The sequence below is a fragment of the Micromonospora sp. NPDC048169 genome (assembly GCF_040652815.1).
Classification (GTDB): domain Bacteria; phylum Actinomycetota; class Actinomycetes; order Mycobacteriales; family Micromonosporaceae; genus Micromonospora.
The window spans coordinates 1-56,387 of the sequence record NZ_JBEZMS010000030.1; the positions used below are offsets into that span (position 1 = coordinate 1).

Sequence of the window (56,387 nt, forward strand, 5' to 3'; positions counted from 1 at the left end):
CTGAGCGCCGCCCGGACGCCGCGGCAGCCCGCCGCGCCCCGCCAGCCCGCCTCGTCGCGTCCCGTCGTCACCGGGCAGCCGGGCGCCGACCGGCCCGGTGCCGGCGGTACGCCGGGCACCGTCGCGGCGCGCAGCCTCACCGCCACCGCAGCCTGACTCAGGGTAGACGCGGGCGTCCCTCACGCCGCCCCCCGGCCGCCTGGGCCGGGGGCGGCGCTCTGGCGCGTGTCGGTACTGGTCAGAGCGCTTCCGACGAGGACCGGCGGATCGGTCCCAAACGCCGGAGAGCGCTCTCTTTGGTAACAAGACATTGACGGATCCGTAACCCGAACCTTAATGTCGCATCTCAAGAGAGCGCTCTCACGGCACCGGACCACCACCCCGAACCCCCGCCTTCTCCTCGTGAAGGGGACCTCCATGACCCTCCTGCGGGACTTCTCCCCCGACCCCGTGCCCCCGACCGCGACCGGCCCGTCCCCGGCCCGCCGACGCGGCCTGCGGGCCACCGCCCTCGTCGCCGCCGCAGTGCTCGCCGCCGGCCTGCTCGGCGTCGTGGTCGCCGGTGGCGGCACCGCCACCGCCGGCGCCGTCGGCGCGGGCAGTTACACCGAGACGCGACCGGCCGGCGCCCTGCTGCCGAAGGGCTGCGGCGCGATCAGCACCAACCCGAGGACGTACGCCACCGCCGACGCGCCGGCCGGCGCGATCCCCACGAACGACTGGTGGTCCTCGCTGATCTGGAAGCGCAACAACTGCACGGGCAGCGAGGTCCTGCACGCCCACCCGCTGGCCTACAAGGCGGAGAACAACGGGCTCGGACTGTCGTACACCACCACGCCCGCGATCAGCGGCACCGCGACCGGCGTCGGTGAGTTCCACTACCCGTACACCGAGGACGTCCGCGTCGGGCTGGCCGGGCTGACCGCGCCGGTGGTGAGGGCCGCCGACTGGACCGACTGGACGGTCACGGCCGACTGGAGCGACGGCAGCCGCACCATGCGCGCCACCATCGGCCACGGCCTGCCGTTCAGCTACTACACGGTCAACGGCGGCACCGCGCAGCTCACCACCGCCGGGACACCCACCGTCTGGCGCAACTCCGGCGCCACCATCGGCTTCACCGTCCGCGACCACGACTACGTCGCGTACGCCCCGAGCGGCGCGACCTGGACCGTCAGCGGCACCGGCATCAGCTCGACGCTGGCCGGCAAGGGGTACTTCTCCGTCGCGGTGCTGCCCGGCGGCGGCGACCGGGCCGCTCTCGCCGACACCTACGGCCGGTACGCCCACGCACACGTCACCGGCACCCGGATGAGCTACGCGTACGACCCGTCCGCCGGCACGGTACGCACCACGTACGCGTTCACCACCACGCCCCGCGAGGGCAGCGAGGCGAAGACCGTGGTCTCGCTCTACCCGCACCAGTGGCGCAGCCTCACCGGCGCCACCCCGATCGGCCAGACGTACGTCTCGGCGCGCGGCGCCATGCGGGTGCTCACCGGCGTGCCGTCGTTCACCACCACCATGCGCTTCACCGGCGTGCTGCCCGAGGTGCCCGCCGTGGGCGACTCCAGCGGCGCGGACCTGTCCACCGTCACCGGCTACCTGAACGCCGAGCAGGGCAACCCGGAGGGCGTCAGCGGCACCGACACCTACTGGGCCGGCAAGGGGCTCGGCCGGGCCGCCCGGCTCGCCGAGATCGCCGACCAGCTCGGGCAGACGTCGGTCCGCGACGCGGCGCTGAACGCGATGCGGAACCGGCTGACCAACTGGCTCACCGCCGGCTCCGGCGAGAGCGGCCAGCTGTTCTACTACGACCGCAACTGGGGCACGCTGATCGGCTACCCCGCGTCGTACGGCTCCGACGAGGACCTCAACGACCACCACTTCCACTACGGCTACTTCATCGCCGCCGCCGCCACGCTCGCCAAGTTCGACCCGGGCTGGGCCGACGACAGCCGCTACGGCGGCATGGTCGACCTGCTCATCCGCGACGCCAACAACTACGACCGCTCCGACAGCCGCTTCCCCTACCTGCGGGACTTCGACATCTACGCCGGGCACGACTGGGCCTCCGGGCTGGCGCCGTTCTTCGCCGGCAACAACCAGGAGTCCTCGTCGGAGGGGATGAACTTCGCCAACGCGCTGATCCAGTGGGGCCAGGCCACCGGCGACACCGCCGTCCGCGACGCCGGGGTCTACCTGTGGACCACCCAGTCCGCGGCGATCTCCGAGTACTGGTTCGACGTGTACGACCAGAACTTCCCGGCCGCGTTCGGGCACAGGACGGTCGGCATGGTGTGGGGCGACGGCGGATCGTACTCGACCTGGTTCTCCGCCGCGCCGGAGATGATCCAGGGCATCAACATGCTGCCGATCACCGGCGGCCACCTCTACCTGGGCGACTTCCCGGAGTACGTCAAGGCCAACTACGCCGAGCTGGTCACCAACAAGGGCGGCCCGCCGACCGTGTGGCAGGACATCGTCTGGGAGTTCCTGGCCCTCGGCGACGGCGAGCAGGCACTGCGCAACTTCCGCGCGAACAGCGGATTCACCAGCGAGGAGGGCGAGAGCAAGGCGCACACGTTCCACTGGATCCGCAACCTGGCCGCGCTCGGCACCGTGGACACCACAGTCACCGCGAACCACCCGCTGGCGAAGGTGTTCGTCAAGAACGGCGCCCGCACCTACGTGGCGTCGAACATCACCGCCCGGCCGCTCACCGTCACGTTCTCCAACGGCGTCACGCTCGCCGTGCCGGCCGGGAAGACCGCTACCTCCGGTGCGTACACGTGGAGCGGCGGCAACGCCACCGGCGGCGGTACGGTGCCGACCGGTCCCCCGTCCACGGCGACGCCCACCGCGTCCCCGACCAGCGCGAGCCCGACGCCGAAGCCGACCACCGCCAGCCCCAGCCCGACCAGCGGCACCCCGCTGAAGCCGGTCCGCTACCTGCGCTCCGGCGGCGGACTGGACGGCACCGCCGGCACGAGCGGCACGGTGAGCGTGGCGGCGGCGAACGGCAACTCCGACGGCACGCCGAGAAACCCGCAGGTGTTCACCGCCACCGGGCTGACCGGCACGTACACCGGCGGGGCGACCGCCTTCGACCTGGCCGTCGACGCGGGTACCGCGGTCGGCAACGGCGTCCAGATCCGGGTCTCCTACGACCTGACCGGCAACGGCAGCGTCGAGCGGGTGGAGACCTACCGCTATTTCGCCACCGACCCGATCCCGGGCGCGGAGCGCTACCGGCAGACCCAGGGCCTGCTCTCGGCGAGCGGCACGCTCGGCAACCTGTCCGGCGGCATGGTACGCGTCGAGGTGTGGAACGCCATCGGCGGCGCACCCACGATCCTCGGCGTCGGCAACAGCTCCACGGTCACGCTGCCGTACGGCTCCTGACGTACGGCACCGGCGCCCCGGCCCTCGCGGCCGGGGCGCCGGCGTGGCGCCCAGCCCGCACAGCCGCTCGACCTCGGCCGCGACGTCGTCGGTCTCGATGTCGAGGTGGTAGCGGGGCGCGTCGTCGACCGGCTGGACGGCGGTGACCAGCCCCGGCACCACGTCGGCCAGGCCGGTGAACTCCGGTTCGGCCGGCTCGATCGACGCATCGCCCGAGCCTAGCCACGACCGCCGGCAGCGGCAGCCCGGTGAGGTCAGGCGGTCACGTGCGCGCTGTCGCCCGCCGTCGCGGCGAACGACGTGCCGCTGACCATCCGGGCCGCGTCGGAGGCGAGGAACACCACCAGCGGCGCGACGTCCTCCGGCTCCACCCACGGCACGCCCAGCGGCGTCTTCGCCCGCAGGGCGGCCACCGCCTCCCGCTCCACCTCGGCCAGGTCGCCCGACGGCGACTTCCCCGCCTCGACGAGCGCCTGCACGTAGCGGTCCCGGTGCCGGGTCAGCGCGGTGTCGACGAGGCCCGGGATCACCGCGTTCACCGTCACGCCGTGCGGCCCGAGTTCCGGCGCGGCCGACTTGACCAGCCCGATCAACCCCCACTTGGACGCCGAGTACGCGGACCCGTTCGTGGTGCCGTGCTGCCCCTGCGTGGACGACGTGACCACGATCCGGCCGCCGCCGCGCCGTACCAGCAGCGGCGCGAAGACCCGCAGCACGTTGGCGGCGCCGGTGAGGTTCACGTCGATCTGGTCGTGCCAGTGCTGGTCGGTCATCTCCAGCAGCGGCGCGAACGCCTGGATGCCGGCGTTGGCGAACAGCACGTCCACGCCGCCGTGTTCCCGTTCCACCGCCTCGGCCACCGCGCGTACCGCCCCGATGTCCCGCTGGTCGGCGACGTGCGCCGACCAGCGGGCACCGGCCGCGGTGACCCGCCGGCCGGTCTCGGCCAGGTCGTCCGGGGTGGCGGGCGGGAGGTCCAGGATCGGGCTGACCGGCCCGGCGACGTCCATCCCGGCGACGTCCGCGCCCGCCTGCGCCAGCGCCACCGCCGTGGCCCGGCCGATCCCCCGCGCCGCGCCGGTGACCACGGCGACTCGCCCCGACAACATCCCGGCCGACATCGTTCCCCCTTCGCGGGCGCCGTCCGTGACGCCCCCTTCGCACGGTATGCCCGTCGGGCCGCCCCGTGCCGGGGTTCACCAGGTCAGGCGCCGAGCCGCGCCCGCAGCCACGCCGGGTCGGGATTGACCACGGCCCCGTCCGGCAGCACCACGGTCGGGACCGTCTCGTCGCCGCCGGTCACCGCCCGGACGGCGGCGGCGGCCTCCGGGTCGCGCCAGATGTCCACCCAGTACGCGCGCCGGGCCCGCCCGCCCAGCCGCAGACGCAGACGCAGGCAGTACGTGCAGCCGGGCCGCCAGTAGATCACCGGCCGGCCGTCGTCGGCGCTGCGTCGCCGCGCCTGCGCCGAGGTCAGCGACCGGGGAAACGCCAGCGGCGAGAAGAGCGCCGCCAGCGCGGCGAACGCCAGGAACCCCACCGTCGCCGACACCGGCGTGTCCTGACCGGCGGCCACCGCCGCACCGACGACGAGCATCAGAGCGGCGAGCCGCCAGCTGCGCGTCACGCGGTCACCTCGGCCAGCAGCTCCAGCAGGTGCCGGTACGGCTGCCCGGTGGCCCGCGCCAGCCCGATCTCACAGGTGCGGTTCACCGAGGCGTACCCGTCGAAGGGTCGGTCGGCCACGGCGGCGGCCTCGGCCCGGGTGGCCGACGCGGTCAGCTCCGGATGCAGCAGTCCCCGGTCACCGGCGAAGCCGCAGCACTGCCAGCCCTCCGGGACCACCACCTCGTCGGCGACCGCGCGAGCCACGGTCAACAGCGCGTCGTCCAGGCCGAGCCGGACCGACGAGCAGGTCGGGTGCAGCGCGAGCGAGCCGATCCGGCGGCGCACCGTCAGCCGGGGCAGCAGCTCACCGGCGGTGTACGCGACCGCGTCGACCACCCGCAGGTCCCCGGCGCCGTCGAGCAGCCGCTCGAAGCCCTCGGTGCAGGACGCGGCGTCGCTGACCACCGGCAACGTGCCGTCGCGGCTCGCCGCGCGCAGCACCGGCGGGACACGGTCGCGCACCGCCCGGTAGCCCTCGACCAGGCCCTTCGACGACCACGGGGTGCCGCAGCACAGGTCGCCGACTCCGTCCGGCACGAGCAGGCGTACGCCGGCCCGCTCGGCGAGCGTGAGCAGCGCGGCGGCGACGCCGGTGCCGCCCTGCGCCGGGGCGAACAGCGTGCCCAGGCAGGACGGGACGAACACGGCGTCCGGGTCGTCGGCCGGGCGCGGGCGGCGCGCGGTGCCGCCCCGGGGCAGGTCCCGCTGCCACAGTGGCACCCGGTCGGCGCCGAGGACCGCGCGTGCCGCCCGGGTGGCGGCCTCGGGCAGCGCGGAGGGCAGCGCCCCGGCCAGGTCGAGTCCGCGCGCCATGCTCCGGGTGGTGGCGCCCCAGCGCCGGGCCGCGCCACGCCACGCGGTCCCCGCAGCCCGGCCGTGTTCCTCCGCCCGCAGCCGTTTCACCAGGTCACCGGTGTTGATCAGCACCGGGCAGGCGGTGGCGCACATGCCGTCGACGGCGCAGGTCTGCACCGCGTCGTAGTCGTACGCGCCGGTCAGCTCCCGGACCAGCGCGGCGTCACCGGCGGCCCGCGCGGCGGCGATCTCCCGGCGCAGCACGATGCGCTGCCGGGGCGTGGTGGTGAGGTCGCGGCTGGGGCAGACCGGCTCGCAGTAGCCGCACTCGACGCATCGGTCCACCTCCTCCTCCACCGTCGGCACGGTCTTGAGGTGCCGCATGTGGATCTCCGGGTCGTCGCTGAGCAGCACACCCGGATTGAGCACGCCGTGCGGGTCGCAGAGCGTCTTCAGCTCGCGCATCACCTCGTACAGCTCGTCGCCGAACTGGCGGCGCACGTACGGGGCCATCACCCGGCCGGTGCCGTGCTCGGCCTTCAGCGTGCCGCCGTGGCCGAGCACCAGGTCGACCATCTCCTCGGTGAAGTCGGCGTACCGCGCCGGGGCGTGCCCGCCGTCGAAGCGCTCGTTGAGCATGAAGTGCAGGTTGCCGTCCTTGGCGTGGCCGAAGATGACGCTGTCGGCGTACCGGTGGCGCTCGAACAGCTCGGCCAGCGACGCGCAGGTGCCGGCCAGGGCCTCGACCGGGACGGCGATGTCCTCCAGCAGCGCCGTGGTGCCGGACGGGCGGGCGCCGGCCACCGCCGCGTACAGGCCCTTGCGGATGTGCCACAGCGCGGCGCGGGCGGCCGGTTCGCCGCTAAGCCGGGCCGGGGCACTGAGCGGCAGGCCGGCGAGCACCGGCCCGGCGTCCGCGACCCGGTCTGCGAGCGCCGCCGGGTCGGACTCCTGCCACTCGGCGAGCAGCGCGGCGTGCCCGCGCACGGCCAGGCCACGCAGCGCGGCGTCCGCCTTCGGGTCGCGCTGGGCGACACCCAGGGCGGCGGCGTCGAGCAGCTCGATCGCCGCCGGCCCGGCGGCCACCAGCGCCGGCATGGCGGCCATCGCCGCGCCCAGGGTTTCGAAGACCAGCAGGCCGGTCGCGGCGTGCCGGTGCACGGGTACGGTGCGGAACGTCGCCGAGGCGACGAACGCGAGCGTGCCCTCGCTGCCCACCACGAGCCGGGTGAGCAGGTCCGCCGGGTCGTCGTGGTCGAGGAACGCGTTCACGCCGTACCCCATGGTGTTCTTCATGGCGTACTGGGCGCGGATGCGGCGCACCGAGTCGGGATTGCCGCGTACCCGGTCGCGCAGGCGCAGCAGCCCGGCGTGCAGGTCCGGTTCGGCGGCGCGCAGCCGGGCGTCGGCGTCGGGAGCGCCGGTGTCCAGCACGGTGCCGCTTGGCAGGGCGAGGACCAGCGAGTCCAGCGTCCGGTACGTGTTGAACTCGGTGCCGCAGGTCATGCCACTGGAGTTGTTGGCGACCACGCCGCCGACCGTGCAGGCGGACTCGCTGGCCGGGTCGGGGCCGAGCTTGCGGCCGTACGGCGCGAGGCGCGCGTTCACCTGCCGCAGCACCACTCCCGGCTGCACCCGGACCCGCCGCCCGTCGTCGAGCACCGTCAGGTCGCGGAAGTGCCGCCGCACGTCGACGAGCAGCCGGTCGGTGACGGCCTGGCCGCTGAGGCTGGTGCCGCCGGAGCGGAACGTGAGCGGGGTGCCGGTGCGGGCGCCGTACGCCAGCAGCGCGGCGACCTGGCCGGCGTCGTGCGGCGTGACCACCGCGCCGGGGTGCAGCAGGTAGTGCGAGGCGTCGTGGGCCATCCGCAGCCGGTCCGCGGCCCGGGTCGCCACGCCGCCGGGCACGACCGCTTCCAGTCCGGCCCGCGCGGACGCACTCAGCTCCGTCATGATCACCGCACCTCCCCGGCTCACAGTAGTCGCGGTTCAGTCCGCGATGATCCGGTCCAGCATCCGCCGCTGGAACGCGCGGGCAGCAGGGCCGGACGGCGGCGGGCCGCCCCGGCGGGCCTCGACCGCGGCGTGGATCAGCACGGCGTCCGGGTCGTCGGCGGCCACCCGCAGCCCGGCGTCGACCTTGCTCAGCCAGACGCCGTCGCGGTGGCGCACCAACGCCCGGCAGGCGCCGAGCACCGCGTCCTCCGTGCCGGGGGCCGGTTCGTCGCCGGGCGGTGTGGGCAGCGCCAGCCACCAGCGCAGCGCGTCGGCAAGCAGCGCCCGCAGCGCCTGCGGCGGCGGGTCGGCGAACACGTCGGCGGCGGGCGGGCCGAGCAGCGCCAGGCCGGACTGGCGCAGGATGCCGCGGTCCAGCGCGTACCAGAACCGCCCGTCGGCGGCGGGCCGGTCCGCCGGGTCGTACGTGGCCCGCAAAGGCATCGTCGCGCCGGTGTTCAGCTCGACCTCGAAGCCCGGCTCGGAGGTGCCGGAGGCGGCCACGTCACGGCGGTAGACCACCAGTTCCAGGCCGCGCGCCGGGCAGGGCAGCGACTCGTGCCGCAGCCGGTCCACGAGCAGGCGCTTGTCCGGATCCGGCATCGGCCCGGCGGCCACCAGCGCCACGTCCACGTCGCTGCGTCCCGGCTGGTACGCGCCCAGCCCGACCGACCCGGCCGCGTACGCGCCGACCAGGTCCTCACCGAGCACGTCCCGGGAGCGGCGGACCACTTCGGCCAGGTAGTCGCGGATGTCGTCGCGCATTCCGGCATCCTGCCCCGGCCCGGGCGCGGTCAGTCCGCCGGGTCGGGACAGCACACGCTCAGCGCACCCGGCACCACCTTGACCTTGAGCCGTTTCGCCTTGCCCCGGGCGCCGCCGTCCAGCTCGTACGTCTTCGGCGCGTCGAACCGCACGGTGATCTTGCGACCCCGGGTGATCCGGACGAACGGCGACTCCTCGGAGCGCCCGGCGGCCATCCGGCCCAGCGTGCGCGCCCAGTCCACAGCGCCGCTGGCGGTGGCCACGCCGACCTCCAGCGCCCCGTCGTCGGGGCGGGCGTCGTCGAAGGCCGGGATGCCGCCGGTGATGGTGCCGACGTTGCCGAACAGCACGCAGCTCGCCTCGTCGTCGAACCAGTCCGCGCCGTCGACCCGGACGCGGGTGCGTACGCACTCGCCGCGCACGTGCCGCAGCCCGGTCCAGACGTACGCGATCCGGCCGAACCGGCCCTTGAGCTGCCGGTCGGCGTCGCGGATCAGGTCGCCGTCGAAGCCGGCGCCGGCCATCACCGCGAAGTGCTCGCCGTTGATCCGGCCGAGGTCCAGCTCGCGGCGGCGGCCGTGCAGCGCGATGCGGACCGCCTCGGGCAGGTCGACCGGGATGCCGAGGTTGACAGCGAACAGGTTGGCGGTGCCGGCGGGCAGGATGCCCATCGGCACGCCGCTGCCGGCGAGCGCGTCGGCGCACCGCTGCACCATGCCGTCGCCGCCCCACACGAGCACCAGATCGGCGCCCGCGTCCAGCGCCGCGCGGACCCGCTTGGGCGCCTTGCGGCTCTTCGGCACCTCGTACCAGAGCAGTTTCCCGACGCCGGCGCCGACGAGGCGGGAGCGCAGTTCGTCGAGGCCGCCGCCGAACGTCTTCTTCCGGTGGGCGACGACAGCGACCACACCGGCCGGGGGCGCGGCGGGGGCGGGGGCGGTGTCCGGGCGTTCGGCCGTGCGCGTGTTCATGGCCCCGCTGGTACCCGGACCGCCGGTTTCCCACGCCTGCGCCCGGCGCGACGCGCCCGGCGCCCCGGCGGCGGCGTTCCTGTGCCCGGGCCCTCACGTTCGGTACAGTGCGGGACGTCGATCCGTGCCGCCGGGCGCGGCTCCGAAGGGTGCGGAATGTCGGGACGGACCGGTCGGGTGGCGCGCTACACGCTGCGCCTCGGTCTGCTGCTCTGCGGCGTGGCCATCGCCTGGGGCGCCCAGGGGGTCGCCTCCGGTCCGGAGGCGCTCGCCGCCGACCGGCAGCCGTCCGGCCCGCTCACCGCCACCGCCCTCACCCACATGCCCGAGGTGGTGACCGATGCGACTGATCCGGCCGGTCCGGTCGCCTCCCCGGCACCGGCTCCCGCGCGGGCGCACGCCACGACCGGTCCCGTCGTGCCGCTACGGCACGAGCGGGTCACCCACGGCGGCGGCGGGGTGCACAGCGAGGCCGCCGACGCGGACGCGAACCGCTGGCGGCTGCCGACACCGACCCACCGGTACGCGCGGCCGGGGGCCGAACCACTACCGCCGTCGCGCACGTCGCGCCCCGACACCAGGCCCGCCTGAGCGGGCTGTCCACCGGCACCGTCTCCGGCCCGGAGCGGTGCGCGTCCCCGCCCGACTGCCGCCCGTCGCGGCCGCGCCGTCGACTGTCGTCCGGCGCCCGCAACCGACCCCACCCGACCACCCCTGGAAACAGGAGTCCGTCCATGAGCACAGCCCTGCCCGTCGTCCGCGCCCGCTGGTGCGACATCGGCCGGATCGCCGATCTCGTCGCCGAGGCCCTCGCGCCCACCGCCCTGGCCGCCTGGCTCGTCCCCGACACGTCGCGCCGCCTGCCGGTCCTCGCCGCCGTGGCGCGGATCTGGACCGAACACGCGTTGCTGTTCGGCGACGCGTTCCTGCTGCCCGACGGCAGCGCCGCCAGCGTGTGGTTCCACCGCTACCGGCCGATCCCCGCCCCCCACCGGTACGCCGACCGGCTCGCCGGCGCCGCCGGGCCGGACGAGGACCGGTTCCGCCGCCTCGGTGACGGGCTGGCGGCACGCCGGCCGGCGGAGGCGCACAACCACCTGGCACTGCTGGCCGCGCCCCGGGGCGGCGCGACGCAGGCGTTGACCGCGGCGCAGCGCCGGATGGACACGTTGAGCCTGCCCACGTACGCGCACCCGTGCGCCGGGCAGCAGGAGGAGCTGCTGCGGCGGCTCGGGTACGCCGAACGGGAGACCTTCGCCGCCCCGGACGGCACACGGGTGTGGTCGTTGTGGCGGCCGGCGCCGTTCCACGCGGGCGGCAACGACAGGTGGCGGACCCGCCGGGCCGACCGCCGGGAACGCGAGGACCGGATCCCCGGCCGGCCGGCGCGCTGACGGCCGTTCCCTCCACCGGGGCGGCGGCACTCCGCACCGGCCCGGCCCCGCGCCACACCGGCAGCCGTCGTCGGCCGGTGCGGTCGGCGCGGCTCGGTTAGCCTGCGAGCCGGGCACGACTCAGCCGAGCAGTCGGAGGTATCGCGTGCGGAACAGCGGATCCACGCCGGAACCGGGCGGCACTGCCCCGGCGCGTCCCCGGCGCAGGCGGCGGCGTCTGCTCGCCGTCCTCGCGGTCACCACGCTGCTGGCCGGCTGCGGTCTGGTCGCCGGCGGCTACTACTTCGACAGCGTGCCGACGCCGAGCGATCTGACGCTGCCCGAGTCCACCACCGTCTACTACGCCGACGGGCGCACGCCGATGGCGAAGCTGGGCGCACAGAACCGCACCATCGTGCCGTACGACCAGATGAACGACTCGGCGAAGCAGGCGATCGTGGCGGCCGAGGACCGCACCTTCTGGACGAACCAGGGCATCGACGTCAAGGGCGTGCTGCGCGCGGCCTGGGCCAACGTCAGCGGCGGGCAGCGGCAGGGCGCGTCCACCCTCACCCAGCAGTACGCCCGCATCGCCGCCGACCTGCGCGGGGTCACCTACTCGCGGAAGCTGCGCGAGGCGGTGATCGCGTGGAAGCTCGACGACGCGTACTCCAAGGAGGAGATCCTCGGTTTCTACCTGAACACCGTGCCGTTCGGCCGGGGCGCGTACGGCATCGAGGCGGCCGCGCAGACGTACTTCGGCAAGACGGTGCGCCGGGACGCGCCCGCCGCCCGGCAGCTCACGCCCGCCGAGGCGATGGTGCTCTGCGCGATGGTGAAGCAGCCGGAGGCGGACCCGGCCGACCCGGAGGGCTCGCCCGGCTACGACCCGCGCCGCAACGCGCTGGCCCGGCAGAACTCGATCGACAGGTGGAACTACATCCGCGACGGCATGGTCAAGCTCGGCTACCTGACGCCGCAGCAGGCGGCGGATCTCGCGTACCCGGACATGGTCCGGCCGATCGACAAGGACGCGGGCCGGTCCGACCTGGACCGGCCGACCGGTTTGGTGGTCAACCACGTGCTGGCCGAGCTGCGTGAGACCGAGCCGTTCCGCGGCAAGCCCGACGAGGTGATCCGCGACGGCGGTTACCGGATCGTCACCACCATCGACAAGCGCGTGCAGGACGCGGCCGAGGCGGCGGCGGACATCCGGCGGGACACCGCGCCCCGGGCGGTGCGCGGCCAGCCGCGCAACTGGCAGGCGGCGCTGGTGGCGGTGGAGCCGGGGACCGGCCGGGTGCTCGGCTACTACGGCGGCGACAAGGGCTCGGGCGCGGACTACGCCGGCTGGTACTCCGACGAGAACGGCGAGGCCCGCGGCTTCGGCCAGCACCCGCCGGGGTCGTCGTTCAAGGTGTACGACCTGGCCGCCGCCGTCCGGGACGGGATCTCGGTGAAGCAGCGGTTCGACTCGCCGGACACCAAGGAGTTCCCCGCCTCGGGGCGCACCAAGGGCAGCGCGGCCGGGCCGATCCGCAACGCCGAGCACGCCGCCTGCCAGCCGGACTGCGCGCTCTGGGAGGCCACAGTCGCCTCGCTGAACGTCACCTACTTCGAGCTGACCGAGAAGCTGGGCACCGCGAAGGTGATCGAGACGGCGCGGCAGGCCGGCGTGGAGTCGATGTGGGAGACGGTCCGGGGCAATCCCCGGCCGCAGCGCGTCGACCTGCGCAGCGACCCCGCCGACGAGGTCGCGAAGCGGTTCTCCACCGAGGTCGGCATCGGGCAGTACGGCATCACGGTGCAGGACCACGCGAACGGGATGGCCACGTTCGCCGCAGGCGGCAAGCGTGCCGACGCGCACTTCGTCCGGTCGGTGAGCAAGGACGACGAGGACGTGTGGACCGAGCAGCTCCGTACGACGGATCTGGGCCTGGACCGCGAGGCGATCGACCAGCTCGACTGGACGCTGCGCCGCGTGCGGGCCGCCGAGCTGGGCAACGGCTGGGACTCCGCCGGCAAGACCGGCACCTGGCAGGCCGGGCAGAGCACCACGCAGAACGTGCACACCTGGATGGTGGGCTGGACCGGCGCTCTCGCCTCGGCCGTCTGGCTGGGCACCACCGACGGCAAGCCGCTGCGGACCACTGACGGCAGCTACGAGGTGTACGGCTCGACCGGCGCCGCGCCGATCTGGCGGCAGTTCATGACCCGGGCGACGGCGGCGATGAAGCTCGACCCGGAGAAGTACCGCTTCGGTGAGCCGAAGTTCCCCGGGGAGACCCCGGAGCCGACCCGCTCGGCGCCGCCGCCGACTACCGCCGCGCCGACGCGGTCGGATTCGCCGAGCCCGAGCCCGAGCCCCTCCTCGTCGAGCCCCAGCCCGGACCCGACCGGCCGGCCGACCTCGCGGCCGACGCTGACGCCGTCACTGCCACCGCCGCCCACCGTGTCGCCGACGCGGACCCGCGGCCCGCGCTGACCCGGCCGGGCGGCGACTCGGCCGCCGCCCGGCGGTACGCGCGGCGGCCTCGCGTCTATGCGCGCCATTCGCACACAGCGGCAACGTCCGCAATTTGCACCGGCACCCATCCACCGTCGGCAATGTTCGCCCTGATCAGGGGCTATTGAAGATCATGGTTGCCTGAATCGACGCGTGCGGCGACACGCCCGACTGCCAGTGGTTGCCCAGGTCACTTATTGCTCCGGGCTCGCGCGGCGTGTGATTGTGCACCAGCGAGCCGCCGACCCCCGGCGACTCGCGACGGTCGATCTGTCGACCCGGAGCCACGCCGGCAGCTCCGGTGACCGGCCGTCACCCTGCCTCGCACCACCGCGCCGCCCGTCCCCACCGGGCTCCGTGCGGCGCGCCTGTAGAACAGGAGCAAACCCCCGTGAAACTCTCACCTCGCCTCGCCGCGCTCACCGGCGCGGCCGCGGCCGGCATCCTCGCCGCCGGCACCGCCGCGGCCGTGCAGGCCGCGCCACCCGGGCCCGCCGCCCCGAACCCGGCCCAGGCCCGCGCGGCCGCCGCCGACTCGGCCCGCGCGCTGGTCGCGGACCGTCCCGCATACCTGCAGGCCGGCACCGACGACGCGTTCGTCCAGAAGCCGGTCATCTCCTCCGAGGGCACCCAGTACGTTCCCTACGAGCGCACCTACAAGGGGCTGCCGGTGGTCGGCGGCGACTTCGTGCTCGCCACGGACTCCGCCGGCAACCTGAAGTACGCCTCGGTCGCCCAGCAGCGCCCGATCGGCGCCCTCGCCACCACGCCCGCGCTCACCCAGGCCGCCGCCACGAAGACGGCGCGCGCACAGCTCAAGACCGTGAGCGCGGTCGAGGGCACCACACTCGTGGTCTACACGCTCGGCGCCACACCGGCGCTGGCCTGGGAGACCACGGTACGCGGCACCAGCGCGGACGGCCCCAGCCGGCTCACCGTCGACGTCGACGCCCGCACCGGCGCGGTCCTGCGCAAGCAGGAACACGTCGTACGCGGCACCGGCACCGGCGCCTGGAACGGGCCCAGCCCGCTCACGCTCAACACCACCCAGTCGGGCTCCACGTACACCATGAAGGACCCGACCGTCACGAACCTGAGCTGCCAGGACGCGGCGAACAACACCACGTTCAGCGGCTCCGACGACGTGTGGGGCAACGGCACCGGCACCAACAAGGAGACCGGCTGCGTGGACGCGTTGTTCTCCGCGCAGACCGAGCACAAGATGCTCGCCCAGTGGCTGGGCCGCAACGGCGCCAACGGCAACGGCGGTTACTGGCCGATCCGGGTGGGCCTCAACGACCAGAACGCCTACTACGACGGCAGCCAGGTGCAGATCGGCAAGAACACCGCCGGCCAGTGGATCGGCTCGCTGGACGTGGTGGCGCACGAGATCGGCCACGGCATCGACGACAACACCCCGGGCGGCATCTCCGGCGGCGGCACGCAGGAGTTCGTGGCGGACACGTTCGGCGCGGCCACCGAGTGGTTCGCCAACGAGCCGTCCAGCTACGACGCGCCGGACTTCCTGGTCGGCGAGAAGATCAACCTGGTCGGCTCCGGCCCGATCCGCAACATGTACAACCCGTCGGCGCTCGGCGACCCGAACTGCTACTCCAGCAGCATCCCGTCGACCGAGGTGCACGCCGCGGCCGGGCCGGGCAACCACTGGTTCTACCTGCTGGCGAACGGCAGCAGCCCGACGAACGGGCAGCCGTCCAGCTCGACCTGCAACGGCAGCAGCGTGACCGGCCTGGGCATCCAGAAGGCCATCAAGATCATGTACAACGGCATGCTCCTGAAGACCTCGTCCTCGTCGTACCTGAAGTACCGCACCTGGACGCTGCAGGCGGCGAAGAACCTCTACCCGGGCAGCTGCACGGAGTTCAACACGGTCAAGGCGGCCTGGGACGCGGTGAGCGTGCCCGCCCAGTCCGGTGACCCGACCTGCTCCGGCGGCAGCCCGACGCCCACCCCGAGCACCACGACCACCCCGCCGTCGGGCGGCTGCTCCGGCAACAAGCTCGCCAACCCGGGCTTCGAGTCGGGCAACGTGAGCTGGAGCGCCTCGTCCGGCGTCATCACCACCGACAGCGGCCAGGCCGCGCACGGCGGCTCGTACAAGGCGTGGCTGGACGGGTACGGCTCGTCGCACACCGACACGCTCAGTCAGTCGGTGACGATCCCGGCCGGATGCCGCGCGACGTTGAGCTTCTGGCTGCACATCGACAGCGCGGAGTCGACCACCAGCACCGCGTACGACAAGCTCACCGTCAAGGCGGGCAGCACCACGCTGGCCACCTACTCCAACCTGAACAAGGCCACCGGCTACGTGCAGCGGTCCTTCGACATCTCGTCGCTGGCCGGCACCACGGCGACCATCTCGTTCAGCGGCGTGGAGGACAGCTCGTTGCAGACGTCCTTCGTCGTCGACGACACCGCGGTCACCCTGAGCTGACCGTGGCGTAGCGCGGCCGGTCGTCGTCCTCCCGACGGCCGGCCGCCTCGTCATGCCCGGCCGGGCCCCTCACGGCGCCTGGCCGGACGGCATCGCGGCTTGCCGGACGGCATCGCGTCGAGCCGGGCGCTTCGTCGCGTCGTCCGGGTGGGCACCCGGTTCGTCAGGCCGGGCGGGCGCCCTGGGACGCGGTGCCGCGGTCGCGGTGGATCCGCGCGGCAGCCTCGTGCATCGCGCGGCCGAACAGCTCGGCCTGGTCGCCCATGCTGCCGAGCCGGGCGGCGAGCGCATCGGCGTCGGCCCGCGCAGATGCGCTGACCTGGGCGTCCAGCTCGGACAGCGCGGCATTGGCGGCGGCGACGAGGTGCCCGCCGAGGACGTCCAGCGGCTCGCCGGCCAGCTCCGGGTCGATCGTCACGGAATCCAGCCGGCCACCCTGGACGGCGACGGCGCGGACCCGGCCGCCGGCGGCCGTGCCCTCGGCGCGCAGCAGGTCGGCCGCCTCGCCGTCGGCGTGCGCCGAGGCCCGGGAGCGCATCGCGGTGAGCGCCTGCTGCGTACGGGTCAGCAGCTCGTCGATGCTCGCCGCCGCCGAGAACGGGTCGTTGGTCATATCAGCGCTTTCTTCACGTCTTAGCCGAGGACCGTGACCCTAGCAACCGCCCCCGACGAATCGCGCCTACCGGCCCTCGCGGGCCGCGTCCCGGTGCCGCGAGCAGGCCGGACACCGGCAACGCGGCGTGTCGCACGGGCGCGGACGCCCGGCCGGGGTGAAGCGGCCGGGCGTCCGCGAGACCGGTCAGCGCAGACGCAGCCGCTGACCGGGGAAGATCAGCCCCGGGTCGTCGCCCACCACCGCGCGGTTGCGCTCGTGCAGGGCACGCCAGCCGCCGTCCACGCGCTGCGCCACGGCGATCTCCGACAGCGTGTCCCCCGGCCGGACCAGGTACGTCCCGGTGCCGGTCCTGGGCTGTGGCGCGACGAGGGTGGTGGCCCGCTCCGGCGCGGCCCTCTTCGTGGCCGGTCGCCGCGGCGCGGCCTTCTTCGCGCCTGACCGCTTCTCGGCCGCAGCCGGCCCGGAACTCTTCTTCGCCGAGCCGCCCTTCTTGCCGCAGACCGGCCAGGCGCCGATGCCCTGCCCGCGCAGCACCTTCTCCGCGACGGCGATCTGCTCGGACCGGCTGGCCAGGTCGGCGCGGGCGGCGTACTTCTGGCCGCCGTAGCCGTTCCAGGTGGCACGGGAGAACTGGAGCCCGCCGTAGTAGCCGTTGCCGGTGTTGATCTTCCAGTTCCCGCCCGACTCGCAGCGTGCGACGGCGTCCCAGTTGACGCCCGCGCTGGCCGGAGCGGCCGAGCCGAACAGGGTCGCGGCGCCGAGGGCGGCGCCGGCCATCACCGCTCCGAGAGCGGTACGGCGGCTTCGGGCTGAGTATTCGGTTGCCATGTGGATTCCTCCACGCCGACGAGGTGAGCTGTCGGGTTCGGGCCGAGGAGCCCGGCCGCCGGTGGCGGCTTCACCCCGAGGTGACGATGCACCGTGGAACGTGTGGTTCCCCCGCTCCCGCACGAGGTTCGGTGACCGCGGCCGGCGGCGGGATTTGGCGTTTCCGGCCCGCGGTGTCCGCTACTGCGAACGAAACCGACGCTAGGAGCGCTTTGCGCCGATCATCCACTTCTTGTGATGCCCTTCACCCGGCCGGGCGACCGGGCGCTACCGTGGCAGGACTGGGCAAGATCACGGGAGGCGGGACGGATGACCGATCACGGACACGAGCTGACCTTCGGCGGCTTCCTCACCCCCGCCGCCGCGCAGCCGGACCAGGTGGTGGCGCTGGCCCGGCTCTGCGAGCAGGTCGGACTGGACCTGGTCACCTTCCAGGACCACCCGTACCAGCCGGGTTTCCTGGACACCTGGACGCTGATGTCCTACGTGGCCGCCGCCACCGAACGCGTCCGCCTGGCCGGAAACGTCCTCAACCTGCCGTTGCGCCAGCCGGTGGTGCTGGCGCGCAGCGTCGCCAGCCTGGACCTGCTCACCGGCGGCCGGGTCGAGCTGGGGCTCGGCGCGGGCGCCTTCTGGGACGCGATCGAGGCAACGGGCGGGCGGCGCCTGTCCCCCGGCGCGGCCGTCGACGCCCTCGACGAGGCGATCCGGGTGATCCGCGAGGTCTGGGACACCGACCACCGCGGCATGATCCGTGTCGACGGCGAGCACTACCGGGTGGTCGGCGCCAAGCGCGGCCCGGCGCCCGCCCACCCGGTGGGCATCTGGGTCGGCGCGTACAAGCCGCGCATGCTGCGCCTGGTGGGCCGCGCCGCGGACGGCTGGCTGCCGTCGCTGTCGTACCTGCCGAAGGGTCCCGACGAGTTGCCCGCCCTGAACGCGCTGGTGGACGAGGGCGCCCGGGCCGCCGGACGCGACCCGGCCGCGATCCGCCGCATGCTCAACGTGACAGGCACGTTCGCCCGCTCGTCGGCCGGTTTCCTGGCCGGGCCGCCGGAACAGTGGGTCGAGGAGCTGGCCGGGCTCACGCTGGAGCACGGCATCACCACGTTCATCCTCGGCAGCGACGAGCCGCGCGCGATCCAGATCTTCGGCCAGGAGGTCGCGCCCGCCGTGCGCGAGCTGGTCGCCGCCGAGCGCACCCCGCCCGAGCCCCGCGCGGCCACCGGGCAACAGGCCGCCGCCGGCGCGCCCAGCACGCTCGGGGTCACGCCCACCCCGGACCCGGGGGTACGCCTGAGCGCGCGCCGCCCCTGGGACGAGTCCACTCGCCCGAGCGCCCCGCCGCCGCCGGCCGGGCACGTCTACCCGCCCCGGGGACAGGCCGCCGGGCAGCACCTGGTGGACGTGCACGACCACCTGCGCCAGGAGCTGGCCCAGGTGCGCGACCTGCTGGAACAGGTCAAGCGGGGCACTGTCTCGCCGGGCCGGGCGCGGGCCGCGCTGAACGAGATGACCATGCGGCAGAACAACTGGACGCTCGGGGCCTACTGCGCGGCGTACTGCACCATGGTCACCCAGCACCACGGGCTTGAGGACGCCTCGATCTTCCCGCACCTGCGCCGCTCCGAGACCGGGCTGGCCGCCGTGCTGGACCGCCTCGAGGAGGAACACGTGGTGATCCACGGCGTGGTGGAGAGCGTCGACCGCGCGCTCGTGGAGCTGGTCCGCCGGCCCGGCGACTTCACCGGACTCCAGGAGGCGGTGGACCTGCTCACCGACACGCTGCTGTCGCACCTGTCGTACGAGGAGCACCAGATCGTCGAGCCGCTGGCCCGGCACGGGTTCTTCCCCTGCCAGTTGTGAGGCGGGGCCCCTTCTTCTTGTCGCGCCGGCGACGAGAAGGGGCCCCGCCTCACCGCTACAGGCCGCGGGCCAGGCGGTCGGCCAGGATCCGGGTGAACCGGGCCGGGTCGGCCAGCTCGCCGCCCTCGGCCAGCAGCGCCATGCCGTACAGCAGCTCGGCGGTCTCGGTCAGCGCGGCCGGGTCGCCGCCCTCCCCGTGCGCCTTGCGCAGCCCGGTGACCAGCGGGTGGGCCGGGTTCAGCTCCAGGATCCGCTTGACCTGGGGCACCTCCTGGCCCATGGCCCGGTACATCTTCTCCAGCGTCGGCGTCATGTCGTGCGCGTCGCCCACGACGCAGGCCGGTGAGGTGGTCAGCCGGGTGGACAGGCGCACCTCCTTGACGCTGTCGGCGAGCGCGCCGCCGAGGAAGGTGAGCAGGTCGGCGTACTCCTGCCGTTCCGCCTCGGCCTTCTCCTTCTCCTCGTCGGTCTCCAGGTCCACCTGGCCCTTGGCGACCGAGCGCAGCGTCTTCCCGTCGTACGCGCCGACCCGCTCGACCCACACCTCGTCCACCGGGTCGGTGAGGATCAGCACCTCGTAGCCCTTGGCGCGGAACGCCTCCAGGTGCGGCGAGTTCTCGATGGTGGTCCGGTTCTCGCCGGTGGCGTAGTAGATCTCGGTCTGGCCGTCGCGCATCCGCTCCACGTACGCGCGCAGCGTGGTCGGCTCGGCCGGGTCGTGGGTGCTGGCGGCGCGCACCAGCTCCAGCAGCGTCTCGGTGTTGTCCGGGTCCTCCAGCAGACCCTCCTTGACCACCGGCCCGAACTCGGTCCAGAACGTGCGGTACGACTCGGCGGACATGTCCTTGAGCGTGGCGAGGACCTTCTTGACCAGCCGGCGGCGCACCGCGCGGATCTGCCGGTCCTGCTGGAGGATCTCCCGCGAGATGTTCAGCGACAGGTCGTGCGCGTCCACCACGCCCTTGACGAAGCGCAGGTAGTTGGGCATCAGCGCGTCGCAGTCGTCCATGATGAACACGCGCTTGACGTAGAGCTGCACGCCGCGGCGGCCCTGCGGGGAGAACAGGTCGAGCGGGGCGTGCGAGGGCAGGAACAGCAGCGCCTCGTACTCGAAGGTGCCCTCGCCGCGCATGTGGATGGTCTCCAGCGGGTCGGCCCAGTCGTGCGCGACGTGCCGGTAGAACTCCTTGTACTCGGCCTCGTCGACCTCGTCCCGCGAGCGCGCCCAGAGCGCCTTCATCGAGTTGAGCGTCTGCTCCTCGCGAGTGGTCGCGCCGTCCTCGCCCGGCTTGTCGACAGTCATCCGGATCGGCCAGGAGATGAAGTCGGAGTACCGCTTGACGATCTCGCGGATCGTCCACTCGGCCGTGTAGTCGTGCAGGTTGTCCTCGGTGTCGACGGGCTTGAGGTGCAGCGTGACCGAGGTGCCCTGGGGCGCCTCCTCGACCTCCTCGATCGAGTAGGTGCCCTCGCCGGTGGACTCCCAGCGGGTGCCGCCGGCCTGCCCGGCGCGGCGGGTCAGCAGCGTCACCCTGTCGGCCACCATGAACGTGGCGTAGAAGCCGACACCGAACTGGCCGATCAGCTCCTGGGAGGCGGCGGCGTCGGAGGACTCGCGCAGCTTGCGCAGCAGTTCGGCGGTGCCGGACTTGGCGATGGTGCCGATCAGGCGGACCACCTCGTCGCGGGTCATGCCGATGCCGTTGTCCCGCACGGTGAGCGTACGGGCGTCCTTGTCGACCTCGATCTCGACGTGCAGGTCGGCGGTGTCGGCCGACAGCTCCTTGTCGACAAGCGACTCCAGCCGCAGCTTGTCCAGCGCGTCGGACGCGTTCGAGATCAGTTCGCGCAGGAAGACGTCCTTGTTCGAGTAGATCGAGTGCACCATCAGCTGCAACAGCTGACGGGCCTCGGCCTGGAACTCCAACGTCTCGACCCGGTCGCTCACACCGACTCCCCTCCACTCTGGCGGCCTACGGCGGAAAGGATACGAGGGGTGACCGGGACGGCACGCACCGGCCACCGGAAATAACTGGTACAACCAGTTGACGGGTTGATGTGTCCGAGGCCACACTGCTGCGCATGGCCTTCGATCCCGCGCCTCGTGTCTCGGTCTCCGACCACGTCTTCGGCCGGATTCGTGACGCGATCGTGTCCGGCGGCTACGCGCCGGGCGAGACGCTGCCCGGTGAGCGGGAACTGGCCGGTGCGTTCGCCGTCAACCGGCACGCGGTCCGGGAGGCGCTGCGCCGCCTGCAACAGCTCGGCCTGGTCCGGGTCAGCCAGGGCGGCGCGACGAGGGTGCTCGACTGGCGGGTGCACGCCGGGCTGGACCTGGCGCTGTCCCTCGCGCGCTCCGGTGACGTACTCCCGGTCGAGACGCTGGTGCGTGACATGCTGGAGATGCGGGCCTGCGTCGGGATCGACGCGGCCCGGCTCTGCGCCGAGCGCGCGGACGCGGCTGTGGTCGCCGCCGTGGTGCGGGCCGCCGAGGAGTACGGCGACCTCGCCCCCGACCTGGACCTGATGAACGAGGCGAACATCGCCGTCTGGCGGCTGATCGTGCGCGGCAGCGGCAACACCGCCTACCAGCTCGCGTTCAACAGCCTGGTGGCCGGCACCTTCGCGGTCGGCGACGTCCCCCCGGACGCCCGCGCGGCCGAACTGCTCGACGTCGCCGGGCACCGCCGTCTCGCCGCGGCCGTCGCCTCCGGTCAGGGCACGGCGGCGGCCCGCCACGCCCGGGCGCTGCTGACCGCGCCGGTCACCACCCCCACCACCCCCACCCCCGGAAGGGAAGCGCGCGCATGATCCCCGCCGTGCTGTACGCCGTGCCGGCGTTCCTGCTCCTGATCGTGATCGAGGCGGTCTCCTACCGCTTCCTGCCCGACGACGACGAACGCGGCTACGAGCTGCGCGACACCACCACCAGCCTGTCCATGGGGCTGGGCAGCCAGATCATCGGCTTCCCGTGGAAGCTGCTCACCGTCGGCCTGTTCGCGGCGCTGTGGACCGTGGCGCCGGTGCAGCTGTCCCCGGGCGACTGGTGGACCTGGGTGATCCTGTTCTTCGCCGACGACCTGGCCTACTACTGGTTCCACCGCTCCCACCACGAGGTACGCGTGCTCTGGGCCAGCCACGTCGTGCACCACTCCAGCGTCTACTACAACCTGTCGACGGCGTTGCGGCAGAGCTGGACGCCGATGACCTCGCTGCCGTTCTGGCTGCCGCTGGCGCTGCTCGGCATCCCACCGTGGATGATCTTCCTGCAGCAGTCGATCAGCCTGCTCTACCAGTTCTTCCTGCACACCGAGAGGGTCAACGTGCTACCCCGGCCGATTGAGTGGATCTTCAACACGCCGTCGCACCACCGGGTGCACCACGGCTCGAACACCGAGTACCTGGACCGCAACTACGGCGGCATCCTGATCGTCTGGGACCGGCTGTTCGGCAGCTTCGAGCCCGAGCGCGCCACCGTGCGCTACGGGCTGACCCGGAACATCGGCACCTACAACCCGCTGCGGGTGGCAACACACGAGTTCGCCGCCATCTGGTCCGACGTACGCCGGGCCGACTGCTGGCGGCACCGCCTCGGCTACCTGTTCGGCCGTCCCGGCTGGCAGCCCGCCCGATGAGGCGCTCCTGGCTGCTGCCCCTGTTCGGGCTGGTCGCCGCCGTCGAGCTGACCGGCGTCGCGCTCGACTCGACACCGCTCCAGTGGCTGGCCAAGCCGCTGCTGGCGCCGGTGCTGCTGGCGTACCTCCTGGCGCACCGGCGCCGCATCGACGCGGTGGCGGTGGGCCTGGTCGCCGCCACCGCGGGCGACGTCGCCCTGCTCCTGCGGGGCGACACCGCGTTCCTGGCCGGCATGGGCTTCTTCCTGGTCACCCAGATCGCGTTCATCACCGCCTTCGTGCGGTACCGGCGGGCCCGGGCCGTGGCGTGGGCCGGCTACCTGCTCGCCTGGGCGGGCGCGAACGCGCTGCTCTGGGGCATGCTCGGGCCACTGCGGCTGCCGGTGCTCGGTTACAGCCTCGCGCTGTGCCTGATGGCCGCCGCCGCGACCGGGGTGTCCGCCCGGGTCGCCGTGGGCGGGGCGCTCTTCCTCGTCTCCGACCTGCTCATCGGCGTGGGCGCGGCCGGGATCGAGCTGCCCGGGCGGGGCCTGCTGGTGATGATCACCTACTGTGCCGCGCTGCTGCTGATTGCCACCGGCTGGGTGGCCGCGACGCGCCCGGCGACCGGCCCGCAGCCGCCGCCGACCGGTACCCTGCTCGCGTGGCCAGGGAGAACGGGCGCAAGCTGATCGCCTCGAACAAGAAGGCACGGCACGACTACGACATCCTCAAGACGTACGAGGCGGGCATCGTACTGGCCGGCACGGAGGTGAAGTCGCTGCGCGAGGGGCGGGTGTCGCTGGTCGACGCGTTCGCCCAGGAGCGCGACGGCGAGATCATGCTGTACGGCCTGCACATCGCCGAGTACGGCTTCGGCACCTGGACCAACCACGCGCCCCGGCGCACCCGCAAACTGTTGCTGCACCGGGTGGAGATCGCCCGGATCCTGGAGAAGCTGCGCGACGGCGGCATCACACTGGTGCCGCTGTCGATGTACTTCGCGGACGGCTGGGCCAAGGTGGAGCTGGGCCTCGCGCGGGGCCGCCGGTCGTACGACAAGCGCCAGGCGCTTGCCGAACGGGACGCCAAGCGGGAGATCGCCCGGGAGATGGGCCGCCGGCTCAAGGGCCGGACGGCGGCGCGGCGGGGCTGAGCGCGCCGCTTTCTGTCCCAGGGCGGTGGCACCCTGAGGCGCATGAGCGACCTGACCTGGAACCCGCTGCTCCGCGAACAGCTCACCTGGCACTGGACCCACCAGTTGCGCGACCGCCTCGCCGGGCTGACCGACGACGAATACCTCTGGGAGCCGGTCCCCGGCTGCTGGAGCGTGCGCCCGCGCGGCGACGGCGGCATCCCGGCGATCGACTTCGCGATGCCGCAGCCCGATCCGCCGCCGTTCACCACCATCGCCTGGCGGCTCGCCCACGTCATCGTCGGCGTGCTCGCCGTGCGCAACGCGTCGCACTTCGGCCGCGCGCCGACCGACTACGGCTCGTTCCCCTACTCCCCGACCGCCGCCGGGGCGCTGGCGCAGCTCGACGAGGAGTACGCCGCCTGGACGGCGGGGGTCGAGGCGCTCGGCGAGGAGGGCCTGTCCCGCCCCTGCGGCCCGGCCGAAGGGCCGTTCGCCGACGTGCCGATGGCCACGCTGGTGCTGCACATCAACCGGGAGATGATCCACCACCTGTCCGAGGTGTGCCTGCTGCGCGACCTGTACCGCCACACCCCGGAGGCATCACGATAAATACAAGACATCTTGTACATCATGTCTTGTCGGTCTAGCCTGGCGGCATGACCGACGGAACCGGCAACCGGCGCGTGAGCGACCCGCGAGCCATGCGGGCACTGGCCCACCCCACCCGGCTGCGACTGCTCGGCGAGCTGCGCCTGCGCGGCCCGCAGACGGTCGGCATGCTGAGCGAGCGGACCGGCGAGGCGGTCGGCTCGGTCAGCTACCACGTCGGCAAGCTGGCCGAGCACGGCTTCGTCACCGGGGCGCCCGAGCTGGCCCGGGACCGGCGCGAGCGGTGGTGGCGGGCCGCGCACGCCACCACCGACTGGGATCCCCTCGAACTGCTCGACGACCCGGAGCGCCACCTCGCCGGCAACCTGCTGCGCCAGGCCGCCATGCAACGCTACGCGGACCGCTACCAGGCGTACCTGGACGCCGAGGCGAGCCTCGACCCGGCCTGGGTACGCGGCACCACCAGCAGCGACATGGTGCTGCGCCTCACGCCGGAGGAACTGGTCGAGCTGCGCGACGAGCTGTCCGCGCTGGGCCGGCGCTGGCAGGAGCGCGGCGCACCCGGCCGGCCCGGCGCCGAGATGGTCACGCTCATCTGGCAGGCGTACCGGGGGCCGCAGTGAACCGCGACCGCCGGCCCCTGGCCGGACTGCTGATCGGGCACGCCGTCTCGCTGACCGGCAACGTGCTCACGCTCATCGCGCTGCCGCTCTACGTGCTGGCCGAGACCGGCTCACCGGCCGCCACCGGGCTTGCCGGCGCGTTCGCCACCGCGCCGGTGGTGCTCGGCGGCGCGTTCGGCGGGGTGCTCGTCGACCGGATCGGCTACCGGCGCTCCAGCGTGCTCGCCGACGTGGTCTCCGGCGTGACCATCGCCGCCGTGCCCCTGTTGCACTCCACCGTCGGCCTGCCGTTCCCGGCCCTGCTGGCCCTCGTCTTCGTCAGCGGCCTGCTGGACACTCCGGGGCAGACCGCGCGCACCGCGCTGCTGCCGGAGGCCGCGGCGGCGGCCGGGGTGCCGATCGAGCGGGCGGCCGGGTGGGAGGACGCGACCTCGCGCGGCGCCCGGATGATCGGCGCACCCCTGGCCGGCCTGCTGGTCGGCGTGTTCGGGGCGGTGCCGGTGCTGGCGCTGGACGCGGTGACGTTCGCCGTGTCGGCCCTCGTGGTGACGCTGCTGGTCCCGCGCGGTCTGCGGCCGTCCGACGACGGGAGCGAGCCGGAGACCGGAGGCTACTGGCGGCAGTTCGCCGCCGGACTGCGCTTCCTGGTCCGCGAGCCGCTGCTGCGCGCCATGGTCCTGCTGGTGCTGGTGACCAACCTGTTCGACGCGGCCAAGAGCCAGGTGCTGCTGCCGGTGGTCGCCGAACGGGAACTCGGCGGGCCGGCCGCGTTCGGCCTGCTGGTCGGCGTCATGGGTGGCGGGGCGCTGGTCGGCTCGCTGGTGTTCAGCGCGATCGGTCACCGGCTGCCCCGCCGGGCCACGTTCGTCACCGCGTACGTGCTGTGCGGTGCCCCGCCACTGTGGGCGCTCGCCGCCGCGCCGCCGCTGCCGGTGGTGGCCGCCGTGGTGGCGGTGGCCGGGCTGGCCGCCGGCGCGCTCAATCCGCTGATGGGCGCGGTCCAGTTGGAGCGGGTGCCACCGGCCATGCGGGCCCGGGTGTACGGCGTGATCGGCGCGGGCGCATGGGCGGCCATGCCGGCCGGCGCGGTCGGCGCGGGATTCGCCGCGGACCGGTTCGGCCCGACGTCCACGCTCGTCGTGATGGGCGCCTGCTACCTGCTGGTCGTGCTCACTCCGCTGCTGGGCGGCCCGTGGCGGGACATGCGCCGGCCCACCGTGGTGCGGCAGCGCGAGCCCGAGCCGACGCCGGAGCCCCAGCGGGAAGCGCTCTCTTGACATCGACCGACTTCGTTCATACCTTCATCGAAGTCTATCTGTATGGTTTGTTAACCGTTGGGCGGGGCCGGCCGCCGCGACGGTGACGGCCACCATCCCCCGCAGGAGGCGCCCCGTGCGCACCATCCGTACCCTCGCCGCACTGGCGGCGACGGCGGTCGGCCTCACCGCCGCCCTCGCCCTCGTCCCCCACTCCCCCGCGATCGCCGCCCCCGGCGCGGTCACCTGGTCCGACGACTTCAACGGCCCGGCCGGCGCCGCCCCCGACGCGAGCAAGTGGCGCTACGACATCGGTGGCGGCGGCTGGGGCAACAACGAGCTGCAGTACTACACCAACAGCACCCGGAACGCCGCGCTGGACGGCAACGGCAACCTGGTCATCACCGCCCGCAGGGAGAACCCCGGCGGCTACAACTGCTGGTACGGCAACTGCCAGTACACCTCGGCCCGGCTGCTCACGAACGGCACGTTCGCCCAGGCGTACGGGCGGTTCGAGGCGCGCATCAAGGTCCCCCGTGGACAGGGACTGTGGCCCGCGTTCTGGATGCTCGGCAACGACATCGGCACGAACCCGTGGCCCGGCAGCGGCGAGATCGACATCATGGAGAACGTCGGCTACGCCCCGTCGACCGTCTGGGGCACGCTGCACGGCCCCGGCTACTCCGGCGGCAGCGGCGTTGGCGCGTCCACCTCGCTACCCGGCGGCCAGGCGCTCGCCGATGCCTTCCACACCTTCGCCGTGGACTGGGCGCCGGACTCGATCACCTGGTACCTCGACGGCGTCGCGTACTCCCGCAAGACGCCCGCCGACATCGGCGGCAACCGCTGGGTCTTCGACCACCCGTTCTTCATGATCATGAACGTGGCGGTCGGCGGCAACTGGCCCGGCTCGCCGGACGGCGGCACCACGTTCCCGCAGACCATGACCGTCGACTACGTCCGGGTGCAGGCCTGGGACAACGGCGGCGGAGGCACCGGCGGGCAGATCGTCGGGTACGGCGACAAGTGCGTCGACGTGGCGAGCGCCAACACCGCGAACGGCACCCCGGTGCAGCTCTGGACCTGCAACGGCACCGCCGCCCAGCGCTGGACCTGGAACGCCGACGGCTCGGTACGCGCGCTCGGCAAGTGCCTCGACGTGGCCGCCGGGTCGACAGCGAGCGGCGCCAAGGTGCAGCTCTACGATTGCAACGGCACCGGCGCGCAGAAGTGGGTGTTCAGCGCGGCCGGCGACATCGTCAACCCGCAGGCCAACAAGTGCCTGGACGCCACCGGTCCCAGCTCGGCCGACGGCACCCGGCTGCAGATCTGGGACTGCACCGGCGCCCCCAACCAGAAGTGGCGCCGCTGACCGGTGCCCCGACCCGGGGCGGGCGGCACCCCGCCCGCCCCGGCGCCCCCGCCCCTCCCTCTCTCCCCGCGATCTTGCACTTTCGGCCCGAGCGGCGCCCCGAATGCCCCATTCACCCGGGCACAAACTGCAAGATCATCGAGGCTGGCTGGCCGGGGCTGTGGTTCGCTAATGGCGTTGCGTTTCTCGGGGCGGGCTGGGATACCGTGAGGTCCGTTTCGCTGCCGCGAGACCAGGTCATCGATCTCCTGGAAGCGCGATCATGGATGAAGTGACCGGCGCGCCGGCGTCGATGGGCGGGTTCACGCCGGAACCGATCCCGACCGCGCGGCTGAATCTGCTGCCGCTGAGTGTCGAGCATGCCGAGGAGATGGCCGCCGTCCTCGCCGACCCGGCGCTGCACACCTTCATCGGCGGCGAGCCCGCGTCCCCCGCGGCGTTGCGGGCCCGCTACGAACGGCTTGTCGCCGGCTCACCCGACCCGGCCGAGTCGTGGTGCAACTGGGTCATCCGGCTCCGGGACGGCGGCCGGCTGGCCGGCTTCGTCCAGGCCACGGTCACCGAGCCACACGGGACCGTGACGGACGCCGCCACGGCGGGCGCGCGGGCGGTAGGACACCGGCACCTCGACGAGGCGGCACCGGCCACCGCGGGACCGGTCGCGGAGATCGCCTGGGTGGTGGGAACGCAGTGGCAGGGGCGCGGGATCGCCACCGAGGCCGCCCGTGGGATGGCCGGCTGGCTGGGGCGGCGCGGTGTGCGTACCCTCGTGGCCCACATCCATCCCGACCACCGCGCGTCGGCCGCGGTGGCCACGGCCTGCGGCCTGGCCCCCACCGACGTGTGGCACGACGGCGAGATCCGCTGGACCGGACCTGCCGCCCCGCCTCCCCCGCCTGCCCCGAGTTGACCAAGGAGTTCGTGCCGGAGACGACGTCCGATCCGGACACGAACTCCTTGATCGACGGGGCGGGCGAGGTCAGAAGGGGGCGTCCACGGACAGGCGGCGGACCTGGGTCAGGTAGGGGTCCAGCTCGCCCACCTCGAAGCGGCACGTGCCGATCACGTGCCAGAACTGGCCGCCCGGGTCACCGTCCAGCTTGTACCGGCCGTCCGGGCTGACCGCCGCCCACCCGTCCGGCAGCCCGATGAGCGTGGTCCGCAGCTGGGCGTGCTCCGGGTCGGCGACGTCCCACAGCCGTACCGTGCCGTCGTCACCGGCGCTGGCGAGCAGGCTGCTGTCCGGGCTGAAGTGCACCGACCAGACGCGTCGGGTGTGCGCGGCCAGCGTGCCGTGCAGGCGGCCGGTGACCGGATCCCACAGCCGGATCACCAGGTCGTCGCCGGCGGTGGCGAGCAGGTTGCCGTCCGGGCTGAACGCGCAGGACCAGAGGCGGCCGTCGTGTTCGGTGAGCACCAGGCGCCGCTCGCCGGTGACCGCGTCCCAGACCACCGCCGTGCCGTCGTTGCCGGCGCTGGCGAGCAGCGTGCCCTCGCTGTTGAAGCCGACCGAGTAGACCCGGTCGGTGTGGTGTTCCAAGGTGAGCCGGCAGGTGGCGGTGGCGGCGTCCCAGAGCCGTACCGTCTGGTCGTCGCAGCCGGTGGCGATGGTCTCGCCGTCGGGGCTGAACGCGACGGTGCGCACGCGCCCCCGGTGCGGGGTGAGCGTGGCGAAGTGCCGGCCGGTACGGCGGTACCAGAGGCGTACGGTGTCGTCGTCGTTCGCGGTCGCGAGGGCGTCGCCGTCGGGGCTGAACGCGACCGCCCAGACGTGGTCGGTGTCCACGTTCAGTTCGCGCTCGTCGGCGCCGGTGTCGGTGTTCCACAGGTGCACGCCGCCGTCGCCGCTGGGGGTGGCCACCAGCGGCTCCTCGGGGCAGAACACGACAGACAGCAGCCGGTCGGCCGGGCTGGCGAGCTGCCGCAGCAGGCGGCCGGTACGCGGCTCCCAGAGCCGGATCACGCCGTCGTTGCCACAGGCGGCCAGCACCTCGCCGTCGTCGCGGAACGACAGCGCGGTGACCTTGCGGCCGTGCCCGCGCAGCGTGTGCTGAAGCTGCCCGGTACGCACGTCCCACAGCCGGGTGGTGCCGTCGTTGCTGCTGGTCGCCACCTGGTTCTGGTCCGGCCGCCAGACCACCGGCCAGACCGAGCCGCGGTGCCGGGTCAGCTCGTGCCGCACCTGACCGTCGTCGGTGTCCCAGAGCTGGATCGCGCCGTCGCTGGCGGCGGTGGCGAGCAGGCTGCCGTCGCCGTTGAACCGGACGCTGTAGATCGCGCCCCGCTGCCGCCCCAGCACCCGGACCGGCCGGCCCGTCTCGGTCTCCCAGAGCCGCAACGCGCCGTGTGTGTCGCCGGTGGCCATCAGCGTGCCGTCCGGGTTGATGTCCAGGGCGTACACGTCGGCCTCGTGGCCGCGCGGCGCGCGCAGCAACTCCCCGTCGGCGGCCCGGCGGATCCAGACCCGGCCGTGCTGCCCGACGGCGGCCAGCAGCCGGCCGTCCGGCGAGTGCACCACCCGGTAGACCACCTCGGGCTCCTGCACCTCGAACGCCAGCTTGCCGGTGGGGATGTCCCAGCCGCGGACGGTGCCGGCACTGTCGGCGACCACCACCCGCCGCCCGTCCGGGCTGAACGAGGTGCCCCAGATCGGCGCGGCGTGGCCGGGCCACTCGTGGCGCAGCCGGGCGCCGCGGGTGTCGTAGAGCCGCACCACGCCCGCCGCGTCGCCGACCACCAGGCGGCCCCGGCGGCCGTCGGTGAGCAGCGGCCACACCCAGCCGGCGAAGACGTCCTCGATGACGTGCCGCACGTCGCCGTGGTCGGCGTCCCACAGCCGTACGGTCAGGTCGGCCGAGCCGGTGACGAGCTGGTGGGAGGCGGCGTCGTAGCGGACCGCGTACACCCGGGACCGGTGTCCCTGGAGCGTGCGCACCGGCAGCCCGGTGGCGGTGTCGCAGAGCAGCACGCCGCCGTCGTCGCTACCGACCGCCAGCACCGCGCCGTCGGGGCTGTACGCCACCGGCACCGGCAGCCGGCCCACCTCGAAGCCGTAGCCGACGCCCACGGCGGGCGGGGCCAGGCCCGGCGCAACCGGCCGGCCCGGCGCGACGACAGCGCCGCGCAGCTCCGGGGCGCGCAGCAGCGCCGCGTCGGCGCTGACGTCGATCAGCGCGGTGCGGTGCCAGCTGCTGCCCGCGGCCCGGGCGCCGCGCAGGTCGGTACGGAACAGCCGCGCACCGGCCAGCTCCGCGTCACGCAGGTCCGCCCCGGCCAGGCGGGCCTGGTCCAGGCGGGCGCCCCGCAGGCGGGCGTGTTCCAGCCGCGCCTCGGTCAGGTTGGTGGCGACCAGCCGCGCGTCGGTCAGGTCGGCTCCGGTCAGGTCGGCTCCGGCGAGTTCGCGGTGCGACAGGTCCTCGCCACGCAGCACCGCGCCACGCAGGTCGGCCCGGTCGGGCAGGCGCAGCCGGGCGGACAGCCGCAGCGCGTTGGCGCGCAGCGTCTCCCCGGCCGACTCGTCGCCGAGCACCCGGGCGGTCCACGCGGTGCAGCGGGCCGGGTCGGCGAGGTCGCCGAGGAACTCCACGGCGAGCGCGGACAGCGACCGTACGGCGAGCGCGGCCGGTTCCTCGCCCCTGTTGATCTGCTCGGCCACGCCCTCGGCGACGAGCCACTCCATCACCGAGGTGTGGATGAACCCGAACAGGCCGTCGTCGGTGCGGACGAGCAGGCTGCCCGCGCCGACGGCGTGCGCCGCCTGCGGGCCGGACAGCCGCGAGTCGGCCCGCCCGGCGAGCTGACCGGTGGACTCGGCCAGCTCGGCCAGACGCAGGTAGGCCTCGCCGCTCTCCCACAGCTGGAACGCCAGCCGGCTCACCGCCTGCCACAGCTCGGGCCGGCGCAGGCTCACCGGGGCGCCCGGGATGCCCTGGGTACGGCGCTCCTCGAAGTCCAGCCAGGACTCCAGGATCTCCCGGTACAACGCGGCGGCGCTGAACGTGCCGCCCGCACCGGCCACCGCTGCCAGCCGACCCTCGTCGAGGTTGGCGATGAAGCCGAGCATGCGCGGGTTGCGGGAGAGCCCGAGCAGGTCCTTCACGCCGGCGAGCAGGTCCATCCGCTCGCGGGCGGCCCGCTCGTCGCCGCCGTACCGGTTGCGCAGGAACGCCTCGATCTGCCCGGGGGTGAAGTCCTCCACCGCCAGCACGCGCCGGTGCGGCAGCAGGCCGACCCGCTCGCCGAGCGCGGTCAGCACCTGCGAGTTGGTCTTGAAGTGCTGGGTACGGCTGCTCACCACGATCTTCGCGTTGCCCTCGGCCGCCTGGAGAAGCGTCTCCAGGTGGTCGGCCGCCCGGTCGTACGTCACCCGGGCGACCAGCTCGTCGAACCCGTCGAACAGCAGCACGATGCGGCCCTGGCGCAGCATGTAGCGGAACGCCTTGAGGTCGATCACCTGCTCGCCGTGGTTGGCCAGGTGCGCGGCGACCAGGCCGTCCACGGAGTGCGCCTTGTCCAGCGCGCGCAGCTCGACCAGGATCGGGATCAGGTCGGGCGCGGCGGTGGGCAGCCGGCGGGCCACCTCCCGCAGGGCGAACGTCTTGCCCCGGCCGAAGTCGCCCAGCACCAGCACGAACCGGCCGTCCGGCGCGGAGACGGTCTCCAGCAGCTCGTCCACCACGTCGTCGCGCACGCGCTGGTCGGCGCCGACCAGGTGGCGGTAGCGCTGCGGCACGTACTGCCCGGGCGGGTAGAGCCGGTCGGCCTGGAGCCGGGCGGTCTGCGCCGCGACGTACTCGCGCAGGTCGAGCAGGCCCTGGAACTCGGTCAGGTGCAGCACGCGTACGCCCCGGCGCTGCGCCTCCTCGGCCAGCCCGCGCGGCACCCGGTCGCCGTCGTAGACCAGTTCGGAGGCGATGTCCGGGTCGGTGGCGTGGACCCGGCGGGCGAAGGCGTCCAGGTCGGCGGCGGTGGGGGTGCCCACGTGCGCGCCGACGCGCTGCTGGCGGACCACCCCGTCGGAGCGGTAGCTGATGTAGAGGTGCGGCGGGTCGGTGTCGACGCGGCGTACCACCACCCGGTCGTAGCGCGCCTCGCAGACCTCGGCGAGCCGGTCGAGCAGCCGCCGCACCGGGGCGACCGGCGCGGCGGCGGCCGCCGCACCCTGGGTGGCCCCCTCGACGGCGACCGGGCGGCGCGGGTCGGGCACCTGGGCCGGACCGGACGCGCCGAAGGTGGCCTCGGCGCGCGGCCAGGACACCGCGGTGACAGTGCCGCCGTCGAGCCGGTCGTCGCGGCCGAGCACCCAGCGGGTCATCCCGTCGACGCCGAGCCGCAGCACCTGCGCCCGGCCGTCGCGGGGCGCGGCGGCCAGCGGCACCACCGGGTCGACCCGGGCCGACGGCGCGGCGTCGGAGAGCAGCAGGTTGAGCATCGGGCCGACCAGCCGGTTCACCGAGCCCCGGTCGCGCAGCGACACCGGGTCCGGCGGCACCTCGTCGGCGTACGGGCTGCGCGCGCCGGGGGCGTGCGCCATCGCGCCCAGCCGCAGCCAGCCGGACTGCTGGTAGTGGCGCAGCCGCTGGGCGAACCAGCTGGACTGCGCCTCGCCGAGGAAGCCGTACCGGTCCTCCTCACGGTGGGTGATGGCGATGGTGGAGTTCAGCCCGGCCACCACCACGCGCAGGTCGGGCACCGGGAACAGCGTCCAGGGCTGCTCGCTGTCGAAGATCCGGTCGTCGAGGCCCTGGTAGAGGTCGTCGAACAGGCGCGCGTAGTGCCGCCACTTCGGCCAGAACGGCGGTTGCGGGTCGACGTCGTCGGCCTCGCAGGTGGCGAAGTACGCGCGGCAGGCCGCCATCGTCACGTCGCGCGGGCCGGGGACCACCACGAGGCGGTGCGGCTCCAGCCCGAGCAGCACCCGCAGGCCGGTGAGGAAGCTCAGCGCGTCGGAGAACTCGCGCGGGCTGCCCGACTCGGTGAGGTTGCCCGCGACGACGAGCAGGTCCGGCCGGGGCACGCCGTCGTTCATCAGCAGCGTGAGGTCCCCCATCAGGTGTTCCTGCACCTCGCCCGGGGTGACCGGCGCACCGGGCGTGATCACGCCCCGGCCGAAGCGTGGCCCGGCGACCTGGAGCACGGTGACGGTGTCCCGGGCGGTCGGTGGCGCCGCGGCGGCCGGCGGGAACGGTGGCGGGTTGATCGGGGTACGCCGGGCGCGGCGGGGCGCGGGCGCTCCGGTGGCGGGCGCGGCGAGCACCCCGTGCGGGTCGGCCGGGTGGTGCGGGAACGCCGGCTGCCGCATCGGCTTGGCCCGGCCGTCCAGCGCCTCCCGGATGCGGTCGAGCACCCGGTTGCGGGCCTGCGCCGGGTCGTCCACACCGACCAGGTCCACATAGGTGATGGTGGCGAGCAGGCCGTCGATCGGGCAGTCCTCGACGCGTACCGTGACGAGCTTGTTGCCGGTGCCGTCCGGGTCGGCGCGCAGCGCGGCCTGCCACTCCAGCTTGCCGTAGGTGGAGTGCAGGTAGCGTTCGGACAGCACCGCCACCACCACCTCGGCCTCGCGGACGCCGCGGTCCATGAAGTCGATGAAGTTGGTGCCGGCGACGAAGTCCCACGCCTGCAGCAGCGTGCGGTAGCCGGCGGCCTCGAACTCCCACGCCAGCCACGTCGCCCAGCGTTCGTCGGCCGGCGAGTAGCTGATGAAGAAATCGATGGGGCGGTCGGTCCGGGTGGGGTGCGCGCCTACAACCACATGGTCATTATGACCACCGACGGTCAACGGATCGACACCGTCGGCAGCTCGGATCGTGGCCGCGTCGGGCTCCTCCGCCCGCGCCGGCGTGTGCGAGGATCATCCCTCGTGGAGACCCCCGGCGATCCGCCGAACGCCGTGCCCGACCGCTCCCGCTGGGGCCGCCTGCACGTGCTGGACTGGATCGCGATCGGGCTGGCCGTGCTCGGGGTGGTGTGCGTGCTCACCGGGCTGCTGCCCCGCGCCGACGCCGAGGGCACGATGCGGCGGGTCGTCCCCATCCTGATCTTCCTCGGCACGGTGGTGGTGCTGGCCGAGCTCACCGCCGTGGCCGGGGTGTTCGACGCGCTCGCGACCCGGGTGGCGGTCACCGCGCGGGGCAGTTTCCGGGCGCTGTTCTGGCTCTGCGTCGGCTTCGCCTCGGTGACCACCATCGCGCTCAACCTGGACACCACGGCGGTGCTGCTCACGCCGGTGATGATCGCGCTGGCGCGGGCGCTGAACGTGCCGCCGACACCGCTGGCCATGACCACCGTGTGGCTGGCCAACACGGCGAGCCTGCTGCTGCCGGTGTCCAACCTGACGAACATCCTGGCCAGTGACCGGGTCGATCTGGCCCCGGTGCCGTGGGCGGCCCGGATGTGGTGGCCGCAACTGGTCGCTGTCGCGGTGACCGCGCTGCTGCTGTGGCGGTGGTACTGGCGTCCGGCGCGCGCCGGGGCCGACCCGTTCGTCCCGCCGCGGCCGTACGTGCCGCCGGACCGCGTGCTCTACCGCACCGCGCTCGCCGCCTGCCTGCTGTTCGTCGCCGGGATCCTCGCCGGGGTGGAGATCGGCGTCGCCTCCGGGGTGGCCGCCGCGATCCTGGTCGCGGGCTTCGCGGTCCGGGCCCGGCACCGGCTGCGGCTCGCGCTGGTGCCGTGGCGGCTGCTGGTGTTCGTGACCGGGTTGTTCCTGGTCGTGCAGACCATCGGGCGGCACGGTCTGGACACGGTGATGGGCACGCTGATCGGCACCGACCCGGGCGCGGAGGGGGCGCTGCGGGCGGGCGCGGTCGGCGCGCTGTTCAGCAACGCGGTGAACAACCTGCCCGCGTACCTGGCCGGCGAGGCGGTGATCGCCGTCGACCGGCACACCCAGTTGCTGGCACTGCTGATCGGCACGAACGTGGGCCCGCTGGCCACACCGTGGGCGTCGCTGGCCACCCTGATCTGGTACGAGCGCTGCCGTGCCGCCGGGGTGGCCGTGCCGCTGGGCCGGTTCGTGGCGACCAGCGCCGTGCTCGCCGTGCTCGCCACCACCGCCACCGTCACGGCGCTGCTTGTCGGACCCGGTGCCTAGGCTCCCGGGCATGAACGGAACGCCCGAGATCGTCAGCCGCTACTTCACCCTGGCCGGCCGGGCCGGCAAGGATCCCTACCTAGCGCTGTTCGCCGCCGACGCGGTGGTCGAGGACGAGGGACGCGCCCACCGCGGGATCGACGAGATCCGCGCCTGGCGCAGCGGCACGCCGCTGGTGTCGTACGAGATCACCGACGTCGAGCAGACGCCGGCCGGGACGGTGGTGACGGCGACGATCAGCGGCGACTTCCCCGGCAGCCCGTTCGCGGGCCTGCGGTTCCGGTTCGAGGAGTACGACGACACCCACATCCGCCGGCTGCGCATCGCACCCTGAGCCGGCGCGGAAAACCGCTACGGCCCGTCCCCGTCCGCTGGCTACCGTGCCCGCATGACCGCCGCGCCCACCCTGCACTTCTGCACCGGCCCGGAGGAGTTCCTCGCCGCCGCCGGGGCGTACCTGGCCGCCGACCCGGTGGTCAGCACCGTGGTCGCCACGATCGCGCAGCGGATGGCCGCCCGCCGCGCCGAGGGCGTCGCGCTGCCCGAGGACGACTGGTGGCTGGTGGTGCGGGACGCCTCCGGCGCGGTGGTAGGCGCCGCGATGCGTACCGCGCCGTTCCCGCCGCGCCCGCCGTTCCTGCTGCCGATGCCGCCGGAGGCCGCCGTGGCGCTGGCCCGCGCGTGGCACCGGCGCGGCGAGCGGGTCCGCGCGGTGAACGGCGCGCTGCCCGCCGCGCGCGCCTGCGCCGAGGAGGCTGCCCGTCTCGACGGCGGTCGGGTCGAGGTCGCCCAGCACACCCGGCTGCACCTGCTCGACCACCTGACGCCGCCCGCACCGGTGCCCGGCAGGGTGCGGACGGCCACCGTGGACGACATCGACCTGGTCACCGCGTGGTTCGGCGCGTTCATGGCCGACGCCGACGAGCAGGCGGGCCGCCCGCGCGGCGCGAGCGCGCACGAGACGCCCGACCGCGCCGAGTTGCTACGCCGCATCCGGGACGGGAGGGTCTGGTTCTGGACCGACGGGTCGGGCGTCCCGGTGCACCTGACCGCCGCCAACCCGCCGTCGTTCGGCGTGGCCCGCGTCGGGCCGGTCTACACGCCGCCGGAGCAGCGCGGACGCGGCTGGGCCGGCAACGCGGTCGCCGAGGTCAGCCGGCTGCTCACCGCCGAGGGCGCGCGGGTGTGCCTGTTCACCGACCAGGCCAACCCGGTGTCGAACCGGCTCTACGCCCGGCTCGGTTTCCGGCCGGTGGTCGACATGGCCAACCTGGTGCTGCCCGATTGAGCCCACCTGGCGCTGATCGACTGAGACGGCTCCGGGTCAGCCGGCGAGGCCGAGCGCGGCCAGCCGGCGCGGGTCGGCGATCACGTCCACGGCGGCGATCCGGCCGCCGGTGACGGTGAACGCCATCACCGACAGTGGGCGGTCCCCGGCGCTCACCAGCACCCCGGCGGCGCCGTTGACGAGCACCGGCCGGGCGTGCGGGAACAGCCGGCCGAACGTGGTGGCCTGCGCGGCCACAGTCGTCGCGCCGGTGAGCACGACCGTGTGCCGGGCCCGGGCGGTCCCGGCGTCGGAGCGCAGCACCACGGCCGGGTGCAGCACCGCGATCAGCGCGTCGAGGTCGCCGTCGCGGGCGGCGGCGAGGAAGGCGTCGACCACCGCCCGCTGCCGGGTCAGGTCGGGGTCGGGGGTGGGCGCCTGTCCGCGTACCCGGCGGCGGGCCCGGCTGGCGAGCTGCCGGGCCGCCGCCGGTGAGCGGTCGACGAGCGGGCCGATCTGGTCGAACGGCACCCCGAACATGTCGTGCAGCACGAACGCGAGCCGCTCGGCCGGGGTCAGCGTGTCCAGCACCACGAGCAGCGCCAGCCCCACCGAGTCGGCGAGCACCGCGGCGTGCGCCGGGTCGTCGGCGCCGGTGTCCACGACCGGGTCGGGCAGGCGTACGTCGAGCGGGTCCTCCCGGCGGGCGGCGCGGGACCGCAGCGTGTTCAGGCTGACCCGGGCGACCACTGTGGTCAGCCAGGCGTCCAGGTTGTCCACGGTGGCCGGGTCGGTACGGGCCAGCCGCAGCCAGGTCTCCTGCACCGCGTCCTCGGCGTCGGTGAGCGACCCGAGCAGCCGGTACGCCACCGCGCGCAGCCTCGGCCGCTCCCGCTCGAACCGTTCCGCCAGCCCGTGATCCATCACCTGAGCCTCCCCTCCCGCACGTCGTCTCGACCCGCCACGACCGACCGAGGTGACCGGAGGTGACCACCGTCACACCTGTCACGTCGACGGGTCGGCGCGGGTCGACGTGGCAGCACAGGCGACGGAAGGCGAGACGATGAACCCACAGATCCTGGTCACCGGCGGCACCGGCACGATCGGCCGGCACGTCGTACCGCTGCTGCGCGCCGCCGGGCATCCGGTACGGGTGCTCAGCCGGCGCGGCGGACGGTCCGGCGACGGCGTCACCCACGTGACCGCCGACCTGCTCACCGGCGCCGACCTCGGCCCCGCGCTGCGCGGGGTGTCCACGGTGCTGCACCTGGCCGGCGGCGCGAAGGGCGATGACCGCGCCACCGCCCACCTGGCCCGCGCCGCGCACCGGGCCGGTGTGGCGCACCTGGTGCACATCTCCGTGACCGGCGCCGACCGGGTGCCGCTGGCCTGGATCCGGTCCAAGCTCGACGCCGAGCGCGCGGTGACGGACTCCGGCGTCCCGTGGACGGTGCTGCGCGCCGCGCAGGCGCACGATTTGGTGCTGACCATGCTGGCGGCGATGACCCGGCTGCCGGTGGTGCCGGTGCCGGGCGGCCTGCGGTTGCAGCCGGTCGACGCCGCCGAGGTGGCGGCCCGGCTGGCCGAACTGACGCTTGGCGCACCGGCCGGGCTGGTGCCGGACCTGGCCGGGCCGGACACCCACGGCATCGGCGAACTGCTGGCCGGCTACCTGACCGCCACCGGGAAACACCGGGCGCGGCTGCCGGTACGCGTCCCCGGGCGAGCCGGCCGCGCGTACCGGGACGGCGCGAACCTCGCCCGGCCCGGTGCGGTGAGAGGCGTGCGGACCTGGGCCGACTTCCTGGCCGAGCGGGCGCCGTCGCGGCCGGTCACCTGACGCACCGCGGCACGTCAGGCGTCGGCGGCACGCGTGACGGGATGGAACTGCTCGAACATGACCTCGTATCCGTCCGGGTCGAGCCCGTAGAAGATCCGCGCCCAGCCCACGTCCTCCGGCTCCAGCGTCACCGGCAGCCCTTCGTCGCGCCACAGCGCGTACGTGGCGTACAGGTCGGCGGTGGGCACGGTGAGCACGACTCCGAGCCCGGGCGGCCCCGCCTTGACCTCGCGTTCCCGCTGCGCGTCGTGGTGCCCGTGGCGGTGCAGGTCGGACAGGATCAGCCAGGTGTGGCCGAACGTCAGGTAGCGCAGGTTCACCTGCTCGGTCTGTGGGATCTCCTTGAAGCCGAGTCGCAGGTAGAGCCGGTGGGAACGGTCCAGGTCACGCACCCGGAGCCCGAGCTTGAGTTGTCTGGCGGCCATCCGGCCGAGGCTAGCCGACCCGGCTCACCAGCCCACCGAACCGAGGCCGACCGGGGTGAGGCGGCGCACCTGCGGCTCGATCCACTGTGCCGCGGTGACCAGCTTGACCAGCCGGTCGATGGTCTCCGGTGGCCCGGCCACGAAGCTGCGCCGGTCCGCCGGGCAGCCGTACCTGTCGTCGAACGTGCCGCCGTCGAGCGCGCGGACCGCCATGCCGGCCTCGACGGCGAGCAGCATCCCGGCCGGCAGGTCGACCGCCTCGGGGCGGTAGCCGACGATGCCGTCGATGTCGCCGCGGGCCAGCATCACCCAGGACAGCAGCGGCGCCCACAGTTGCAGCACCCGGCGCGCGCTGGTGTCCAGCACCACCTTCAGCGCCCGGGCGGTGCTGTCGTCCCGGCGTACCTCGTGCCCCTGGGTCCAGGCCAGCACGGGCGCGGACGGCACCGGGCGGTGCGCGGCGCGCAGCGGCCGCGCGGCCGGGCCGGACGCGTGCACGAACGCGCCCCGGCCGCGCACCGCCGACCAGGTACGGCCGGCGACCGGGTCGTGCACCACGCCGAGCACCGGCGAGCCGTTGTCGCACAGGGCGATCCCGACCACGTACGCGGGCAGCCCGATCGCCACGTTGTTTGTGCCGTCGAGCGGGTCGACGAGCCACGCCCAGGTGGTGTCCGGGGCGTACTCGCCGCCCTCCTCGGCGATCACGCCGTGCTCCGGCCAGCGGGCCCGGATCCGGTCGACGATGAGCCGTTCGGCGGCCAGGTCGAGGTCTGTGACCAGGTCACCGGTGTCGTTCTTGGCCCGGGCGTGCACCTCCCCCCGGGTGCCCCGGCGCAGCAGCCGGCCCGCCGCCTGGGCGGCCTCCACCGCGAACCGGTGCGCCTCGCGCAGGTCGGGCCCGCCTCTGCTCGGCTCCACGTCCATGGCTCCTCCAGCCAGTCAGCCCCGTGCCACAAGTCGCGCGATCGCCCGCGCCATCCGCGCGGTCTCGGCCGCGTCGCATCGGTCCCGGCGTACCCGGTGGCTGTGCCCGTCCACCGCGCCGAGGCTCAGGTCGCACGTGCCGGGAGTGGTCCGGCCGAGCGCCACTGTCACCGCCGGTTCACCGGCGTCGACCTCCGAGGTGTGGAAGCCGCCGGCGCGCAGCGCGTACGAGTCGCCGGCCGAGTGCGTCTCCACAGTGGCGGTCATCGCGGTGACCAGCCGGTCGGTGGCGGCCATCTCGTCCACCTCGCCGAGGCTGCGCACTTCGTAGACCCGCCAGGACGGGTCGGCGGGCGCGTCGTCGACCTCGATCAGCTCGTTGCGGACGGTGCCGTGCAGCACGTGGCTGAGCAGGTCCCAGCTGTGCGAGTGCATGGTGGAGGTGGTCGGGCGCACCTGTGGCGGGTCGGCGGGCCAGGCGTGCACGCAGACACCGTCGGGGCCGTCGCGTTCGACCGGCAGGCAGGTGAAGCCGAGCGGGTGCCGGACCGCGCGCAGCGGGCGCCGCCCCTCGGCGACGTCGTCGAGCACGTCCAGCACCCAGCCGCGTAGGAGCTCCGGCCGGGTGCCCCGGTCGATCTCCCGTTCGAGGTCGGTGTAACTGGTCATGAGTAGGGGTTCCTCGCCTGGACGGCTTTGCCGATGATGTCGGCCACCTCGCGGTCGCCGAAGGAGCGGGGCAGCGTGAGGCCGAGCGCGGCGAACAACCGCCGTACCTGCTCGACCGACGGCTCGTCGTCGAGCTTGACCTGGGCCGCGGCCTCGATCGGCACGCGCCGGCTCTGCCGGCGGCTGTAGTCCAGCTCGATGTTGAAGCGGTTGTAGTAGACCTCGCCGCGGTCGATGCGCAGCGCGGGCGTCTGCGGGTTCTCCTGGGTGATGACGACGCAGGAGGAGGAGAGGTCGTAGCGGAACGTGGTCATCTGCGCGGAGAGCCGGACGTCGACGGTGAGCAGGCCGGAGCGTTGCAGGTGCCAGCAGGCGGCCAGCACCGTCGCGTAGGACTCCTTGCGGGTGCGGTCGACGGTCCACGGCTCGCCCGGCGCGTCCGGGTCGAGGCTGCGCCGGAACCGCGCGTACCGCTCGCAGACCTCCTCGTCGGTCGGGTCGATGATCTCGATCGCGACGGTGAGCGTGGCGTTGCGCCGCCGGGCGTGTTCCAGGCAGTCCGGCAGCGTGACCGCGCGCAGGAAGGTGCCGGTGCCGCCCTTGAAGCTCCACTGGTCGGTGTGCCGCCGCGCGTCGGCGAGCGCCTGCCCGACCTCGCTGCCGTGAAGAACCCGCACCATGGACACGCTGTCGATGGCCTCGCGGGCCCGGTTCAGCGCGCCTTCCGGGCCGGTGATCTCCTGCATCTGCGGCACCAGGTCGGTCAGCCGGTCGCGGGTGTCCGAGATGACCTGGCGGACCTCCCGCTCGGTGGTGCGCCGGCGCAGCCGGTCGCGCAGCATCGCCTGTGCGAGCAGACCCAGGACCAGCAGGATCGCGCTGTTCACCAGATCCTGGCTGACCGTGTTGGTGAGGCCGAGCACGGATACCGTGAGCGCCAGCACCAGGCCGATGAACGCGTCGAGATTGGTCACGACCCAGGCGAGCAGGCGCGTCATGACATCCCCCGGTCGACGACGGAACCTCCATGATAGCCCGCTGTCAATGTCGCCATCACACCCTGTTTCGGGCCGGTGACGCCCCGCCCTGCCGGCGGGCGGCGCAGATCAGGGAGCCGCCGAGCCCGGGCGCGGCGCGGGCCAGCCGGCGCGAGGCCACCCACCGCCCGCCGGGCAGCCGCCAGCCGACCTCGTTGGAACGCAGCGCCACCGGTGTGAATCCGGCCCGGCGCAGGGCGCGGCGCAGCAGCGAGGCGGTGAACGGACGGATGTGCAGCCACAGGTACGGGTGTAGCGGGTCGATCTGGCGTGGCGCCCGGCCGGCCAGGAACGCCAGCCGGTCCTGCACCGGCGCCAGGTTCGGGGTGGTGAGCACCAGCAGGCCACCGGGTGCCAGCACCCGGTGACACTCCCGCAGCAGCGCCAGCGGGTCGTACACGTGCTCGATCAGCTCCCCGGCGAGCAGCCCGGCGAAGCTGCCCGCCCGGAACGGCAGGCCCCGGGTGGCGTCCAGGCAGACCGGCAGCGCCCGCCCGCCGGCCGCCGCGCGGGCCGTGCCCAGCGCCGTCTCGGCCGCGTCGGCGAGCACCACCGGGCCGGGCAGCGTGGCCGGGTCGAGCATGCCGCGTGGCCCGCAGCCCAGCTCCAGCACCGGCCCGCGCCCGGTCACCCCCTCGGCGAGCAGCCGGGCCGCGACCGCGCGGCGCACCCTGTGGTACGGGTCGTCGACGTACCCGTCGACCTCGGCGCCGTCGTGGTAGCGGCGGTTGTTGGCGTGCCTGCCGTGCGCCTGCGCGCGGTGCGACGACGTCCCGGTCGGCGGCTCGGCCATCACCCCTCCACAGCGGACGCCGGCCCCGTCGGCGACGTCCGCCCCAAGCCTCGCACCGGTGGCGTCCGGTGGCGCGCATCCGGTCCGTGATGCGCGCGCCCGGCACGTCAGATCGCCCGTGCCCAGTCCAGCCGGGTGCTGTCGTCGTACTCGTCGCCGGGGATCCACCACTGCTCGCCGAAGCCACTGGTGGACACGATGATGTTGCCGCCGTCCGGGTACTCGTTCTCCGGCGGGATCGACAGCGCGGCGCAGTAGCGGCCGTCCGGGGAGAACACCGGCGACAGGTAGAACCGGGGCTCGTCGGTGAGCTTCTTCAGCCCGGTGCCGCCGATGCGCACCGACGCGAGCGACTGGTTGTAGACCTCGCGGTCCAGGTGCCAGCGGTTGGTGCAGAAGACGACGCGCCCGGAGTCGGGCATGAAGACCGGCGAGATGAACATCTCGCCCGCCACCGGCGTGTAGACGGGCCGCACCGTCCCGGTCGCGAGTTCCAGCACCCGCAGTTGCCAGCCCTGCGAACGGCTGCGCCACCGCACGACGATCATGGAGCCGTCCCGGGACCAGTCCGGGTCGGCCATGGAATGCCCCTCGACCAGCACGCGGGTGGCGCCGGTGACCACGTCCACAGCGATCAGCCGGTCGTTGTCCTGCCCGGTGACGAGCGCGATCTCGGTGCCGTCCGGCGACCACGTCGGCGCGCCGTAGCGGACACCGAACGGGTCGGCGAGCAGCGTGCGCTTCTGGCCGGTGACCCGGTCGTACACGGCCACGAACGGCTCCAGCGTGCCGTCGCCCGAGCGGGCCGTGTTGACCCAGGCCACGTGCCGGCCGTCCGGCGAGGACTTGGCGTGGTCCCCGTTCGGCAGCAGCTCGCGCGGCGTGGTGCGGCCCGGGTCGACCTGGAGCACACCCCAGCCGACGCTGACCAGCCACGACCCGTTCACCACGTCGGCGGCGGCCGGTGCGGCGGACGCGGCGTGGGGCGCGGCGGCCACCCCGGTCGCGGCGGCGAGCCCGGTCAGCGCGGCGGTACGCAGCAGGGCACGACGATTCAGTGCGGTCATTCGACAACCCCCGTGAGAGACGTGGCCCCCACCCTCCCGAGTGGATCGACGCACCGGAATCGGACGAGCGGCCGCTTCACGTTCGGCTACTCGTCCATCACCGCCGGTGAGCCCACCGGGGACCGGTACGCTCGCCCCGATGACCTCCGACGCGCTGCACCGCGCCCTCACCGAAGCGGGCGACCCGCCACTGCTCCCGCTCCCGGGCGTGGCGGTCGAGCTGCTGGACGCCCTCGCCGCCCCGCCGCGCCTCGGCGCGCACCTGCGGCTGGTGCACGACGTCGCCTGGCACCTGACGGCCGCGTTCGCCGACCGCTTCGGCGCGGTGCCGTTCGACAGGCAGGCGGTGCTGTTCGGCGCGGCGGTGCACGATCTCGGCAAGGTCGAGCACCCGGCCGAGCTGACCGGCCCCGGTTCGGCGCACGAGGAGGCCGGGTACCAGTTGCTGCTGCGTTTCGGCGTACCGGAGGAGCGGGCCCGCTTCGCCGTCACCCACGCCGCCTGGCACTCCCCCGGCGCGCAGCTGGAGGACCTGCTGGTCAGCCTGGCCGACAAGGTGTGGAAGGGCCGGCGCGTCACCGACCTGGAGCAGCTCGTGGTCGACCGGCTCGCCGGCATCACCGGCCAGGAGCGCTGGCAGACGTTCCTGGACCTCGACGACGTGCTCGCGGAGCTGGCCGCCGGCGCGGACCGCCGGCTGGCGTTCCAGGCCGAGCATCCGGTGTACGGCTGACGCCGGCCCCCAGGCGGCGACGAGTCCGGCACCGGCCGGAGGTCTTCCCAGTGTCAGTGTTCCGATCTCCGGGAGGAAGCATGAGCACCAGTGAAAGGCGCGGCCGGGTGCGGGCGTTCGTCACCGTCTCCCTGGACGGCTACGTCGCCGGCCCGGACGACCGGGCCGGCCAGGGGCTCGGTGTCGGCGGCGAACGGCTGCACCACTGGGTGATGGGCGGGCCGTGGACGTACGACACGCCGCGTGAGGCCGGCGCCGGCATGACCGACGAGGACCGGGCGTACTTCGACGAGCTGCTGGCGGGTGCCGGTGCCGCGCTGTGCGGCCGGGGCATGTACGACGCCGCCGGCGCCTGGGGCGGCCGGAACCCGTTCCAGGCCCCTCTGGTCGTGCTCACCCACCGCACCGCCGACCAGCCCGACCCGGACGCCGGTTTCCTCATGGTCGACGGGTTCGACGCGGCGCTGGCGGCGGCCCGGCGTACGGCCGGCGACGGCGCGGTGGTCATAGGCGGGGGCGCCGAGGTCATCCGGCAGGCGCTCGCGGCCGGCGTCGTCGACGAGCTGGGCCTGTCCACCGCGCCGGTGATCCTCGGCCGCGGGAAGCGGCTGTTCGAGGGCTTCGACCGGGACGTCGACCTGGAGATCCGCGCGGTGCACCACTCGCGGTACGCCGTACACGTCCGCTACGCCGTCGGGCGCCCAGCGAGGGGCACCGATTGACGTCGGCGGCGCTCAGCCGGTGACGGCGCGCCACGCCTGCTCGGTGGCGTCCCGCGTCCGCTCGGCGGACCGGCCGTCGCGGGCGGTGACCGTCACGACGAGCGTGTCCGCCCGCCGCCAGCAGGTGACAGACCCGTCGGCGCCACTGTGGCAGGTGGTCTCCGCGCCGGGTGCGGCAGTGCCTCCGCCGAGACGCGACTGCAACGCCCGCCCCACCGCCGCGATGCCCACCCGGTTGCCGTAGTACGCCTCGAGGGTCAGTGGCGGCGGAGTCGCCTCGCCGTACCCGTTGATCACCATGGCGAGACCCGGCGGATCGTCGACCAGGGCCGGTATGCGGTCCCTGCCGGCGTCTTGACGGGGCAGACCGGCCAGCTCGGCCGGCGCGGTGAGGCGGTCGATCACCACGGCGCCGGGGGCCGCCGGGTCGGGCTCTCCCGGCTGGCAGGCGGCGCCGGTCAGAGCGGCGGCCAGGACAAGGGCCGTCGGCCGGACCGCGCGACGGCGGTGTCCGGTCATGTCGTCCTCCCCAGGGTGGGCCGGAGCCGGGCGAGCATCCCGGACCGAGCCTATCGACAGCGACCCACGATCGGAACCGATTGACTTTCGATAGGTTCCGCGCGATAGTCGATGCATGCTTACGGCGCAACGCGCGGTGACACCACTCCGTGCCTTCCTGGTCCTGCTGTTCGCGATCCTGGTGCTGCTCCAGACCATGTCGCTGCCCGGGCAGTTCGCGCACATGGCGCGGGAGAACCCGGACATGGCGTACCTGCGGTGGCCCGCCACCGCGGTGACGATCTTCTGGGTGCTGTGCGTGCAGGTGGTGATCGTCTGCACCTGGCACCTGCTCACCCTGGTCAAGCGCGACCGCATCTTCACCGAGGCGTCCCTGGGCTGGGTCGACGGCATCGTCTGGGCGGTCGCCGCCGCCTGGGTGGTGCTCGTCGGCGTCTTCCTCTACGTCGGCTTCAACGCCGGCGACCCGGGGCTGCCGCTGCTGCTGTTCCTGCTGGTCACCGGCGTCAGCGTGCTGGGGCTGCTGATGGTGGTGCTGCGCGCGCTGCTGCGCCAGGCCACCACGCTGCGCACCGACATGGAAGCGGTGATCTGATGCCGATCGTCGTGCGCATCGACGTGGAGCTGGCCAAGCGCAAGATGAGCGTCGGCGAGTTCGCCGAGCGCGTCGGGCTCACCCCGGCGAACGTGGCGGTGCTCAAGAACGGCCGCGCCAAGGCCGTCCGGTTCAGCACCCTGGAGGCCATGTGCCGGGTGCTCGACTGCCAGCCCGGCGACCTGCTCGAATGGGTCCCCGACGAGGATGGGGCGCAACGATGAGACACCTGGCCGCCGCCGTGGCGCTGCTCGCCGTCGTGCTCGGCGTCGCCGGCTTCGTGTACGGGGAGGCCGACGACTCCCCCGGCCTCCAGCTCCTGTCCGCGCTGCTCGTCATCGGCGCGGTCGCCGTCGGCGTGCGCGTCGCCCGGCGTACCCGGTAGGGCCGGCGCCCCCTCGACGCCGGCCCTGCCGCTCAGCCCTTCACGCAGACGACCTGCTTGAGGTGGGCGACCACCTCGACCAGGTCCTCCTGCTGGGCCATCACCTCGGTGATGTCCTTGTACGCGCCGGGGATCTCGTCGACCACACCGGCGTCCTTGCGGCACTCCACCCCGGCGGTCTGCGCGGCCAGATCCGCAGTGCTGTACGTCCGCTTCGCCTGCCCCCGCGACATCCGCCGCCCGGCGCCGTGCGACGCCGAGCAGTACGCGTCGACGTTGCCCTTGCCGCGCACGATGTACGACCCGGTGCCCATCGAGCCGGGAATGATGCCCAGGTCCCCCTTACCGGCCCGGATCGCGCCCTTGCGGGTCACCAGCACGTCCACCCCGTCGTAGCTCTCCTCCGCCACGTAGTTGTGGTGGCAGGAGATCGGCTCGTCGTAGCCGACGTGCGGGAACGCAACCCGGACCACCTGGCTCAGCAGAGCGAGCATGACCGCCCGGTTGCGCCGGGCGTACTCCTGCGCCCACCACAGGTCCCGCCGGTACGCCTCCATCTCGGGCGTGCCGGCGAGGAACACCGCGAGGTCCCGGTCCGGCAGGTCGGTGTTGTGCGGCAGGCCGCGCGCCACCGCCATGTGCCGCTCGGCCAGCTCCTTGCCGATGTTGCGGGAACCGGAGTGCAGCATCAGCCAGACCCGGCCGTCGTCCGGGCCGCCCTGCTCCAGGCAGACCTCGATGAAGTGGTTGCCGCCGCCGAGCGTGCCGAGCTGCCGCTGCGCCCGCGTCTGGAGCTGGGCCACCTTCCGGTCCAGCGTGCCGAACCGCCGCCAGAAGTCGTCCCAGCCCGACTGCTCCAGCCCTCGGATCCGGCGCGGGTCGACAGCGTCGTCACGCATCGCGAAGCCGACCGGGATGGCCGCCTCGATCGCCGAGCGCAGCGGCGCGAGGTCGTCGGGCAGGTCGGCGGCGGTCAGCGAGGTCCGTACCGCCGACATGCCGCAACCGATGTCCACGCCGACCGCGGCCGGCGACACGGCCTGCCGCATCGCGATCACCGAGCCGACCGTGGCGCCCTTGCCGAAGTGCACGTCCGGCATCACCGCGACACCCTGCACCCACGGCAGCGCGCCGATGTTGCGCAGCTGCCGGGCCGCCTGCGCCTCGATCGTGTACGGGTCGGTCCAGACCCGGACCGGCGCCCGGGTACCGGCCAGCGGGGTGAAACCCATCGTCGTCTCCTTGCTCATGTCCTTCTGACGTAGGCCGTACGGGACTCGAACCCGTAGCCTCCCGGTTGAGAGCCGGGTGAGCTGCCAGTTGCTCCAACGGCCCAGGACGGCGTACGCCGTCGGCGGAGCTGCCCCGGAAACGGAGAACCGCCCTGCTCCGGTCTCGGGGCGGGCGGTTCGCGCGGATCGTCGCGCCGGCGCTAGACGCGCCACCACCCTGGTTGCCACTGCCGTTCGCGGCCCGTGCCCGGCTCGGGCAGCAGGGCACCGGCGCGCGGCGCTTGCCGCTCGGCGCGGGTGCGGTTCTGCTGCGACACGGTGCACTCCCCTGGTGGATCAGATCGACGTTGCCCGCTCACGGTACGGCCGCCACACCTGGGCGGCAACACGATATTCGTTCGTGGTCAGCCGGCGTGTGCCACCGGGTGGCGGCGCATCTCCTCCATGAACGGGTAGCGCGCGGTCAGCTCCGCGAGCGTGATGCCGGCCCGCCACGCGGCGGCCACCTGCGCGACCTGAAGCAGGTCGGTGGCGTCGCCCCGGGCCTGGACGTCGCCGTCCACCCGCAGGTCGATCATGAAGTAGCGGGCCTGCGAGCCGAGGCTGACGCAGACCACGCCGCGGGCGGAGGTCATCTCGGCGCAGGTGAACCGGCTGCGCCCCTGCTCGGGCGCGGTCACCTCGCCGACGTCGAGCTGGTGGGCGGCGGCTGTCGCCACGAGCGCGGGGGCGAGACCGCCGGGCTCGACCAGGTCCGGGTAGAGGCGCACACCCAGTGCGGCCGACACGTCGCTCATGACTGACTCCCACTTCCTTGTGACAGAGACCAGCAGCGCGCAGGTTACGAACACGTTTCCGGCGCGCACGGCCATCTTTTCCCGCGCGGCCGTCCCGGGGCAATAGGAACGCCCTCATCGAACCCCTGCGGGGTACGCTGCCGCCTCATGGCGCACATCCGCTGTGACTTCTTCTCCGAGGCGCTCGGCATGGGCACGTCGATGACAGTGCTGCTGCCCGACCGGGGCGCGGCCGGGATCGGCGTGCCGGGTGCCGCCGCCGACGGTGACCCGCAGGTGCTGTACCTGCTGCACGGGCTGAGCGACGACGACACCGTGTGGACCCGGCGCACCTCGATCGAGCGGTACGTCGCGCCGCTGGGGCTGGCCGTGGTGATGCCGCAGGCGCAGCGGAGCTTCTACTGCGACGAGGCGCACGGCAACCGGTACTGGACGTTCCTCAGCGAGGAGCTGCCCGAGGTGTGCCGGTCGTTGTTCCGGCTGTCCGACCGGCGGGAGGACACGTTCGTCGCGGGCCTGTCGATGGGCGGCTACGGGGCGATGAAGTGGGCGCTGCGCCACCCGGACCGGTTCGCGGCGGCGGCCAGCCTGTCCGGCGCGCTGGACGTGACGCGCCGCCGCCACCATCCGACCCGTCCGGTCGACCCGGCGGTGTGGCACACCGTCTGGGGTGACGACCCGGTGCCCGCCGACGACGACACGGTGGGGCTGCTGGAGCGCTCCGGCGACGACCGGCCGGCGCTCTACGTCGCCTGCGGCACCGAGGACTTCCTGTACGAGGACAACCTGCGGTTCCTCGACGTGGCCCGGGAACGCGACGTGCCGGTCACCGTCGACTTCGGTCCCGGTGACCACGACTGGGCGTACTGGGACGCGCGCATTCAGGACGTGCTGGCCTGGCTGCCGCTGCGCGGGCGCTGACCGGGCGGGCTCAGACGCCGACGGTGCCGTCGATCGCCTCGCGGATCAGGTCGGCGTGCCCGTTGTGGCGGGCGTACTCGTGCAGCATGTGCAGCATGACCAGGCGCAGCGAGACGTCCTCGCCCCAGCGGGCCTGGTGACCTGTCACGTCGAGCGAGGCGGCCTCCCGCTCGACGCGCCGGGCGTGCTCGACCTCCCGCCGCCACGCCTCGAACGCCTCCGCCACGTCGGCGTCGCGGGCGTCGTACGCCTGCTGGAAGTCGCCGCTGTCCGACCACACCAGCGGCACGTCCTCGGCGGCGATGACCCGGCGGAACCAGGTGCGCTCCACCTCGGCCATGTGGCGGACCAGGCCGAGCAGTGACAGCGTGGACGGCGGCGACGCCGCCCGGCGCAACTGCTCGTCGGTCAGCCCCTCGCACTTGAGGGCCAGCGTGGCCCGGTGGAAGTCGAGGAAGGCGCGCAGCGACTCCCGTTCGCCGGCGAGCAGCGGCGGGCCGATCCGTTCGGTCTCCATGAGCGTCGAGCCTAGCCGCGATCGATCTTGGTGGGACGACCGCGTCACCGCAGTGACGAACCGGCCACCGGGAAGTCGAACCAGGTGTCCGGGTACGGCTCGTCGACGTACCGGTAGTGCCACCACTCCAGCGGATAGTTCTCGAAGCCCTGTGCGGACATCAGCCGGCGCAGCAGGTCCCTGTTGTCCCGGGCGGTGCGGCTGACCCGTGCGTCGGCGGTGTGGGAACGCGGGTCGAAGCAGTCGAACCCGGTGCCCATGTCGATCGAGTCGTCGGCGAAGCGGCGTCCGGCCGGGTCGGTGCAGGGCACGAGCGCCTGGCCGGGCGTGTACGCGGCCGGCGAGGGCCCGGAGACCGGCACCAGGGTCAGGTCGACGGTGCTGCCCCGGCTGTGCGCGGTGGGCGCGCCGATGTAGCCGTCGGCGAACAGCCGGTCCTTCGGCACGGCGGGATAGAACTCCCCCTTCATCAGCTGCTCACCGGGCAGCTTCGCCCAGGCCACGAAGTCGTCGGCGGCGCGCTGCGGGCGGTAGCAGTCGTACACCTTGAGGCTGTGCCCGCCGGCGAGCGCGGCGGTCTGCACCCGGTGCAGCGCCTCCGCCGCCGGCCGGGTGAGCAGGCAGCGCGGCTCGGCGTACCCGTCGATCGGGCGGCCGACGAAGTTGTGCGGGCCCGCGTACCGGATGTCGGTGCGGACGGTGGGGTCGACGGTGGTGAGGTCCACGATGTCCGCCGGGGCACGGGGGCCGGTCGCTGTGGGTGACGGCGGCGCCGACGGCGACGGCGCGGGCCGCTGGCAGGCGGCGGCGAGCAGCGTGGCCGCGACGGCCACGACCGCCGTCGCGCGCGTGCCGGTGCCCACCCGCCGTGTCTACCAGCCCCGGCGGGCCGGCATCGGCGGAACCGGTGGTCAGCCGCCCAGCACGGTACGCAGGAAGTCGACGGCGGCGGCGTCGTCGTCGATGCCGCCCGCCTCGTGGCCGTTGAACCGCCACACCGTCAGGTCCTTGTCGCCCCGGTAGGCGTGGTAGGCGGCGTAGACGGTGGACGGCGGCGTGATCTCGTCCATGAGCGCGACGGAGAAGCGGGCCGGCACGCCCGCGCGGCGGGCGAACGCGACGCCGTCGACGTAGCCGAGCGTGCGCAGCGCCTGCTCCTCGCGGTCGCGGTGCACGGCCAGGTAGTCGCGGATCTCCCGGTACGGCGCGGCGTCGGTGATGGTGATCGCGCGCGGGATGTCGCAGAGGAACGGCACGAGCGCGACAGCCGCCCGCACCCGGGGCGCCAGCGCGGCGGCGGCGAGGGCGGCGGCGCCACCCTGGCTGTGCCCGAGGACCGCGATCCGGTCCGGGTCGACGGCGGGCAGTTCGCACGCGGCGTCCACGGCGCGGACCGCGTCGGTGAGGAAGCGCCGGTAGTAGTACCGGTTCGGGTCCTCGATCCCCCGGGTGGCCATGCCCGGCGCCTGCGGTCCGGCGGCGGCGACGTCGGGCGTGTCGCCCCGGCTCCACCCCGAGCCCTGGCCGCGCGTGTCCATCTGGAGGTGGGCGAAGCCGGCGGCGGACCAGAGCAGGTTCTCCAGCGCGTGGCCGCGGCCGCCGCCGTACCCGACGTACTGCACGATCGTGGGCAGCGGCTGCGTCGCGCCGCGCGGCACCCGCAGCCAGGCGCGGATCGGCTGGCCGGCGAAGCCGGGGAAGGTCACGTCGAACACGTCGATCCCGGCCAGCGGCGTGGGCATCGGGGTCGCCGACACGGGGTCGCCGCAGGAGCGCGCCTGTGCGAGAGTGTCAGCCCAGAAGGCGTCGAAGTCCGGCGGCTCGCGCAGGTCGCTGCGATGGGCGCGGAGTTCGGCCTCGGCCAGGTCGGTGAACACGCCTCGGATTCCTCGTCGTTCGTCGGGGGTGGACGGCGAGCCGGCGGAAGATGACTGGCGCGTTTCCGGAACGTTTCCGCAACTCGTGCGAACGCTAGGGCCGGTCCGGCCTGTCGTCAAGCCCTCGCCGTACGGCAAGATGTGCGTGGGGCGGGACGGTCTACCGGTCGGTTCCGGCAGCCGGCGAAGGGAACACGGGTGAGCGCGGACGACGAGCGCAGGGTGACCATCACCGCTATCGCACGGGAGGCCGGCGTCTCGGTGCCGACCGTGTCGCGGGTGCTCAACGGGCGTTCCGACGTCGCGCCGGACACCCGGGAGCGGGTCGAGGAGCTGCTGCGCCACCACGGCTACCGGCGTCGCGGCAGCCGTACGGTGCGCCGGGCGGACCTGGTCGACCTGGTCTTCAACGACCTGGACAGCCCGTGGGCCGTGGAGATCATCCGCGGCGTGGAGGACGTCAGCCACGCCGCCGGGGTGGGCACCGTCGTCTCGGCGATCCACCGCGAGTCCAGCTCCACCCGGCAGTGGCTGCACAACCTGCGCGCCCGCGCGTCCGACGGCGTGATCGTGGTGACCTCGCACCTGAGCCCCGCCGTGCAGGCCCAGCTGCGGCGCCTCAACGTGCCGGTGGTGGTGGTCGACCCGGCCGCCGGCGTGGCCGCCACCGACGTGCCGGCGATCGGCGCCACCAACTGGACCGGCGGCCTGGCCGCCACCGAGCACCTGCTCAAGCTCGGCCACCGCCGGATCGGTTTCGTGGCCGGCCCGCCGCACCTGCTGTGCAGCCGGGCCCGGCTGGACGGCTACCGGGCCGCCCTGGCCGCCGCCGGGGTCACCGCCGACGACCGGCTGGTGCAGCCCGGCGACTTCTACCACGCCTCCGGGTTCACCGCCGGTGGCGCGCTGCTCGACCTCGACGACCCGCCCACCGCCATCTTCGCCGCCAGCGACCAGATGGCCTTCGGGGTGTACGAGGCGGTACGCCGCCGCGGGCTGCGGGTCTGCGACGACGTGAGCGTGGTGGGCTTCGACGACCTGCCCGAGGCGCGGTGGGCCTCACCGCCGCTGACCACAGTGCGCCAGCCGCTGGTGGAGATGGGCCGGCTCGCCGCCCGCACGGTGCTGCGGCTGGCCCAGGGCGAGGAGATCGACTCGCCCCGGGTCGAGCTGGCCACCGAACTCGTGGTGCGGGACAGCACCGCCGGGCCCGCCTGCCGCTGATCCGGGCCGCCGCTTTCACTCCTGTTCCGGAATTTCCGGCTCCCGCAGCGGCGTCCCGGTCGACATGGCGACGGCGGCGGCGTTGCGGCGACGCCGGGCCAGCAGCAGCGCTCCCCCGGCCGTCAGCACCGCGCCCACCGCCACCGTCACACCCGTGCCGGGCCGTGGTCCGGGTGCCGCCCCGCCGCCGCGCAGGCCGGCGTGCCCGGCCAGGGCCGAGGCCGCCCCGCCCGCCGGTGGCGCGGACCGGTCCAGCTCCCCCGGCTCGACCAGCCGTCCGACCGACGCGTCACGCGGCTGCGCGAAACCCCAGTCCAGCAGCGCCGCGCCCTGCTGCCAGCCGCGCTGGGTGGTCACCTCGGCGCCGAGCAGCGTCACCACGAGGCGCCGCCCGCCGCGCTCGGCCGCGCCGACGTACGTGTGCCGGGCCAGGTCGGTGAAGCCGGTCTTGCCCCCGAGGGCGCCCGGATAGTGGTCCAGCAGCATGTTGTCGTTGGAGATGGCGAACCCCTTCGCCCGCTGCGCCGGCTGGGCCGGGATCTGCGCCGACCGGGTGGTGTCGTAGCGCCGGAACGCCGGGTCGGCGAAGCACGCCCGCGCGATGAGCGCCAGGTCGTACGCGCTGGTGAACTGCCCCGGCCCGTCCAGCCCGGACGGGGTGACCGCGTGCGTCTGCCGGGCACCGAGCCGGTGCGCCTCCTCGTTCATCGCCCGGATCCCGCCGGCCGGCCCGTCCGGGCCGCCCCCGAGGCGGGCCAGCGCGTTCGCCGCCTCGTTGCCGGAGCGCAGCAGCAGGCCGAGCCAGATCGTCTCGATCCGGTAGCGTCCGCCCTCGACCAGCCCGACAGTCGAGCTGCCCGGCTCGACGGCCAGGTCCCCGGCGGTCACCGTCACCTCCCGGTTCGGGTCCAGCCGGGGCAGCATCGTGGCGGCCAGCAGCAGCTTCTGCACGCTCGCGGGCACCCCGTACTCGTGCGGGCCGCAGCCGCCGAGCACCGCGCCGCTGTCCAGGTCGGCGACCACCCAGGAGGTGGCGATCACCGCCGGCGGCGCGGTCGACGCGGGCGGGACGACCAGCCCGGCGGTGTCCAGCGCGGGGCCGCCGACGGCCCGCGCGGCCGGGTCGGGCGCCGGCGGCGGCTGCGGCGGCCGGGTCGCCGGGGCCGGCACGTTCGGGCAGGGCGGCGCGGACGGCAGCCGGCGTACCGGCGTGCGGACGGCGGCCACCGCGGGCGTCGCCGACGCCGGCAGCAGCAGGGCGGCGGCCAGCGCCACGAAGGATCCCCAGGTCCTCATGACCCGCACGCTAGCCACGCCGACCCGAACGGGTCACCGGCTCGGGGATTCGGGTCCCGGCACTGTCGCCACCGGGTAGGCTCGCCCGCTCGACGATCAGCGCGCGCGGAGCCCGTGGCCGGCCAGCGGGCCGACGTGCCAGCCCCGGCGGCGGCACTCGGCGAGCACGCGCGGAAGGGCGGCCAGACCGGCCCGCCAGGCGCCCGGCGCGGCCGTGCGGGAGGAGTCGTGCAGCAGGATCGTGCCGCCCTCGTCCAGCCCGGCCAGGACGGTGTCCGCGACGGTGTCGGCGGTGGCGGTGGCTGTCCAGTCCCGGCCCCAGCAGCTCCACAGCACCGGCCGCAGGCGCAGCCGCCGGGCGGCCACGAGCGCGGCGGTGGTGAGCACGCCGTACGGCGGTCGCAGGAACCGGGGGGCACGGCCGGTCACGTCGGCGACCAGGGCGTACGCACGGGTCAGGTCGCTGACGGTGCGGGCGGGGCCGCGCAGCAGCAGGTTGTCGTGCGTCCAGCCGTGCACGGCGATCTCGTGGCCGTCGCCGGCGACCCGGCGGCCCAGCGCCGGATGGCGGCGCAGCATCGCGCCGAGCACGAAGAACGTGGCACGGACCCGGTGCGCCGCCAGCACGTCCAGGACGTGGCCGGTGGATTCCGGATCCGGGCCGTCGTCGAAGGTCAGCGCGACCCGGCCGGGCGCCCCGAGCCCGTGCAGCCCGGGCAGCAGCCGCCGCCGCACGGCGGGCAGCGCCGTCACCGCCGGTGCCGCCTGCAACGCCGGCAGCGCCAGCGCGGCGGCCCGGGCGAGGGTGGCCGGTCTCAACGCAGGCCCCCGGTGGACTGCAGCAGCGCGGCGAGGACGGCCACCGCGTCGCCGACCGGATCGAGCAGCGGGCGGCGCGTACCGGCCGGGCCGGCGGGCGGCGCCCGGCGGGCCGCCTCGGCGACCAGTCCGGCCGGGTCCTCGGACACGTCGTCACGGGGCGGGGCCACCGGTCCGGTCCCGATCACCGCCGCGAGCACCGGCCCGAGCTGCTGCGGTGTGCCGGCCCACCGGCTCAGGCCGGCGCGGGCCAGGATCGCCGCGTTCGCGCGTCCGTGCCCGGCGATGGGCCGGTACGTGACCACCGGCAGCCCGGCCGCCAGCGCCTCCTGGCAGGTCAGTCCGCCCGCGTTCTCCACCAGGACGTCGACGGCGCGCATCAGCGCCGGCATGTCGTCCACCCAGCCCAGCACGTACCGGCCGGCGCCGCGCAGCCGGTGGCGCAGCGCCGCGTTGTGCCCGCACACCACCACCGGCCGCACGCCCGCCGCGGCGACCTCGGCCACCGTGGCCGCCACCTCGCCGGCCCCCCAGGCGCCCGCGACGACGAGCGCGAGCACCTCGTCGGCCGGGAGGCCGAACCGCTGCCGGGCCCGCCGCCGGTCCTCCGGGCCGGGCCGGGCGAAGGCGCGGGACACCAGCGGCTGGACCCGTGTGACGTCGGCGGCGCAGTTCTCGTGCGTCTCGGCGTGGCGGACCGCGCAGTACACGTCCACGCCCGGCGCGAGCCAGGTCGGGTGCACCACGAAATCAGTCACATAGGTGATCAGAGGGA

The 56,387-nt window shown here is 74.1% G+C and carries 51 protein-coding genes, 1 tRNA gene, 1 pseudogene and 1 riboswitch (1 of these 54 running past the window's edge); of the genes and pseudogenes, 26 read left to right on the plus strand and 27 right to left on the minus strand.

What is annotated here, in order from left to right:
• The first annotated feature begins 417 nt into the window (after positions 1-417).
• Complete coding sequence (locus tag AB0D28_RS22675) at positions 418-3,405, plus strand: glycosyl hydrolase (protein WP_357388675.1); 2,988 nt, start codon at positions 418-420, stop codon at positions 3,403-3,405.
• Positions 3,406-3,429: 24 nt separating this feature from the next.
• Here AB0D28_RS22675 and AB0D28_RS22680 read toward each other — a convergent pair.
• The 6 genes and pseudogenes from AB0D28_RS22680 to AB0D28_RS22705 all read right to left on the minus strand — a co-directional run.
• A pseudogene (locus AB0D28_RS22680) lies at positions 3,430-3,567 on the minus strand (VOC family protein); the annotation flags it as partial.
• A gap of 92 nt (positions 3,568-3,659) precedes the next feature.
• A complete protein-coding gene (locus tag AB0D28_RS22685; RefSeq protein WP_357388677.1) occupies positions 3,660-4,514 on the minus strand; it encodes an SDR family NAD(P)-dependent oxidoreductase in 855 nt (284 codons plus the stop codon).
• Between the two features lie 95 nt (positions 4,515-4,609).
• Positions 4,610-5,032 (minus strand): glutaredoxin domain-containing protein, encoded by a 423-nt coding sequence (locus tag AB0D28_RS22690; protein ID WP_357388679.1) that lies wholly within the window; start codon positions 5,030-5,032, stop codon positions 4,610-4,612.
• Positions 5,029-7,821 carry an FAD-binding and (Fe-S)-binding domain-containing protein gene (locus tag AB0D28_RS22695; protein ID WP_357388681.1) on the minus strand — a complete coding sequence of 931 codons (2,793 nt, stop codon included), beginning with the start codon at positions 7,819-7,821 and terminating at the stop codon, positions 5,029-5,031. The genes AB0D28_RS22690 and AB0D28_RS22695 overlap by 4 nt, the downstream gene beginning before the upstream one ends.
• A 36-nt stretch (positions 7,822-7,857) precedes the next feature.
• Complete coding sequence (locus AB0D28_RS22700; protein WP_357388683.1) at positions 7,858-8,628, minus strand: nucleotidyltransferase domain-containing protein; 771 nt, start codon at positions 8,626-8,628, stop codon at positions 7,858-7,860.
• 29 nt (positions 8,629-8,657) lie between these two features.
• On the minus strand, positions 8,658-9,599 hold the full coding sequence (locus AB0D28_RS22705) for a diacylglycerol kinase family protein (protein ID WP_357388685.1): 942 nt from the start codon (positions 9,597-9,599) through the stop codon (positions 8,658-8,660).
• Between the two features lie 156 nt (positions 9,600-9,755).
• Between AB0D28_RS22705 and AB0D28_RS22710 the strand changes: the two genes are divergently transcribed.
• From AB0D28_RS22710 to AB0D28_RS22725, 4 genes are all read left to right on the plus strand, one after another.
• Positions 9,756-10,190 (plus strand): hypothetical protein, encoded by a 435-nt coding sequence (locus AB0D28_RS22710; protein ID WP_357388687.1) that lies wholly within the window; start codon positions 9,756-9,758, stop codon positions 10,188-10,190.
• Positions 10,191-10,333: 143 nt separating this feature from the next.
• On the plus strand, positions 10,334-10,993 hold the full coding sequence (locus AB0D28_RS22715) for a hypothetical protein (RefSeq protein WP_357388689.1): 660 nt from the start codon (positions 10,334-10,336) through the stop codon (positions 10,991-10,993).
• Positions 10,994-11,138: 145 nt separating this feature from the next.
• The gene (locus tag AB0D28_RS22720) at positions 11,139-13,457 is read left to right on the plus strand and encodes a transglycosylase domain-containing protein (RefSeq protein WP_357388691.1); all 2,319 of its coding nucleotides are present in this window, start codon (positions 11,139-11,141) and stop codon (positions 13,455-13,457) included.
• A gap of 412 nt (positions 13,458-13,869) precedes the next feature.
• A complete protein-coding gene (locus AB0D28_RS22725; RefSeq protein ID WP_357388693.1) occupies positions 13,870-15,933 on the plus strand; it encodes a M4 family metallopeptidase in 2,064 nt (687 codons plus the stop codon).
• A 163-nt stretch (positions 15,934-16,096) separates the two neighbouring features.
• Here AB0D28_RS22725 and AB0D28_RS22730 read toward each other — a convergent pair whose 3' ends face one another.
• Positions 16,097-16,546 carry a YbaB/EbfC family nucleoid-associated protein gene (locus tag AB0D28_RS22730; RefSeq protein WP_357388695.1) on the minus strand — a complete coding sequence of 150 codons (450 nt, stop codon included), beginning with the start codon at positions 16,544-16,546 and terminating at the stop codon, positions 16,097-16,099.
• 186 nt (positions 16,547-16,732) lie between these two features.
• Positions 16,733-17,377 (minus strand): transglycosylase family protein, encoded by a 645-nt coding sequence (locus AB0D28_RS22735; protein WP_357388697.1) that lies wholly within the window; start codon positions 17,375-17,377, stop codon positions 16,733-16,735.
• Positions 17,376-17,521: riboswitch (cyclic di-AMP (ydaO/yuaA leader) on the minus strand. Its footprint overlaps the gene before it by 2 nt.
• Positions 17,522-17,686: 165 nt before the next feature.
• Here AB0D28_RS22735 and AB0D28_RS22740 point away from each other — a divergent pair.
• Entirely contained in the window at positions 17,687-19,243 is a 1,557-nt protein-coding gene (locus AB0D28_RS22740) for an LLM class flavin-dependent oxidoreductase (protein ID WP_357388699.1), read from the plus strand.
• Between the two features lie 55 nt (positions 19,244-19,298).
• On the opposite strand, the gene htpG is transcribed toward AB0D28_RS22740, so the two are convergent.
• Complete coding sequence (gene htpG / locus AB0D28_RS22745; protein WP_357388701.1) at positions 19,299-21,191, minus strand: molecular chaperone HtpG; 1,893 nt, start codon at positions 21,189-21,191, stop codon at positions 19,299-19,301.
• 134 nt (positions 21,192-21,325) lie between these two features.
• Between htpG and AB0D28_RS22750 the strand changes: the two genes are divergently transcribed.
• From AB0D28_RS22750 to AB0D28_RS22790, 9 genes are all read left to right on the plus strand, one after another.
• Complete coding sequence (locus tag AB0D28_RS22750; protein WP_357388703.1) at positions 21,326-22,054, plus strand: GntR family transcriptional regulator; 729 nt, start codon at positions 21,326-21,328, stop codon at positions 22,052-22,054.
• The gene (locus AB0D28_RS22755; RefSeq protein WP_357388705.1) at positions 22,051-22,878 is read left to right on the plus strand and encodes a sterol desaturase family protein; all 828 of its coding nucleotides are present in this window, start codon (positions 22,051-22,053) and stop codon (positions 22,876-22,878) included. Before AB0D28_RS22750 ends, AB0D28_RS22755 begins: the two co-directional genes overlap by 4 nt.
• A complete protein-coding gene (locus AB0D28_RS22760; protein WP_357388707.1) occupies positions 22,875-23,549 on the plus strand; it encodes a lysoplasmalogenase in 675 nt (224 codons plus the stop codon). Before AB0D28_RS22755 ends, AB0D28_RS22760 begins: the two co-directional genes overlap by 4 nt.
• On the plus strand, positions 23,522-24,013 hold the full coding sequence (gene smpB, locus AB0D28_RS22765; RefSeq protein ID WP_013286513.1) for an SsrA-binding protein SmpB: 492 nt from the start codon (positions 23,522-23,524) through the stop codon (positions 24,011-24,013). Before AB0D28_RS22760 ends, smpB begins: the two co-directional genes overlap by 28 nt.
• A 42-nt stretch (positions 24,014-24,055) precedes the next feature.
• The gene (locus AB0D28_RS22770) at positions 24,056-24,604 is read left to right on the plus strand and encodes a DinB family protein (protein ID WP_357388709.1); all 549 of its coding nucleotides are present in this window, start codon (positions 24,056-24,058) and stop codon (positions 24,602-24,604) included.
• A 47-nt stretch (positions 24,605-24,651) separates the two neighbouring features.
• On the plus strand, positions 24,652-25,227 hold the full coding sequence (locus tag AB0D28_RS22775) for a helix-turn-helix domain-containing protein (protein ID WP_357388711.1): 576 nt from the start codon (positions 24,652-24,654) through the stop codon (positions 25,225-25,227).
• Positions 25,224-26,504 carry an MFS transporter gene (locus AB0D28_RS22780; RefSeq protein ID WP_357388713.1) on the plus strand — a complete coding sequence of 427 codons (1,281 nt, stop codon included), beginning with the start codon at positions 25,224-25,226 and terminating at the stop codon, positions 26,502-26,504. The genes AB0D28_RS22775 and AB0D28_RS22780 overlap by 4 nt, the downstream gene beginning before the upstream one ends.
• 115 nt (positions 26,505-26,619) lie before the next feature.
• Positions 26,620-27,855 (plus strand): family 16 glycosylhydrolase, encoded by a 1,236-nt coding sequence (locus AB0D28_RS22785; protein WP_357388715.1) that lies wholly within the window; start codon positions 26,620-26,622, stop codon positions 27,853-27,855.
• Between the two features lie 262 nt (positions 27,856-28,117).
• The gene (locus AB0D28_RS22790; RefSeq protein WP_357388717.1) at positions 28,118-28,765 is read left to right on the plus strand and encodes a GNAT family N-acetyltransferase; all 648 of its coding nucleotides are present in this window, start codon (positions 28,118-28,120) and stop codon (positions 28,763-28,765) included.
• 69 nt (positions 28,766-28,834) lie between these two features.
• Here the strand turns inward: AB0D28_RS22790 and AB0D28_RS22795 are convergent, their stop codons facing one another.
• Positions 28,835-34,609, minus strand: coding sequence for a TIR domain-containing protein (locus tag AB0D28_RS22795; RefSeq protein ID WP_357388719.1), 5,775 nt, complete (start codon positions 34,607-34,609; stop codon positions 28,835-28,837).
• 108 nt (positions 34,610-34,717) lie between these two features.
• On the opposite strand from AB0D28_RS22795, the gene AB0D28_RS22800 reads away from it, so the two are divergent.
• The 3 genes from AB0D28_RS22800 to AB0D28_RS22810 are packed head-to-tail and all read left to right on the plus strand — an operon-like array spanning position 34,718 to position 37,238.
• The gene (locus AB0D28_RS22800) at positions 34,718-35,950 is read left to right on the plus strand and encodes an SLC13 family permease (protein WP_357388721.1); all 1,233 of its coding nucleotides are present in this window, start codon (positions 34,718-34,720) and stop codon (positions 35,948-35,950) included.
• 10 nt (positions 35,951-35,960) lie between these two features.
• The gene (locus AB0D28_RS22805) at positions 35,961-36,284 is read left to right on the plus strand and encodes a nuclear transport factor 2 family protein (RefSeq protein WP_357388723.1); all 324 of its coding nucleotides are present in this window, start codon (positions 35,961-35,963) and stop codon (positions 36,282-36,284) included.
• A gap of 54 nt (positions 36,285-36,338) precedes the next feature.
• Positions 36,339-37,238 (plus strand): GNAT family N-acetyltransferase, encoded by a 900-nt coding sequence (locus AB0D28_RS22810; RefSeq protein WP_357388725.1) that lies wholly within the window; start codon positions 36,339-36,341, stop codon positions 37,236-37,238.
• Between the two features lie 36 nt (positions 37,239-37,274).
• Here the strand turns inward: AB0D28_RS22810 and sigJ are convergent, their stop codons facing one another.
• Complete coding sequence (gene sigJ / locus AB0D28_RS22815; RefSeq protein WP_357388727.1) at positions 37,275-38,141, minus strand: RNA polymerase sigma factor SigJ; 867 nt, start codon at positions 38,139-38,141, stop codon at positions 37,275-37,277.
• A 139-nt stretch (positions 38,142-38,280) separates the two neighbouring features.
• Here sigJ and AB0D28_RS22820 point away from each other — a divergent pair, with 139 nt between their 5' ends.
• Complete coding sequence (locus AB0D28_RS22820) at positions 38,281-39,057, plus strand: SDR family oxidoreductase (protein WP_357388729.1); 777 nt, start codon at positions 38,281-38,283, stop codon at positions 39,055-39,057.
• A gap of 14 nt (positions 39,058-39,071) precedes the next feature.
• Here AB0D28_RS22820 and AB0D28_RS22825 read toward each other — a convergent pair whose 3' ends face one another.
• The 6 genes from AB0D28_RS22825 to AB0D28_RS22850 all read right to left on the minus strand — a co-directional run bounded on the left by AB0D28_RS22825 (position 39,072) and on the right by AB0D28_RS22850 (position 43,975).
• Complete coding sequence (locus AB0D28_RS22825) at positions 39,072-39,482, minus strand: VOC family protein (protein ID WP_357388731.1); 411 nt, start codon at positions 39,480-39,482, stop codon at positions 39,072-39,074.
• Positions 39,483-39,506: 24 nt separating this feature from the next.
• Complete coding sequence (locus AB0D28_RS22830) at positions 39,507-40,409, minus strand: inositol monophosphatase family protein (protein ID WP_357388733.1); 903 nt, start codon at positions 40,407-40,409, stop codon at positions 39,507-39,509.
• Between the two features lie 15 nt (positions 40,410-40,424).
• On the minus strand, positions 40,425-41,078 hold the full coding sequence (locus AB0D28_RS22835) for a hypothetical protein (protein ID WP_073828531.1): 654 nt from the start codon (positions 41,076-41,078) through the stop codon (positions 40,425-40,427).
• The gene (locus tag AB0D28_RS22840; protein WP_357388735.1) at positions 41,075-42,076 is read right to left on the minus strand and encodes a hypothetical protein; all 1,002 of its coding nucleotides are present in this window, start codon (positions 42,074-42,076) and stop codon (positions 41,075-41,077) included. The genes AB0D28_RS22835 and AB0D28_RS22840 overlap by 4 nt, the downstream gene beginning before the upstream one ends.
• 55 nt (positions 42,077-42,131) lie before the next feature.
• On the minus strand, positions 42,132-42,908 hold the full coding sequence (locus tag AB0D28_RS22845) for a class I SAM-dependent methyltransferase (protein WP_357388737.1): 777 nt from the start codon (positions 42,906-42,908) through the stop codon (positions 42,132-42,134).
• Between the two features lie 107 nt (positions 42,909-43,015).
• Positions 43,016-43,975 (minus strand): LpqB family beta-propeller domain-containing protein, encoded by a 960-nt coding sequence (locus tag AB0D28_RS22850; RefSeq protein ID WP_357388739.1) that lies wholly within the window; start codon positions 43,973-43,975, stop codon positions 43,016-43,018.
• Between the two features lie 139 nt (positions 43,976-44,114).
• Here AB0D28_RS22850 and AB0D28_RS22855 point away from each other — a divergent pair, with 139 nt between their 5' ends.
• The gene (locus AB0D28_RS22855) at positions 44,115-44,708 is read left to right on the plus strand and encodes an HD domain-containing protein (RefSeq protein WP_357388741.1); all 594 of its coding nucleotides are present in this window, start codon (positions 44,115-44,117) and stop codon (positions 44,706-44,708) included.
• Between the two features lie 80 nt (positions 44,709-44,788).
• The gene (locus AB0D28_RS22860; protein WP_357388743.1) at positions 44,789-45,430 is read left to right on the plus strand and encodes a dihydrofolate reductase family protein; all 642 of its coding nucleotides are present in this window, start codon (positions 44,789-44,791) and stop codon (positions 45,428-45,430) included.
• 12 nt (positions 45,431-45,442) lie between these two features.
• On the opposite strand, the gene AB0D28_RS22865 is transcribed toward AB0D28_RS22860, so the two are convergent.
• Positions 45,443-45,949 carry a hypothetical protein gene (locus AB0D28_RS22865; protein ID WP_355508833.1) on the minus strand — a complete coding sequence of 169 codons (507 nt, stop codon included), beginning with the start codon at positions 45,947-45,949 and terminating at the stop codon, positions 45,443-45,445.
• A gap of 115 nt (positions 45,950-46,064) precedes the next feature.
• On the opposite strand from AB0D28_RS22865, the gene AB0D28_RS22870 reads away from it, so the two are divergent.
• From AB0D28_RS22870 to AB0D28_RS22880, 3 genes are read left to right on the plus strand one after another with little or no spacing between them, the layout of a single operon-like run.
• Positions 46,065-46,544: a DUF2975 domain-containing protein gene (locus AB0D28_RS22870; RefSeq protein ID WP_357388745.1), complete on the plus strand. Its 480-nt coding sequence runs from the start codon at positions 46,065-46,067 to the stop codon at positions 46,542-46,544.
• On the plus strand, positions 46,544-46,768 hold the full coding sequence (locus AB0D28_RS22875; RefSeq protein ID WP_357388747.1) for a helix-turn-helix transcriptional regulator: 225 nt from the start codon (positions 46,544-46,546) through the stop codon (positions 46,766-46,768). The genes AB0D28_RS22870 and AB0D28_RS22875 overlap by 1 nt, the downstream gene beginning before the upstream one ends.
• Entirely contained in the window at positions 46,765-46,929 is a 165-nt protein-coding gene (locus AB0D28_RS22880; RefSeq protein WP_357388749.1) for a hypothetical protein, read from the plus strand. The genes AB0D28_RS22875 and AB0D28_RS22880 overlap by 4 nt, the downstream gene beginning before the upstream one ends.
• A 32-nt stretch (positions 46,930-46,961) precedes the next feature.
• Here the strand turns inward: AB0D28_RS22880 and AB0D28_RS22885 are convergent, their stop codons facing one another.
• The 3 genes from AB0D28_RS22885 to AB0D28_RS22895 form a co-directional block, all read right to left on the minus strand.
• Positions 46,962-48,161: an RtcB family protein gene (locus AB0D28_RS22885; RefSeq protein ID WP_357388751.1), complete on the minus strand. Its 1,200-nt coding sequence runs from the start codon at positions 48,159-48,161 to the stop codon at positions 46,962-46,964.
• 30 nt (positions 48,162-48,191) lie between these two features.
• Positions 48,192-48,264 (minus strand) — tRNA-Glu (locus AB0D28_RS22890).
• A 301-nt stretch (positions 48,265-48,565) separates the two neighbouring features.
• Positions 48,566-48,958 carry a hypothetical protein gene (locus AB0D28_RS22895; RefSeq protein ID WP_013286540.1) on the minus strand — a complete coding sequence of 131 codons (393 nt, stop codon included), beginning with the start codon at positions 48,956-48,958 and terminating at the stop codon, positions 48,566-48,568.
• A gap of 147 nt (positions 48,959-49,105) precedes the next feature.
• On the opposite strand from AB0D28_RS22895, the gene AB0D28_RS22900 reads away from it, so the two are divergent.
• Complete coding sequence (locus AB0D28_RS22900) at positions 49,106-49,879, plus strand: alpha/beta hydrolase family protein (RefSeq protein ID WP_357388753.1); 774 nt, start codon at positions 49,106-49,108, stop codon at positions 49,877-49,879.
• A 10-nt stretch (positions 49,880-49,889) separates the two neighbouring features.
• On the opposite strand, the gene AB0D28_RS22905 is transcribed toward AB0D28_RS22900, so the two are convergent.
• From AB0D28_RS22905 to AB0D28_RS22915, 3 genes are read right to left on the minus strand one after another with little or no spacing between them, the layout of a single operon-like run.
• Complete coding sequence (locus tag AB0D28_RS22905) at positions 49,890-50,396, minus strand: DinB family protein (protein ID WP_357388755.1); 507 nt, start codon at positions 50,394-50,396, stop codon at positions 49,890-49,892.
• 44 nt (positions 50,397-50,440) lie between these two features.
• A complete protein-coding gene (locus AB0D28_RS22910) occupies positions 50,441-51,259 on the minus strand; it encodes a M15 family metallopeptidase (RefSeq protein ID WP_357388757.1) in 819 nt (272 codons plus the stop codon).
• Between the two features lie 48 nt (positions 51,260-51,307).
• A complete protein-coding gene (locus AB0D28_RS22915; RefSeq protein ID WP_357388759.1) occupies positions 51,308-52,273 on the minus strand; it encodes an acetylxylan esterase in 966 nt (321 codons plus the stop codon).
• Between the two features lie 198 nt (positions 52,274-52,471).
• On the opposite strand from AB0D28_RS22915, the gene AB0D28_RS22920 reads away from it, so the two are divergent.
• Positions 52,472-53,497 (plus strand): LacI family DNA-binding transcriptional regulator, encoded by a 1,026-nt coding sequence (locus AB0D28_RS22920; protein ID WP_357388761.1) that lies wholly within the window; start codon positions 52,472-52,474, stop codon positions 53,495-53,497.
• A 15-nt stretch (positions 53,498-53,512) separates the two neighbouring features.
• Here AB0D28_RS22920 and AB0D28_RS22925 read toward each other — a convergent pair whose 3' ends face one another.
• The 3 genes from AB0D28_RS22925 to AB0D28_RS22935 all read right to left on the minus strand — a co-directional run.
• Positions 53,513-54,793 carry a D-alanyl-D-alanine carboxypeptidase gene (locus AB0D28_RS22925; RefSeq protein ID WP_357388763.1) on the minus strand — a complete coding sequence of 427 codons (1,281 nt, stop codon included), beginning with the start codon at positions 54,791-54,793 and terminating at the stop codon, positions 53,513-53,515.
• Positions 54,794-54,889: 96 nt separating this feature from the next.
• On the minus strand, positions 54,890-55,612 hold the full coding sequence (locus tag AB0D28_RS22930) for a polysaccharide deacetylase family protein (RefSeq protein ID WP_357388765.1): 723 nt from the start codon (positions 55,610-55,612) through the stop codon (positions 54,890-54,892).
• Positions 55,609-56,387, minus strand: the 3' portion of a protein-coding gene (locus AB0D28_RS22935) for a UDP-N-acetylglucosamine--LPS N-acetylglucosamine transferase (RefSeq protein ID WP_357388767.1). The gene runs 385 nt beyond the window's last position; the window shows 779 of its 1,164 coding nt (coding positions 386-1,164); its start codon lies beyond the right edge, outside the window; its stop codon occupies positions 55,609-55,611. Before AB0D28_RS22935 ends, AB0D28_RS22930 begins: the two co-directional genes overlap by 4 nt.

Coding starts and splice junctions, on each gene's coding strand:
- AB0D28_RS22675 (WP_357388675.1), top strand. CDS start 418: ATGACCCTCCTGCGGGACTTCTCCCCCGACCCCGTGCCCCCGACCGCG.
- AB0D28_RS22685 (WP_357388677.1), bottom strand. CDS start 4,514: ATGTTGTCGGGGCGAGTCGCCGTGGTCACCGGCGCGGCGCGGGGGATC.
- AB0D28_RS22695 (WP_357388681.1), bottom strand. CDS start 7,821: ATGACGGAGCTGAGTGCGTCCGCGCGGGCCGGACTGGAAGCGGTCGTG.
- AB0D28_RS22700 (WP_357388683.1), bottom strand. CDS start 8,628: ATGCGCGACGACATCCGCGACTACCTGGCCGAAGTGGTCCGCCGCTCC.
- AB0D28_RS22705 (WP_357388685.1), bottom strand. CDS start 9,599: ATGAACACGCGCACGGCCGAACGCCCGGACACCGCCCCCGCCCCCGCC.
- AB0D28_RS22710 (WP_357388687.1), top strand. CDS start 9,756: ATGTCGGGACGGACCGGTCGGGTGGCGCGCTACACGCTGCGCCTCGGT.
- AB0D28_RS22715 (WP_357388689.1), top strand. CDS start 10,334: ATGAGCACAGCCCTGCCCGTCGTCCGCGCCCGCTGGTGCGACATCGGC.
- AB0D28_RS22730 (WP_357388695.1), bottom strand. CDS start 16,546: ATGACCAACGACCCGTTCTCGGCGGCGGCGAGCATCGACGAGCTGCTG.
- AB0D28_RS22735 (WP_357388697.1), bottom strand. CDS start 17,377: ATGGCAACCGAATACTCAGCCCGAAGCCGCCGTACCGCTCTCGGAGCG.
- AB0D28_RS22740 (WP_357388699.1), top strand. CDS start 17,687: ATGACCGATCACGGACACGAGCTGACCTTCGGCGGCTTCCTCACCCCC.
- AB0D28_RS22750 (WP_357388703.1), top strand. CDS start 21,326: ATGGCCTTCGATCCCGCGCCTCGTGTCTCGGTCTCCGACCACGTCTTC.
- AB0D28_RS22755 (WP_357388705.1), top strand. CDS start 22,051: ATGATCCCCGCCGTGCTGTACGCCGTGCCGGCGTTCCTGCTCCTGATC.
- AB0D28_RS22760 (WP_357388707.1), top strand. CDS start 22,875: ATGAGGCGCTCCTGGCTGCTGCCCCTGTTCGGGCTGGTCGCCGCCGTC.
- AB0D28_RS22770 (WP_357388709.1), top strand. CDS start 24,056: ATGAGCGACCTGACCTGGAACCCGCTGCTCCGCGAACAGCTCACCTGG.
- AB0D28_RS22775 (WP_357388711.1), top strand. CDS start 24,652: ATGACCGACGGAACCGGCAACCGGCGCGTGAGCGACCCGCGAGCCATG.
- AB0D28_RS22790 (WP_357388717.1), top strand. CDS start 28,118: ATGGATGAAGTGACCGGCGCGCCGGCGTCGATGGGCGGGTTCACGCCG.
- AB0D28_RS22805 (WP_357388723.1), top strand. CDS start 35,961: ATGAACGGAACGCCCGAGATCGTCAGCCGCTACTTCACCCTGGCCGGC.
- AB0D28_RS22810 (WP_357388725.1), top strand. CDS start 36,339: ATGACCGCCGCGCCCACCCTGCACTTCTGCACCGGCCCGGAGGAGTTC.
- sigJ (WP_357388727.1), bottom strand. CDS start 38,141: ATGGATCACGGGCTGGCGGAACGGTTCGAGCGGGAGCGGCCGAGGCTG.
- AB0D28_RS22820 (WP_357388729.1), top strand. CDS start 38,281: ATGAACCCACAGATCCTGGTCACCGGCGGCACCGGCACGATCGGCCGG.
- AB0D28_RS22825 (WP_357388731.1), bottom strand. CDS start 39,482: ATGGCCGCCAGACAACTCAAGCTCGGGCTCCGGGTGCGTGACCTGGAC.
- AB0D28_RS22830 (WP_357388733.1), bottom strand. CDS start 40,409: ATGGACGTGGAGCCGAGCAGAGGCGGGCCCGACCTGCGCGAGGCGCAC.
- AB0D28_RS22835 (WP_073828531.1), bottom strand. CDS start 41,078: ATGACCAGTTACACCGACCTCGAACGGGAGATCGACCGGGGCACCCGG.
- AB0D28_RS22840 (WP_357388735.1), bottom strand. CDS start 42,076: ATGACGCGCCTGCTCGCCTGGGTCGTGACCAATCTCGACGCGTTCATC.
- AB0D28_RS22845 (WP_357388737.1), bottom strand. CDS start 42,908: ATGGCCGAGCCGCCGACCGGGACGTCGTCGCACCGCGCGCAGGCGCAC.
- AB0D28_RS22850 (WP_357388739.1), bottom strand. CDS start 43,975: ATGACCGCACTGAATCGTCGTGCCCTGCTGCGTACCGCCGCGCTGACC.
- AB0D28_RS22855 (WP_357388741.1), top strand. CDS start 44,115: ATGACCTCCGACGCGCTGCACCGCGCCCTCACCGAAGCGGGCGACCCG.
- AB0D28_RS22860 (WP_357388743.1), top strand. CDS start 44,789: ATGAGCACCAGTGAAAGGCGCGGCCGGGTGCGGGCGTTCGTCACCGTC.
- AB0D28_RS22865 (WP_355508833.1), bottom strand. CDS start 45,949: ATGACCGGACACCGCCGTCGCGCGGTCCGGCCGACGGCCCTTGTCCTG.
- AB0D28_RS22870 (WP_357388745.1), top strand. CDS start 46,065: ATGCTTACGGCGCAACGCGCGGTGACACCACTCCGTGCCTTCCTGGTC.
- AB0D28_RS22875 (WP_357388747.1), top strand. CDS start 46,544: ATGCCGATCGTCGTGCGCATCGACGTGGAGCTGGCCAAGCGCAAGATG.
- AB0D28_RS22880 (WP_357388749.1), top strand. CDS start 46,765: ATGAGACACCTGGCCGCCGCCGTGGCGCTGCTCGCCGTCGTGCTCGGC.
- AB0D28_RS22885 (WP_357388751.1), bottom strand. CDS start 48,161: ATGGGTTTCACCCCGCTGGCCGGTACCCGGGCGCCGGTCCGGGTCTGG.
- AB0D28_RS22895 (WP_013286540.1), bottom strand. CDS start 48,958: ATGAGCGACGTGTCGGCCGCACTGGGTGTGCGCCTCTACCCGGACCTG.
- AB0D28_RS22900 (WP_357388753.1), top strand. CDS start 49,106: ATGGCGCACATCCGCTGTGACTTCTTCTCCGAGGCGCTCGGCATGGGC.
- AB0D28_RS22905 (WP_357388755.1), bottom strand. CDS start 50,396: ATGGAGACCGAACGGATCGGCCCGCCGCTGCTCGCCGGCGAACGGGAG.
- AB0D28_RS22925 (WP_357388763.1), bottom strand. CDS start 54,793: ATGAGGACCTGGGGATCCTTCGTGGCGCTGGCCGCCGCCCTGCTGCTG.